Origin of the sequence: Nonomuraea sp. NPDC003709 (assembly GCF_040610775.1) — a bacterium.
In the GTDB taxonomy this organism is placed as follows: domain Bacteria; phylum Actinomycetota; class Actinomycetes; order Streptosporangiales; family Streptosporangiaceae; genus Nonomuraea; species Nonomuraea angiospora_A.
The window spans coordinates 623,109-680,779 of sequence record NZ_JBEXMW010000002.1 but is presented as its reverse complement, the minus strand read 5'-3'; the positions used below and the strand labels follow the sequence as shown (position 1 = coordinate 680,779).

The window sequence follows — 57,671 nt, the reverse complement described above, 5'->3', positions numbered from 1 at the left end:
TGGTGGACCGGCGGGAGCTGGAGATCGTCCAGGTCCTGCAGTCGCAGGGGTTGCCGCACGTGGTGGCCGAGCACGTGCTGTCCGGACCTGGGCTGGTCCGGCTGCACCGGGCGCTCGCCCAGGTGAACGGCGTCGCCGCCCCCGACCTGACCGCCTCGGACATCGTGGCCCGGCTGGACGACTCGCTGTGCGCGGAGACGGTGGAGGTGTTCTGCGGGATGCTGGGCAGCTTCGCCGGGAACGTGGCCCTGACCCTCGGCGCGAGGGGCGGGGTGTATCTGGGCGGCGGAGTGCTCCCCCGTATCGTGGAACGCGTGCGCACCAGCAGCTTCCGGGCCCGCTTCGCCGAAAATCCGGACATGGCCCACTACCTGGAGGCCATCGGCACCGCGCTGATCGTCGCCCCGCAGCCGGCGCTGACGGGCGCGGCGGCCTGGCTGGCCCAGCGCGCCCGCCGGGAACTGGTGGGATGACCGCGCGGACTTGTCCGGGCGGACCTGTACGTGACTAGACGGCCGCCAACGGGCCGACGAGGAGAAGAAGAACCCATGAGCCTGCTCGATCTCGCCCCGGTGATCCCCGTCGTGGTGATCGACGACGTGGAGAGCGCCGTGCCGATGGCCAGGGCGCTGGTCGCCGGCGGCCTGCCGGCCATCGAGGTGACCCTGCGGACCCCGGCCGCGCGCGAGGCCATCGCCCGGATCGCGGCCGAGGTGCCCGAGGCGACCGTGGGCGCGGGGACCATCCGCAGCTCGGAGGACATCGCGGCGTCGGTGGCCGCCGGGGCTCGGTTCCTGGTCTCGCCGGGGACGACCCTGTCGCTGGTCGAGGCGATGGATTCGAGCGGCGTCCCGTACCTGCCGGGGGCGGCCACCGTGTCCGAGGTGATGGCGCTGGTCGAGCGGGGGGTCAAGGAGCTGAAGTTCTTCCCCGCCGAGGCCGCGGGCGGCATCCCCTACCTCAAGGCGCTGGCCGGGCCGCTGCCGGACGTGCGCTTCTGCCCGACGGGCGGGATCCGGGTGAACACGGCGGCCGACTATCTCGCGCTGCCGAACGTGGGCTGTGTCGGCGGCACCTGGCTGACCCCGGCCGACGCGCTGGCCACCGGCGACTGGGGCCGCGTCGAGAAGCTCGCCTCGGAGGCCGCGGCCCTGCGCTGAGCGCGGCGGAGGCTGCAGTAGGCCTCAGCTCCAGATTGACACGTGGATCGGGGGGCGGAAGCGGCTGCGGGGGATGCCGTCGTCCGGGGTGCGCATGACCTGGGTGGCGGCCGGGGTGGTGAGGAAGTCCAGGAACGTGCCCGCGGCCACCGACCGGTTCGGCGGTTCCAGGGTCGTGGCGTACCAGTACGCGGCCAGCGGGGTGGCGGCGGTCTCGACGGCCACCAGTTCGCCCCTGCGTAACTGGGACGCCACCAGGTGGGCCGTGGCGGGCGCCATGCCGGAGCCCTCGGCGGCGGCCTTCCAGGCGGCCGTCTGGTTCGCGAAGACCCGCACCTGGGACTCCGGGACCCGCAGCAGCCGCAGCAACCGGCTCGTGTCGCTCAGGGGGTCCGTACCGGAGGGGCCCACCAGCCACTGGTCGCGGCGGCCACAGGGCGAGCCGACCACGATGAGGCGGCAGCGCAGGACCGGGCGGCTCACCAGGCCCTCGCCGCTCGCCTGGGTCCCGAGCGCGACGTCGGCCAGGCGGCTGGACAGCAGGAGCGGGATCTCGGCCGTGGCGGCCACGCCGGTGGTGGCGTCCACCGACTTGCGCTGCGTGAAGAGGCAGACGAGCGGCCCGGCCACGTACTCGGCGAGCCCGGCGTCCATGACCACGTGCAGCCCGGCGACGCGGCCCGGCTGGACGGCGGCGACCGCCTCCGCGCCGAGCGCGACGATCTGGGCGGCGATCCCGAGCAGCCGCCGCCCGCCCTCGGTCAGCACCATCCGGTCGCCGCTACGGGTCAGCAGCGGGTCGCCGAGGTGCCTGCGGAGCTGGGCCAGTGACTGGGAGACGGCGGGCTCGCTCACGCCCAGCGCCCGTGCCGCCGCCTTGACAGATCCCAGACGCGCGACGAAAACGAACGCCCCGAGCTGGCTGAGTGTCATTCCCTCTTCATAGTTCCCCGGCGCCCATTAAGGAATCCCTTATTTGCGGATTGTCGGGACAAATCGGTGCCAGCAATGTGCAGTCATGCAGGTTCCCGCGAGATTCGAATACGAGAGAGCGGACAGCGTGCCGCACGCGCTCGAACTGCTGGCGCGCTACGGCCCCGAGGCCAGGATCGTCGCAGGTGGGCACAGCCTCATCCCGATGATGAAGCTGCGCCTGGCCCAGCCGGAGGCGTTGATCGACATCAACGGGCTGGCCGAGCTGGGGCGGATCGCCGTCGAGGGTGACGAACTGGCCGTTGGCGCGCTCGTACGGCACACAGAGCTGCTGGACAGCAGCACCGCCACCGACCTTTTCCCAATATTTCGGGATGCGGAGCGAGTTATTGCCGACCCGATAGTGAGAAATCGGGGGACCGTTGGCGGGTCGCTGTGCCAGGGCGACCCTTCCGAGGATTTGTCCGCCGTGTTCTCGGCGCTGCGGGCGCGGGCGGTCATCCAGGGCGCGGGCGGTCAGCGTACGGTGCCGATCAGGGACTTCCACCACGGCCCGTACGAGACCGCCGTCGGGCCGGGCGAGCTGCTGGTGCAGCTGCGCGTGCCGGTCACGGCGGGCACGGGCAGCGCGTACGAGAAGGTCGAGCGGCGCGTGGGCGACTGGCCGGTGGCCGCGGCCGGAGCGGTCGTCACCGTCCGGGACGGCGTGATCGCGCGGGCGGGCATCGGGCTGACCGCGGTCGGCGCCGAGCACTTCTGCGCCCCCGAGGCCGAGAGCTACCTCGAAGGCAGGCCGCCCGGCGGGGAGGCGTTCGCGGAGGCGGGCCGGATCGCCGCCGAGCACTGCGACCCCCACGCCGACCAGCGCGGCCCCGCCGACTACAAGCGCCACCTGGCCGCCGAGCTGACCCGGCGCGCGCTGGTCAGAGCCGCAGGGAGGATCTGACATGCGCATCACGGTCTCGGTGAACGGGCAGCCGTACACCAGAGAGGTCGAGCCCAGGCTGCTCCTCGTGCACTTCCTGCGCGACGAGCTGGGCCTGACCGGCACCCACTGGGGCTGCGACACCTCCAACTGCGGGGTCTGCACGGTGCGGCTCGACGGCGTGCCGGTCAAGTCGTGCACGGTGCTGGCGGTGATGGCCGACGGCCACGAGGTCACCACCGTGGAGGGCCTGGAACGGGACGGGGAGCTGGACGCGGTGCAGAAGGGGTTCGTGGAGTGTCATGGGCTGCAGTGCGGGTTCTGCACGCCCGGCATGCTGCTCACCGCACGCGCGCTGCTCGACCGCGTGCCCGACCCCGACGAGGGCCAGATCCGCGAGGCGATCTCCGGACAGCTGTGCCGCTGCACCGGCTACGAGAACATCGTCCGATCCATCAGGTGGGCGGCCCAAGAGGAGGCGAAATCATGAGCTACGGACGCATGCACCGCAAGGAGGACGCCCGCTTCATCAGGGGCCGCGGCAACTACACCGACGACGTACGGCTGCCCGGCATGCTGTACGGCGCCGTGCTGCGCAGCCCGCACGCCCACGCCAGGATCGTCTCCGTCGACACGAGCGCCGCCGAGGCCCACCCGAAGGTCAAGGCCGTCATCACCGGGCAGACCCTGGCCGGGCTCGGCCTCGCCTGGATGCCGACGCTCTCGCAGGACACCCAGGCGGTGCTGGCCACGGACAAGGTGCGCTTCCAGGGCCAGGAGGTCGCCTTCGTGGTGGCCGAGGACGCCTACTCGGCCCGCGACGCGCTGGAGCTCATCGACGTCGAGTACGACCCCCTCGACGCGGTCATCGACGCCAGGAGGGCCCTCGACCCGGACGCGCCGGTCATCCGGGACGATCTCGAAGGGCGTACCGGCAACCACATCTTCGACTGGGAGGCCGGCGACCGCGCCCGCACCGACGCCCTCTTCGAGCAGGCGGAGGTGACGGTCGCCCAGGACCTGCTCTACCCGCGCGTGCACCCGGCGCCGCTGGAGACGTGCGGCGCGCTCGCGGACTTCGACAGGGTCACCGGCAAGCTGACCGTCTGGTGCCCCACGCAGGCGCCGCACGCCCACCGGACGCTGTACGCGATGGTGGCCGGGCTGCCCGAGCACAAGATCCGGGTGATCTCCCCGGACATCGGCGGCGGTTTCGGCGGAAAAGTCGGGATATATCCCGGCTACGTGTGCGCGATCGTCGGCTCGATCGTCACCGGCAAGCCGGTCAAATGGATGGAGGACCGCTCCGAGAACCTCATGAGCACCGCCTTCGCCCGCGACTACCACATGCGCGGCGAAGTGGCGGCGACGCGTGACGGCAGGATCCAGGCGATCAGGGTCAAGGTGCTGGCCGACCACGGCGCGTTCAACGGCACGGCCCAGCCGACCAAGTTCCCGGCCGGGTTCTTCCACGTCTTCTCCGGCTCGTACGACATCGAGGCCGCCCACTGCGAGGTCACCGGCGTCTACACGAACAAGGCCCCCGGCGGCGTCGCCTACGCCTGCTCCTTCCGCGTCACCGAGGCCGTCTACCTGGTCGAGCGCATGATCGACGTACTGGCCGCCGAGCTGGACCTCGACCCGGCCGAGCTGCGGATGCGCAACCTGCTCAGACCCGAGCAGTTCCCCTACCACTCCCCCACCGGCTGGGAGTACGACTCCGGCGACTACCCCAGGGCGCTGCGCCTGGCCATGGACATGGCCGGCTACGACAAGCTCCGCGCCGAGCAGGCCGACAAGCGGGCCAGGGGTGAGCTGATGGGCATCGGCGTCAGCTTCTTCACCGAGGCCGTCGGGGCGGGCCCGCGCAAGCACATGGACATCCTCGGCCTGGGCATGGCCGACGGCGCCGAGCTGCGCGTGCACCCGACGGGCAAGGCCGTGCTGCGGGTCTCGTGCCAGTCCCAGGGCCAGGGGCACGAGACCACGTTCGCCCAGATCGTCGGGCAGGAGCTGGGCATCCCGGCCGACGACGTGGAGGTGGTGCACGGCGACACCGACCAGACGCCGTTCGGGCTGGGCACGTACGGCTCGCGCTCCACCCCCGTCTCGGGCGCGGCCACCGCCATCGTGGCCAGGAAGGTGCGCGACCGCGCCAAGATCGTGGCGGCGGCCATGCTGGAGGCCGCGCCGGACGACCTGGAGTGGGCCGACGGCAGGTGGTCGGTGGTGGGCGACCCGTCCGCCGGTAAGTCGATGGCCGAGATCGCGCTGGCCGCGCACTCCAACCTGGAGCTGCCGGAAGGGGTCGAGGGCCACCTCGACGCGGCCACCGTCTACAACCCGCCCAACCTCACCTACCCGTTCGGCGCCTACATCTGCGTCGTCGACGTCGATCCGGGGACGGGGCAGGTGAAGGTGCGCAGGTTCGTGGCGGTGGACGACTGCGGCGTGCGGATCAACCCCATGATCGTCGAGGGGCAGATCCACGGCGGGCTGGCCGACGGGGTGGGGATGGCGCTCATGCAGGTGATGGCGTTCGACGAGGACGGCAACCACCTGGGGGCGTCGTTCATGGACTACCTGCTGCCGACCTCGATGGAGTGCCCGTCGTGGGAGCTGGGCGAGACCGTGACGCCCTCGCCGACGCACCCGATCGGGGCCAAGGGCGTGGGCGAGTCGGCCACCGTCGGCTCTCCCGCGGCCGTGGTCAACGCCGTGGTGGACGCGCTCAAGCCGTACGGTGTGCGGCACGCCGACATGCCGCTCACCCCGGCGAACGTCTGGCGCGTCGTCAACGGCGACCCGTTCCGCACGGACCTGGCCATCCCGTGAGCGACTTTCTTGGCATGCCGACGTCCCGGCCGCGCCCGGCCGCCGACCTGGACGCCCGGGTCGCGCGGCTGCGGTCGGGGCGGGAGCCGTACGTGCTGGCCACGGTCGTGCGGGCGCAGCGGCCGACCAGCGCGAAGGCGGGCGACCGCGCGCTGGTGCTCCCGGACGGGACGATCGAGGGGTTCGTCGGCGGGGTCTGCGCCACCGACACCGTCCGGGCCCAGGGCCTGCGGCTGCTCGAACTCCGGCGCGCGGCACGGACCACGCTGCTGCGGATCACGCCGGAGGCGGGCGAGCCGCACGAGGAGGAGGGCCTGATCGCCGTGGAACAGCCGTGCCTGTCCGGCGGCACGCTGGAGATCTTCCTGGAGGCCGTGCTGCCTCCCGTGCTGATCCACGTGTACGGCGACAGCCCCATCGCCCGGGCCTTCGCCGCCGTCGGCCAGGCGCTGGGGTACCAGATCGAGACCGGCCCCGGGGTCGCCGCCGACGCCGACGCCGTCCTGGTGGCCTCGCACGGGGTCGGCGAGGAGCCGATCCTGCGTGACGCGCTGGCCAAGGGCGTCCCGTACATCGGGCTGATCGCCAGCCGCAGGCGTGGCACGGCGGTGCTGGCGCGCGTGGAGGGAGGCGAGCGCGTACGGGTTCCGGCGGGTCTGGACATAGGTGCCAGAACGCCCGGTGAAGTGGCCGTTTCCGTGTACGCCGAGATCATCAGCCTGCGTTAACGGGCGGCAGCCGGGTACGCCAAGGACAGGACAACCGCAGCCCCCGGGAAGCCCCTTTCGCTCTCCGGAGAGCGAAAGGACATCAATGCCGACGGAACTGGTCCGCCAAGTGCAGAGGATGGCGGACGACCGCCCCGTGGCCCAGCCGGGCAGCCTGGAGCGGGGCATCGACATCCTGCTGGCGCTCGGCGCCGCCTCCCACCCGGTCAGCCTCTCGCAGCTGTGCCGCAGCACGGGCCTGCCCAAGTCGACCGCCCACCGCATCCTGGGCGTGCTGTGCTCGCGCGAGCTGGCCAGGCGGGTGGGCAACGGCTACCTGCCGGGCGAGCTGCTGGAGACGATGGCCGGCATCACCCGGGCCCGCGTGCCCGGCACCCGCAAGGTCGTGCTTCCTTACCTGCTCTACCTGTACGAGGCCACCAGGCAGACGGTCAACCTGGCGGTCCCCTCCGGCCTGGAGGCCCGTTACGTCGAGCGCCTCTACGGCCACAACCGCGTCGACTCCCGCTCCGACGGCATGGACCGCGCGCCGCTCCACTGCACGGCGACCGGCAAGGCGCTGCTGGCCTTCGACCCGAGGCTGCGCCAGGAGCTGCTGGCGCGCGGCTCGTTCGAGCGGATGACGCGCCGCACCATCACCACGCTGGGCGGGCTCGAACGCGAGCTGGCCCAGGTCCGCCGGCACGGCGTGGCGTACTCGCAGGAGGAGTTCACCGAGGGCGTGGCGTGCGTGGCGGCGCCGGTGTTCGGCCCGGGCGGCCGGATCTGCATGTCCCTCGGCGTGGCCGCCCCCGTGGGCGCGGTGCCGCTCGCCAAGCTCGGCATCTCCGTACGCGGCGCCGCCCAGGCCATCTCGGCGGCCCTCCTCGGCGCGTAGGCGTTCCGGCCATCGGAACATCTCCGCGGCCTCGGCCCGGAAGTGTTCCGGTGGCCGAGACCCCTGATTGCGAACGCGGCGCCACGGGAGATCACATCGGCATATGGACTTCCTTCCTGCTCCGGCCACCCAGGAGGCGCCCGCGGGCCGAAAGGTCAGTGCCCGCATGGCCACGGACCCGCGGGCGCCGGTCGGAGCACGGAAGGCCGCGCGTGCCTAGGGACCTCCCCCGGGCCACCGTGCTGGAGAGCCTGCGCCTGGCCGCCACGATCGTCCCGCCGGGCTTGCCGCATCTGACGCGTGGGCGCGACCCGCTGCGCTCCCGCGCGCTGCTGGCCGAGCTCGAGGCCAGGTACGGCGGCCGCCCCGTCCTCGTGCGCGGCCTGCGCGGCCCCGCGCTGCTGATCATCTCCAAGCGGGACGCCCTGCGCGTGCTGTCGGAGGAGGGCGAATTCGCGCAGGGCGTCGAGCAACGCCCCTTCGGCCTGCCGACCGACGTGCTGCGCCCGACGTTCATCGACATCGCCAGGGAGGAGGCCGGGGAGCTCACCTCCGGCGTGGTCGACCACGACCGGCTGAACGCCCGGTGGCAGCGGGTGGCCAGGCGCTGCGTCTACGGCGACGGCGCGGCCGACGACGTGGAGCTCACCCGCCTGCTGACGGACCTCACGCGGGCCGGCAGGTGGCGCGACAGGCGGCGCCAGGACCTGCTCTCGGGCCGCTACGACGCCCGCATCCTCGACCACCTGCGCCGCGCCGAACCCGGCAGCCTGGCCGGCCTGATCGCGGAGAGGCCGGGGGTGGGCCGCTCGCGCGGGCTCATGCAGGCGGCGTTCTGGCTGATGGGCCTCGGCGTGATGTCGGCGGGGCTGATGCAGACGCTGGCGCTGCTGGCCGCCCACCCGGCCCAGCGCAAGTCGGCCCGCCGCGACGCCGACTACCTGCGGGCCTGCCTGCGCGAAGGGCTGCGCCTGTGGCCGCCGGTGCCGGCGCTGTCGCGGGTCACCGCCACCAGGACCGACTGGTACGGCACCACCCTGCCGGCCGGCACCACCGTGCTCGTGCCGATCGCCGCGCACCAGCGCAGCTCGCGCCTGCCGTACGCGAACACCTTCGCCCCCGAGATCTGGCTGGACGGCACCGCGGCGAACGAGTGGTGGGCCAGACCGGGCTGCGACGGCGTGCACCTCACGCTCGCGGTCGGCACCGCCTTCCTGGCCGGCATCGTCCGCGCCGCCCGCCCCAAGCCGGTCGGGCGGCTGCTGTCCCCGCACCGCCCGCTCCCCCACACTCTCAACCTCTCGCGCCTGCGGGTGACGATGCGCCCCTTGCGCATCCACGGCGCTCCTTCTCCTGCTCAGAACTAGTCGCCACCGGGCAGGCACTTCCTCCGTTAGAGTCTTGGGTACAAAATGACGTGCCGGGCGGAGGAACGGTTCGGATTGAGACGGGATGACGACGGCGAGAGGACGGCTACGTTGGGGCGCTCCGCAGGCACTCCGCTGGAGCCGGAAGATCCGCCGGCGATCGGCCCCTATGAGCTGGTCAGCCGTCTCGGCTCCGGTGGCATGGGCGTGGTCTACCTCGCCAAGGCGGCCGACGGGCAGCGGGTGGCGCTCAAGGCGATCCGGCGCGACTACACGGCCGACCCGGTCTACCGGGCGCGTTTCCACGAAGAGGTGTCCAACGCGCGCAAGGTGGCCTCGTTCTGCACGGCGCGCGTGCTCGACCACGGCGAGGACCGCGGCGTCCTCTACCTCGTCACCGAGTACATCGACGGCATCTCGCTAGAGGACCACCTGATCGAGCACGGCGCGCTGTCGCCGTCGGTGCTGCACTCCGCGGCCGTCGGCGTGGCCGCCGCGCTGACCGCGATCCACGCGGCCGGGCTGGTGCACCGCGACCTCAAGCCGGCCAACGTGATGCTGACGCTGGCCGGGCCCCGGGTGATCGACTTCGGGCTGGCGCGCTCGACGCACGTCAGCTCCCGGCACACGAACGCCGGCATGGTGATGGGCACGCCCGGATGGATCGCTCCCGAGCAGGTCTTCGAGGGGCGCACCAGCCCGGCGGGCGACGTGTTCGCCTGGGGGTCGCTGATCGCCTACGCGGGGCTGGGCGGGCATCCGTTCGGCGAGGGTGACGCGTACGTGATGGCGGCCCGGGCCCGCAGCGCGCCGCCCGACCTGCGGGGGCTGCCCGCGCCGCTGGACCGGCTGGTGGCCGCGGCCATCCACCCCGACCCGGCGCGCCGGCCCGCGGCCAAGCAGCTGCTGCTGGAGCTGGTGGGGGCGGCCGACGAGCCCGCGGCGCAGCTCGCCGCCACCAAGCACCTGACCAACTCGTGGAACCCGTCGGACTTCCCGATGATGCCGCCTCCGATGTCGCCCGACCGTACGGGCGCGGGTCGCCCGCCCCGCCGGCCCGGGGGTCGCGGCCCGCATGCCGAGCCCCGCGGGCCGCAGCCGCAGCCGCAGCCGCCCGCCGAACGCACCGGCCCCACGCCGAGGGCGGCGAGCCACGTGCCGCCCGCCGAGCGCACCGGCCCCAAGCCCGGCATGATGCAGCCGCCGCCCGCCGAACGCACGGGGCCCAAACCGGGTCAGATGCCGCCTGCCGAACGCACGGGGCCCAAGCCCGGCATGATGCAGCCGCCGCCCGCCGAGCGGACCGGGCCCACGCCCGGCGTCGGCCGGGTGCCGCAGCAGCCGCCGGCGCCCCACCCCGAGCGGACCGGTCCCGTGCCGCAGACCGGGATGGGCCCGCGGGGGCCGCATCCGGATCTCACCGGGCCGGTCCCCCACCACCAGACCGGGCAGGGGCCGATGCCCCACCCCTCCGCCACCGGCCAGGGGCCGTTGCCGGGCTATCCGCCCGCCAAGCCCAAGCGGGGTGTGTTCGCGGGCTGCATGACCGCCTTGATCATCGCGTTCGTGCTGGTGGTGGGGCTGATCGTCGTGCTGATCTGGGTGCTGCGGCCCTCGTCGGCCGGCGAGGACGGGCCCGTGCAGGACGGCAAGCTGCGCTTCGCCGTCACCAGCACGAAGTGTCCCAAGCCCGTGAAGTCCGCGCAGACCCGCACGTGCCAGATCGGCGTGCGGGTCAGCAACGTCGGCCAGGAGGCCAGGGTGCTCTACCCGGGCCAGCAGAAGCTGGTGGATGAGGACAAGGAGTTACACGGCGGCACCAAGCTGCTCGACAAGGACGGCAAGGAGATCACGCCGATCCGCATCGAGGCGGGCCAGTCGTTCGCCGGCGCGCTGGTGTTCGAGCTGCCGAAGGACCTCGCCCCGGCCGCGCTCGAGGTGCACGACTCGGGGCTGAGCAACGGGGCCCGCCTCAACCTCGGCTGAGCCGTCTCTGAACCGTCTCTGAACCGTCTCTGGGGCGCCTCAGAACCCCTCGGTCGGGGAGACCACGCCCTCCAGCGGGGCGCCGTCGCCGAAGCGCCGCACGTTGGCGGTGACGCGTTCGGTCAGGCCGCGCCAGTAGGAGGAGGGCGGGTTGGCGGAGTGGGGCGTGATGAGCACGTTGTCCAGGCTCCACAGCGGATGCCCGTCAGGCAGCGGCTCCGGGTCCGTGACGTCCAGCGCCGCGCCGCCGATGCGGCCCGCGCGCAGCGCGTCCACCAGTTCGTCGGTCACGACGAGGCTGCCTCGGGCGACGTTCACCAGCCAGGCGTCCTCGCGCATGAGCTCGAACTCCCGCTTCCCGAACATCCCCCTCGTCTCCGGCGTGGCCGGCGCCAGGACGACCACGTAGTCGGCCTCGGGCAGCACCTCGCGGTAGCGGGCGCGCGGCAGCACGAGATCCGCGCCGGGCGCCTCGCCGCTGTCGGTGACCGCCAGGACCCGGCAGCCGAACGGCTCCATCATCCGCATGAGCACCCGCCCGATGCCGCCGTAGCCGACGATCGCGACCGTCGAGCCCGCGAACTCCCTGGACGTCTTCGGCTCCCACGTCTTGACCCTGGCCGCCCGGTACAGCCGGCGCGCGGCCGCCAGCATCAGGGCCATCGCGTGCTCGGCCACCGGCAGGCCGTAGGAGCCGGTGGCGGCGGTGAAGACCGGGTGCTCGGAGATCAGCCCGGCGTCGGCGAACCGCTCGATGCCCGCGCTCGGCAGTTGCACCCAGCGGATGCCCTCGTGGAGCATCGGCCGCAGCTCCGCGGGACCGCCGCCGAAGAAGACGATCGCCTCGGCCTCCTCCAGCGGCACGACCTGGCCGCCCGCCTGACGCACCGCCTCGATGAGCACGGGAACCGGCTCGGGTCCGACATGGACGGCGACGGTCATGCTGGGGCCTCCTTCTCGCCACGGGATCATTAGCGTATCGGTGATGCCCGAGCACGACGTTCTCCGGTGCCAGCATCTCTTCAGCCTTCGTGGGTAGGTTTGGGCGGGTGTCCGCCGTCGCCGCCCAGCCCGTGACCGCCTCCGTCCCCGCCGCCGCCCGGCTCGCGTGGCTGGACGCGCTCCGGGGGATCGGCGCGCTGGCCGTGGTGGCCGAGCACCTGCTGCCGTGGTTCCTGCCCCAGCTCAGGCCGTACTGGTTCAGCCTCGGCATCTACGGCATCCTCGTGTTCTTCCTGGTCAGCGGCTACATCATCCCCACGTCCCTGGAACGCCACGGCGACGTGCGCAAGTTCTGGATCAGCCGGTTCTTCCGGCTCTATCCCCTCTACCTCGGCGTGGTCGTCCTCGTGCTGGCCCTGGCCTGGTGGGTGCCGGTGCGGCCGGAGGTGCCCAGGGACGCCAGCGCGGTGGCGGCGCACGCGACCATGCTGCTCGACGTCGTGAACGTGGGCGGCGTGGCCGACACGATGTGGACGCTGTCGTACGAGATGATCTTCTACCTCCTGGTCACCGCGCTGTTCCTGATCGGAGGGCACGGCCGGAGCGGGCTGCTGTCGGTGTCGTTCGCGGCGGGGGCCGTGGTGGTGGGGCTGGTGGCGTCGGGGGCGATGCTGACGGGCGGGTGGCCCGCCTACGTCTCCGCCGCGATGTTCGCAGCCGGGCTGACCTGCGTCGTGTGGGGACGCCTGCGCACGGCCGCGGCCTGCGTGCTGGGGCTGATGGCGCTGACGCTGCTGCCGCTGAGCAGCCGGGTGCCGTGGCTCGCGGTGGCGGTGCTGGCGGTGATGTTCGCGGGGACGGCCATCCACCGGTGGGAGCGGGGCCACGGACGGCTGTGGCCGGTCGCGGTGGCCGCGGCGCTGGTGGGGATCGCGCCGCTGTGGGCCGTCCAGGGCGGCTGGTGGTGGGTGCGGGCTGATGTGTGGCTGACGACGATCGTGCTGGCCGGGGCCACGTTCGCGGCGGGGATGGCGCTGCGGGGGCGGCGGCTGCCCAGGGTGCTGACCTGGCTCGGGCTGATCAGCTACTCGCTCTACCTGGTGCATCACCCGCTGCTGAAGTATTTCGTGGCGATCACCGGTGACCTGCGCCGGGCGGAGCCGGCGTACCAGCTCATGATGGCGGCGCTGGCCCTCACCGTGGTGCTGGCCGTCAGCGCACTCAGCTACAGATACGTCGAACGGCCCATGCAGGCGCTGGGCCGCCGCCTCTCAGGCGGGCGCGCCCGCCGGCTCCAGGGCGAGGGCGATCGCGGGATGGCTCGACAGGGCGCGCGACACGACGGGATCCTCGGCCATGAGGAAGCCCAGGTGCCGGACCGCGTGCGCGACCACGTTGGCCAGGGCGACGCGCTCAGGTGACGGGGTCGCGGGCCCCTCGCCCCTGGCGATCTCCAGCTCGGGCACCTCGACCGCGGGCAGCCACGGCGCCGGGTCCGGGCAGACCGCATAGGTCAGGACGACCCCGCCGTCCGGCTCGTATCGCCAGCTCGTGGAGTGCACGACGGTCCCGGGGTCCTCGGCCGCGACCCCGCCGAGCCGGCGGGCCGCCTCGTCGGGGCTTTCCCCTCGCCGCGGCCGGGTAAGGGCATGCCGGTAGGACCAGCGATTGTCGGTGCCCACCCGTAGCATGAGCGTCTCAACCAGGATCACGTGTCTTCCCGTCACCGCCACCAACTTACTGCCAATCATATGCAAGTACGTCTCAGACGCATTGTCGCAACGCTCTTGAAAGCCGTGGCGGGCCCGGATGTAGTCGATGGCATGCGAGAGAGGGGCCGACAGCCATGCCGGGTTTGCTGGTGTTGATGGGGTCGGGCGAGACGAGCCCGACCATGGTCGAGATCCACCGCGCGGCGGCGCGTTCGCTGCGTGCCGGGGCGCGGGCCGTGCTACTCGACACTCCCTACGCCTTCCAGGAAAACTCCGCCGACATCTCCGCCCGCGCCCGCCGCTACTTCGCGCGCAGCGTCGGCCTGGAGGTCGAGGTGGCGGCCGGGATCACGGGCGCCGACTGGGCCTTCTCGGGGCCCGGCAGCCCGACGTACGCGCTCGACCGGTGGGCCGGCTCGGGCGTGGCCGGCGACCTGCGTGCCCGCATCCGCGCGCGCGAGGGGGTGACGGTGCTGGCCTCGGCCGCCGCCTGCACGGCGGGCCTGGCCACCGTGCCGGTCTACGAGATCTACAAGGTGGGCGCGGATCCGCATTGGCGCGAGGGCGTCGACCTGCTGGAGCCGCTCGGGCTGCGGGCCGTGCTGATCCCCCATTTCGACAACGCCGAGGGCGGCACCCACGACACCCGCTACTGCTATCTGGGCGAGCGCCGGCTGTCCCGCATGGAGCGCGAGCTGCCGCCCGGCACCGCCGTCCTTGGCCTCGACGAGCACACCGCCCTGATGATCGACCTCGAGACCGAGTCGGTGCGGGTGGCGGGCCGGGGCGGCCTGACCGTCCGCCTGCCCGGCTCCACGACGGTCCTGCCCACGGGCACCCACACCGACCTGGCCGAGCTGCGCCGCCTGGCCGAGGGCGGCCCCGGCACGGGCGCCGTCACCCCGCCACCCCCGGCCGACCCCGCTCCCGCCGAGGTGACGCTGGAGGAGACGATCCACACGTGCGAGGAGCTGTTCAAGGCGGCGGTGGCCCGTCCGGACCTGGTGGCGGCGGCCCAGGCGGTGCTCGACCTGGAGGCCGAGATCGTCAAGTGGGCGGCCGACACGGAGGAGGACGCCGGCGGGGTCGACCAGGCGAGAGAGCTGATGCGGCTGCTCATCGCCCGCCTCGGCGAGCTCGCCGCCACCGCCCGCCTCCGCTCGCAGAGCCTCCCCTCCCTGGTGGAGCCCCTGCTGGCGCTCCGCACCCGGCTGCGCGAGGAGGGGCGGTACGAAGTGGCGGACGCGGTGCGGGCGGCGATGCAGGAGGGCGGGATCCTCGTGGAGGACACCCCGGACGGGCCCCGCTGGACCTGCGCCTCCTGAGACATCCGCCGGACACCTGTTCCGGCTGAGCGCTAGAACGTCCTGGCGATCCGGCGGGCGCGTTCGTCGGCCTGCTTGCGTTCGGCCTCGTACGAGCCCGTCAGCGTCGGGTGGTGGCGGATCTCCTGGATGTCGTCGATGCCGGCCCAGCGGAGCCAGTCGTCGAAGTACGTCGACTGGAAGTCATTCCCGAACTCCGGCCCCAGGCCGGGACCCCAGACGGCGCTGGTGTAGACGACGACGGCGCGCTTGCCGGCCAGCAGGCCGCGATACCCGGTCTCCGGGTGCACGTCGAAGACCATCGCCGGCTGGCTGACCACGTCGATGAACTGCTTCAGCTTGTAGGGCACGCCCCCGTTCCACATCGGCACGCTGAAGAGGTATCGGTCGTAGGAGTCGAAGCGCTCGAACGTCCGCACGGCCTCCGCCCACGCCTCCGCCTGCTCCCCCTCGGGCGTGCCACCACCGAACACGGTCATCTTCGCGCCCGCGGCGGCGGGGCCGAACTCGGGGAGCGTGCCGTCCCACAGGTCGAAGTGATCGACCGTCGCACCGGGCCTGGCGGCGCGGTACTCCTCGACGAACGTCCGCGCGATGCCCAACGAGATCGACTCGCCCCCACGGGGGGAGGCGGAGATGTGCAGCAGTCTGCTCATGATTTCATGCCCTTTCCGGACTGTGGTCCGATTACTGCGTCTGAAAATACGGACTGCAGTCCGATTGGTCAAGTGGCGGAGCGACGGGCGTACTGCGGGCGCAGTAGAGCGGATGGGTACCACGGGATGAGGGACTTCGCCCAGGTCAGGCCTAACGTTTGAAAGGTGCGTACGGTGACCTGGCTGAGACGGGAACTCCTTTCCCGGCCCTATGCGGCCGACACGGTCCTGGCCGTGTGCGTGTATGCGATCACGCTGCTGGCGCCGGGCGCTCCCCCGCCGCCCGGCGCGGAGTGGCACGACCCGATGCGGCCCCTCACCGCGTACGACATCGCGCTGGCCGCGGTCGTCTGCGGCGCGCTGGTCTTCCGGCGGCGGTGGCCCCACGCCGTGCTCGCCGTCACGGTCACCGGGTTCGCCGCCTATGCCATGATCGACGGCGCGCGGAGCGTGCTGGACCTGGCGTCGGCGATCGCGATGTACACGGTGGCCTCCCGATGCCCGCGCCGGCACGCGTGGATCTGCGGCGGGCTCGCCGCGCTGGTGGTCGCCGCGGCCAGGATCGTGTTCGGCGACAGCGCGTGGCTGGCGCCCGAGGTGCTGGCGCCGATCGCGGCGATCGGCATGGCCACCGCCGTCGGGGACTCGATGCGCAGCCGCCGGGCGTACGTGGCCGCCATCGAGGAGCGGGCGCGCAGGGCCGAGGAGACGCGCGAGGAGGAGGCCGAACGCCGGGTGATGGAGGAACGGCTGCACATCGCGCGGGAGCTGCACGACGTTCTCGCCCACCACATCGCGCTGATCAACGTGCAGGCGCAGGTCGCCGCGTACATGCTGGAGAGCGAACCCGAGCAGGCCCGCGCGGCGCTGGGCCATGTCCGCGAAGCCGGCAAGGAGGCGCTGGACGAGCTGCGGACGACGGTGGGGCTGCTGCGCCGGCCGGGCAGCCGCGACGAGCTCCTGACCGAGCCCGCGCCGGGGCTGGAGGGGCTGCCGGAGCTGGTCGACTCCTTCACCGCCGCCGGGCTGAAGCTGGGCCGGCTGCTCTACGGCGATCCGAGGCCGTTGCCGGCCCCTGTGGACCTCGCCGCGTTCCGGATCGTCCAGGAGGCGCTGACCAACGTGAGCAAGCACGTGCCGCGGGCGACCGCCACCGTGCGGATCGAGTACGCCGCCGACGAGGTGATCGTCACCGTGACCGACGACGGTCGTGGCGGTGCGGGCGGGATCTCCCCCGGGTTCGGTCACGGCCTGATCGGCATGCGGGAGCGGGCGCTGTCGGTCGGCGGCACGTTCCTCGCCGGGCCCGTGGACGGCGGCGGGTTCCGGGTGCACGCCGTGCTGCCCACCTCCAGGGAGAACAGGCGATGACCGTCAACGTGCTGCTGGCCGATGACCAGGCGCTGGTCCGCGCGGGGTTCCGGGTGCTGATCGACTCGGCCCCCGACCTGCACGTGGTCGGCGAGGCCGCCAACGGTCACGACGCCGTACGGCTGGCGCGGGAGACCATGGCCGACGTGGTGCTGATGGACGTCCGCATGCCCGGGATGGACGGGCTGGCCGCGACGAGGGAGATCACCTCCGACGAGGACATGGCCGGGGTCCGGGTGCTGGTCCTGACCACGTTCGAGATCGACGAGTACGTCTTCGCCGCGCTGCGGGCGGGCGCCAGCGGCTTCCTCGGCAAGGGCGTGGAGGCCGGCGAGCTGCAGGAGGCCATCAGGGTGGTGGCCAGGGGCGAGGCGCTGCTGTCGCCGGCGGCGACCAGCCGGCTGATCACCCGCTTCCTGGCCGGCCCCGGCGTCTCGGCCCAGCACGTCCCCGAAGACCTCGCCGTGCTCACCGAGCGCGAACGGGAGGTGATGACCCTGGTCGCCTGCGGGCGCACCAACGACGAGATCGCCGACCTGCTGGGGATCAGCCGGGTGACCGCCAAGACCCACGTCAACCGGGCCATGACCAAGCTGAAGGCGCACGACCGCGCCCAACTGGTGATCATCGCCTACGAGACCGGCCTGGTCCGCCCCCAGTCCCGCTGATCGGCCGGGAACCGCGGGCGCGGTAGGCCCGCGCCCGCGTCTACTGCGATCGCCGCAGTTCAGAACCCTCCTCCAGGCGGACGTTCCCCCGGGGTGAGGCCACGAGGCTTGAGGGGTGACCACGACGGCCCCGGCGCGGGGATCGCGCCCGGCGTCGTGCTGATCGCCGGTGATGGAGCCGTCCCACCGAACGATCTGACATCCCTGCGAAGAGAAGTGGACAGCGATGACCGACACCACCTGCGGCCAGGGCGTCCTCCGTGACTTCCAGCGCTCGGAGCTGCCGAATCCCACGGTCGAGATCGTCATCCCCGTCTACAACGAGGAGCGCGCGCTCCCGGGATGCCTGCGCACCCTTCACGCGCACCTCCGTGAGCGGATGCCGTTCCCCTGGCGGATCACCGTGGTGGACAACGCGAGCGTCGACCGGACGCTGGAGGTGGCCCGGGAGCTGGCCGCCGAGCTGCCCGGCACGGACGTGGTCCACCTCGACAGGAAGGGGCGCGGGCTCGCGCTGCGTACGGTGTGGGGCGCGAGCGAGGCCGACATCGTCGTCTACATGGACGTCGACCTGTCCACGCGCCTGGACGGGCTGTTGCCGCTGATCGCCCCGCTCGCCAGCGGCCACTCCGACCTCGCCATCGGCAGCCGGCTGGCCCCCGGCGCGCGCACCGTGCGCGGGCCGCGCCGCGAGCTGATCTCCCGCTGCTACAACGCGATCATCCGGCTCACCCATGGAGCCCGGTTCAGCGACGCGCAGTGCGGCTTCAAGGCCGCCCGTACGGACGTGCTCGGCCCGCTGCTCGAAAGGACGCAGGACGACGCCTGGTTCTTCGACACCGAACTGCTGCTGCTCGCCGAGCACAACGGGCTGCGCATCCACGAGGTCCCGGTCGACTGGGTCGAGGACGTGGACACCCGGGTCGACGTCGTCGGCACCGCCGTGGACGACCTGCGCGGGCTGTGGCGGGTGGCCCGCATGAAGGCTTCGGGCGCCGCACGGGCTCCGTTGCCGCGGCGCCCCGCCCCCGCCGCCGAGCACCCCGACGCCGTGCTGGCCCCCGCCAGGGCGGGCTCCCGCATCACCTGGGAGGTCGGCTGCTTCGTGGCCATCGGCGTGCTCTCGACGGCCGGTCAGGCCCTGCTCTACTGGCTGCTGCGCGCGTGGTGGCCGCCCGCGCTCGCGAACCTGGTGTCGCTGCTCGTCCTCACCGTGCTCAACACCGAGGCCAACCGCCGCCTCACCTTCCGCTGGTCCGGCACGGGGGCCGGACGGGCGCACCTGGGAGCGGGGGCCCTCTTCCTGCTCGGGTACGTCGTCACCTCCGCCGCCGTGCTGCTGTTCCGCCAGGTCCAGCCCGATGCGTCGGCCGCGGCCGAGACGCTGGTGCTCACCGCCTCGTCCGTGCTGGTCACCGCCGTCCGCTTCGTGACGCTGCGCCTGGCCGTCTTCCGCCGTCCCACACCCTGATCGTCTTCGGAGAAGAAGAAGCACAGATGACCGACATCACCGAACTGCCGCCGCGTGCCGCCGGCCGTCGCCTGCCCGGCTGGGCGGCCCCGGCCGCGATGGCGGCGATCCTGCTCCTGGCCACCGGCCTGTACGGCTGGGCCCTCGGCTCCCTCGGCTGGGGCAACGGCTACTACTCCGCCGCCGTGAAGTCGATGGGCCAGAGCTGGACGAACTTCCTGTTCGGCGCCTACGACCCGGCCGGCGTGATCACCGTCGACAAGCCGCCGGCGGCGCTGTGGCCGCAGGTCCTCAGCACCAAGCTCTTCGGCCTGCACGGCTGGGCGCTGATCCTGCCCCAGGTGCTGGAAGGCGTCGCCACGGTGTTCCTCCTGCACCGCACCGTACGCCTGTGGGCGGGCGAGGCGGCGGGGCTGCTGGCCGCGCTGGTCCTGACCCTGACCCCGATCACGGTGGCGATCAACCGTGACAACAACCCTGACACCCTGCTGGTGCTGACGCTGGTGGCGGCGGCGTACACGCTGACCCGAGCGCTGCGGACGGATTCCGGCCGGGCCGCCCTGCGCTGGTTGTGCGCCGCCGGGTTCCTGATCGGCCTCGGCTTCCTGACGAAGATGCTGGCCGCCTGGATGGTGATCCCCGCCTTCGCGGCTGCCTGGCTGGTCGGCGCGCGCGGCCCCTGGCCCGGCCGGCTGGCCAGGCTGCTCGCCGCGGGCGCCGTCCTCGCCGCGTCCTCCCTGTGGTGGATCGCGATGGTCGCGCTCTGGCCGGGGAACCGTCCGTACGTCGGCGGCAGCACCGACGGGAGCGCCTGGGACCTGGTCATCGGCTACAACGGCCTCGGCCGGGTCCTCGGCGGCGGGAGCGGCGGCGTCCCGGGCGGCTTCGGCATCTCCTTCGGCGGTGCGGCCGGTCCAGGGCGGCTCTTCAACGAGCAGGTCGGCGGGCAGATCAGCTGGCTGCTGCCGTTGTGCGGGGTGGCGCTGCTGCTGGCCCTGGCCGTCGCCGTACTGCGCCGGCGCGGGGTCGCGATGCCCGGTGAGCCGCTCGCCGCGGCCGGATGGGTGCTTTGGGGCACCTGGCTGGTGGTCTGCGGCGTGGTGTTCGCCACGCAGCAGGGGATCTTCCACCCGTACTACACGACGCAGCTGGCCCCCGCCATCGCCGCCCTCACCGCGGGCTTCGTCACGACGCTGGCCCGCGCCCATCGGGCGGGGGCGCGCTGGGCGCTCCCGCTGGGGGCCGGGGCCGTCGCGGTGACCGCGGCCTGGGCCTGTGCCGTGATCGGGCGGGCCCCGTTCTGGAACGGCTGGCTGGTGTGGCCTGTGGGCGCGGCCGGGCTGGCGGCGGTCGTCCTGCTCCTGCTGTCCGCCGGCCGGCGACGGCTGCTGCCCGCCGCCCTCGGCGTCGCGGTGCTGGCGGTGCTGGCGGCGCCCGCGGCCTGGGCGATCAGCGTTCCCGGCACCACGTCGGCGCTGGGCGGCGCCAACCCCACCGCGGGGCCGCCGGCCATGCCCTTCGGCGGCGGCGGAGCCGGCCCGGCTCCGGGCGGGCGCGAACTCCCGGAAGGGATGCAGCTCCCGCCAGGCATGGAACTCCCGGAAGGCATGGAACTCCCGCCAGGCATGGAACTCCCGCCAGGCATGAAACTCCCCGAAGGCTTCCCCGGCGGGAGCCCGGGCGACATGCCATCCGGACTCGCGGGCGGATTCCCGGGAGGCTTTCCCGGCGGCGGCGCCGAGCTCACCTCCGACCAGCGCAAGATCCTCGACCATGCCGTCAAGAACTCCGGCTCCGCCCGGATCAAGCTCGCCGTCGAGGGTGGCGCCACGCTCGCCTCCACGTTCATCCTCGGCAGCGACGCCACCGTGATCGGCATGGGCGGCTTCATCGGCATCGACGACGCCCCGACCGTCCGGCAGCTGAAGGACTGGACGGGTTCCGGGCAGCTGCGCTTCGTTCTGGGATCCGGCTTCGGCGCCATGATGGGCGGGTCGAGCACGAGCCGCTCGCAATGGATCAAGGCGAACTGCGCCGAAGTCCCCGCCGCCGCCTATGGAGGAAGTCCCGCGACCGGCGGCCTCACCCTCTACGACTGCGCCCAGAAAAACTGACCAACAGAACCAATCTGGTCAGTTTGTCTATTAGGGTCGTGGTGACACGACAGAAAGGGAGTCGGCAATGAAGGACGCAGTCGGGCGCGCGCTGGTGGTGGGGCTCGGGATCGCGGGCATCGCCACCGCGCTGCGCCTGCGGCAGGTCGGCTGGGAGCCGGTGCTGGTGGAGCGGGCCCCGGCCCGCCGCTCGGGCGGGTACTTCATCCTGCTGTTCGGCACCGGCCTCGCCTCCGCTCAGCGGCTGGGCGCGCTGGAGGCGATCGGCGACCGCACTCCGCGGCTTCCCCCCTACGAGGTGAACCGGGCCGGACGCCACACCGCCGGCATGAGCCTGGCCAACCTGCCGGGCAAGCCACGGGTGGTGCTGCGCGGGGACATCGAGCGGGCGCTGTTCTCCGCGCTGCCGGCCGATGTGGAGATCCGCTATTCCACCGTGCCCACCCACATCACCCAGGACGACTCCGCGGCGGAGGTCACCCTGCGCGACACCGCCTCCGGCGCCACCGTCACCGAGCGCTTCGACCTGGTGGTGGGCGCCGACGGGATGCGCTCGACCGTACGCAGGCTGGCCTTCGGCCCCGAGGAGCACCTGCACCCGCTGAACTACATGATCGGCGCCACCGTGCTGGACCGGCCGATCGAGGGCCTCGGCCAGGGGCAGGGCCTGACCCTGGCCGAGCCGGGACGCTCAGCGTGGATCTTCCCCTTCTCCGACCACCCGCCGGGGCTGCTGTTCTCCTACCGCACCGACGACATCGACGCCGAGTTCGCCCGCCCGCCGATCGAGTCCATCCGCGCCGCGTTCGGGCCGCAGCCCGCCGGACCGCTCCTGGAGAAGTTGTTCACGGCGTTCGAGCAGGCTCCGGAGTCCCTGTTCGACTCGGTGAACCAGGTCAAGATGCCGCGCTGGCACCACGGCCGGGTGGTCCTGGTCGGCGACGCCGCCTGGTGCGTGACCCTGTACGCGGGCATGGGCGCCTCCAGCGGCATCGCCGGAGGCGAGCTGCTGGGCACCATGGTGCAGCGCCACCCCGGCGACCTGCCGGGCGCGCTGCGCGCCTGGGAGGTCCGGATGCGGCCCTTCATCCAGACCGAGCAGGACAGCGCGCTGATCATGCGCAGGCTCTTCACGCCGCACGACCGCAAGGAACTGGTCATGCGCGGCGCGATGCTGCGCCTGATGCGCACGCCGGTCATCGGGCCGGCCATGGGCAAGATAATGAACGGTCCGGACATGAAGAACAAGACCTTCGACGTCGCCGCCGTGTGACCCGACCCCAGCCCGAAAGCCGAGGACAGCCCACGTGAACCAGCTGATCGAGCGCCACTCGCGCAAAGCCGCCCGCATCCTGGACAGCGCGCGGGAGCTGGTGCTCGATCACGGCGTGCACAAGGTGACGGTCAGCGAGATCGCCCGCGCGGCGGGGGTCGGCAAGGGCACCGTCTACCTGTACTGGCCCGCCAAAGAGGACCTCATCCTCGGGCTGTTCGCCCGCGAACTGCTGGCCTTCCTGGACGAGATCACCGCCCGCGTCAGCGCCGATCCCGCCACCGTGCTGCCGCACCGCCTGGCCCCGCTGCTGGTCCGCACCGGGCTGAAGTTCCCGCTGGCACGCCGGGTGCAGAGCGGCGACGCCGACCTGCTGCGGCTGCTCACCCAGCAGGCCGGCGACCGCGAGCTGTTCGCCCGCACCACACCCGGCGCCCTGTGCGAGGCGGGCATGCCGATCCATCACCGCCACGGGCTGATCCGCCACGACCGGCCGCTGCCCGAGCTGACCTACGCCGTGCACGCCGTGCTCACGGGGTTCGGCGCCGCGCTGTCCGACCCGGCCACCGTCGCCCTCGGCGTCGATCCCGACCAGGTCCTCGCCGACACCGTGGCCCGGCTGCTCGAGCCCGCCGTTGCCCCCGCCGACTCGGCCGTCGCCGCGGCCGCCGACGAGGTTCTCGCCTTCCTGCGCCAGATCCAGAAAGGGATGCTGGACCTCATCGAACGCAGCCAGACCCTCCAGCAGTGAACCGCGGCGCGGCGCCGGCTATCGGCGCGGGGGGTCGATGCGGGCGCCGTCGAGGGTGAAGATCATGATGCGGGAGAGGTCGATCGCGACCTTGGCGGCGTCGCCCGTGCGCCAGACGGGGCGGTTGCCCAGGCGGACGATCAGGTCGGAGCGGCGGTGGATGCCGCTGTTCGGGTGCTGGCCGACCTGCTCCTGCTCCTGGTGCTCCTCCTCCCGCTGGGAGGAGAAGACCCGCCGTACCAGTCCCGACAGCTTCCCCGAACCGCTCTTGTTCCCGTTGCTCCGCTGGCGCGGGTCCGGCGGCTCCGGCACCGGTACGGCGGGCACCCCGCACGCCAGGTACGCCAGCCACTCGTGCCCGTGGTACTCCAGCGCCCGCACCCGCCCGAAGAACGACGGCCCGTCGTACGACTCCTGCACCGGGGCCAGGCCGTCCGGGCGCATGCCCACCAGCACCTGCCCGCCGGTGTGCTGCGAGATCGCGTACGCCCTCGGATCGCTCCACTGCATCGTGAGCTGGTGCGGGCCGAAATCGAGCATGACGTACTGGTTCTGCGGCGTCCTGACAGTGGCCGCCAACAGGTTCAACTGCTGGGAGTTGAGGAACGCCGCCACGAACGCGGTGGCTGGATCGTTGTAAATCTGGGCGGGGGTGCCGACGTCCTGGAGCACCCCTCGGTTCAGGATGGCGATCCGGTCGGCGAGCGTCAGCGCCTCCACCTGGTCGTGCGTCACGTAGATCGTGGTGACGCCGAGCGACCTGACCAGCGCCGAGATCTCCATGCGCAGCTCGGTACGCATGCCCGCGTCCAGGTTCGACAGCGGCTCGTCCATGAGGAACAGCTTCGGCTGCCGGACGATGGCCCGCCCCATGGCCACGCGCTGCCGCTGGCCGCCGGAGAGCGTGCCGGGGCGGCGGTCCAGCGTCTCGTCGATGTGCAAGGCCTTCGACAGCTCGGTCACCCGCTCGCGCACCATCGCCGGGTCCGACTTGGCGATCTCCAAGGGAAAGGCGATATTCCCGCGCACCGTCCGGTGCGGATACAGCGCGCCGTTCTGGAACACCATGGCGACGTCACGATCGCGCGGGGCCAGATGGTTGGCGATCTCGCCGTCCAGCCAAAGCTCACCCTCGGTGATCTCCTCCAGTCCCGCGATCATGCGGAGCAGCGTGGACTTGCCACAGCCGGAGGGGCCGAGGAGGACGAGGAACTCGCCGTCTTCAGCCCGCAGGCTCAACCGGTCGACTGCGAGGTAGTCGCCCGGATACACCTTGGACACTTTGTCGAGAACGACCGAGCTCATGGGCCCACACCTTGCGCACGTGTCACCTGTGACGGGGCTGATTGAAGAGGTAGTACATCGCGCCTTAACGCTAGATGTCCACCCTTGACATAAAGAATCTCCTGCGCAGGCGTTTCGGTCGAGGGCTTTGTGGGTTCTTACACCGAAATTTCCGGATTGGAGGGGTATGTAAGGGCTTGCGTAAACTTGCGGCAAGGGATTTCATAGTCGAGACCGTCAGGGGGAGACTATGACCGCATGGTGGCGAGACGCCGCGATTTACCAGGTGTACGTGCGTAGCTTCGCCGACGGAGACGGCGACGGCGTGGGTGACCTGATCGGCGTTCGCGATCGCCTGCCCTATCTGGCCGGGCTCGGCGTCGACGCCATCTGGCTGACGCCCTTCTACACCTCCCCCATGGCCGACTTCGGGTACGACGTCGCGGACTACCGGGACGTCGACCCGCTGTTCGGATCGCTCGCGGACGCCAAGGCGCTCATCGACGAGGCGCACGCCCTCGGCCTGCGGGTGATCACGGACATCGTCCCCAACCACACCTCCTCGGCCCACCCCTGGTTCCAGGAGGCGTTGCGCGGCGAGCACCGCGATCGTTACATCTTCCGCGATCGGCCGAACGACTGGGAGTCGATCTTCGGCGGCCCGGCGTGGACGCGGGTCGAGGACGGGCAGTGGTACCTGCACCTGTTCGATCCCGCGCAGCCGGACCTCAACTGGGACAACGACGAGGTGCGCGGCGAGTTCGAGTCGATCCTGCGGTTCTGGCTCGACCTGGGCGTGGACGGCTTCCGCGTGGACGTGGCGCACGGCATGGTCAAGCCGCGCGACCTGCCCGACATCGGCCACCCGAACCAGACCACGCTGATCGGCAAGGAGCCGGTGCCGTACTTCGACAACGACGGCGTGCACGACATCCACCGCGCGTGGCGGCGCGTGCTCGACTCCTATCCCGGCCGGCGCATCGGCGTGGCCGAGGCGTGGGCGCCGACGGCCGAGCGGCTGGCGATGTACGTCCGCCCGGACGAGCTGCACCAGGCGTTCAACTTCCACTACCTGTTCACCCCGTGGGACGCCGCCGAGCTCAGGGCGGTGATCGACTCCTCGCTCGCCACAGCCGGCTCCGTGGGCGCCCCGACCACCTGGGTGCTGTCGAACCACGACGTCAAGCGGCACGTCACCCGCTACGGCGGCCTGGCCAGGGCCCGCGCGGCCGCGCTGCTGACGCTCGCGCTGCCCGGCTCGGTCTACGTCTACCAGGGCGAGGAGCTGGGCCTGCCCGAGGTGCTCGACCTGCCGGAGGAGGTGTGCCAGGACCCGCAGCGGCTGCGCGACCCCGACAGCGGCCGGGACGGCTGCCGCGTCCCGCTGCCGTGGACGCGCGAGTCCGGCTGGCAGGACCCGTGGCTGCCGATCCCGTCCGAGTGGGCCGAGCTGAGCGTGGAGGCGCAGGAAGGGACGCCCGGCTCGACGCTGGAGCTGTACCGGGAGGCGCTGGGGCTGCGGCGCGGGCTCAGCGGGGACCTCGTCTGGCACGAGTCGCCCGAGGGGACGCTCGTGTTCTCCAGGGGACCGTACGTCTGTGCCGTCAACCTCACCGCGACGCCGGTGGACTTCGGGATCGACGGGGAGCTCCTGATCGCGTCGGATGTCCCTGGAGCAGGGGATTCGGCGGCCTGGTGGAAAGTAAAGTGAGTGGCATGAACGGTCACGCTCGCCTAGCCGACATCGCCGCCCAGGCCGGGGTGAGTGAGGCCACGGTCAGCAGGGTGCTCAACGGCAAACCCGGCGTCTCGGCCGCCACCCGCCAGGCGGTGATGACCGCGCTCGACCTCATGGGCTACGAGCGCCCGCCCCGGCTGCGCCAGCGCAGCAACGGGCTGGTCGGCCTGGTGACGCCGGAGCTGGACAACCCGATCTTCCCCGCGTTCGCGCAGGCCATCGAGAAGGCGCTGACCCAGCACGGCTACACGCCGGTCCTGTGCACCCAGCTGCCCGGCGGCGCACCGGAGGACGAGTTCACCGAGCTGCTGGTCGACCGCGGGGTGAGCGGCATCGTGTTCATCTCCGGGCTGCACGCCGACAGCACCGCCCGCATGGACCGCTACACCCGCCTGACCGACCGCGGGCTGCCGATCGTGCTGGTCGACGGCTACAGCGAGCACATCGACGCGCCCTTCATCTCGCCCGACGACCGCATGGCCGCCCGGCTGTCCGTGCAGCACCTGGTCGACCTCGGCCACGAGCGGATCGGGATCGCGCTGGGGCCGCGCAGGTTCGTGCCGGTGATCAGGAAGATCGAGGGCTACAAGCAGGCCATGGCGCAGCTGCTCGGCGCGACCGACGTCGACGAGCTGATCGCCCACTCGCTGTTCTCCGTCGAGGGCGGGCAGGCGGCCGCCGCGCAGCTGCTGGCCCGCGGCTGCACCGGCATCGTGTGCGCGAGTGACCTGATGGCGCTGGGCGCGATCCGCGCCTGCCGGGAGCGGGGGCTGTCGGTGCCGGGAGAGGTGTCCGTGGTGGGGTTCGACGACTCGCCGCTGATCGCGTTCACCGACCCGCCGCTGACCACCGTACGCAAGCCGATCGGCGCGATGGCGTCGGCGGCCGTGCAGACGCTCCTCGAAGAGGTGAACGGCGCCCCCGCCAAGCACGTCGAGCTGATCTTCCAGCCGGAGCTCGTCGTCCGCGGCTCCACCGGCTCCGGCCCGCTGGTCAACCGGTGACCCGCGACGGCTCCCAGGCGACCGAGCCCGCCTCCACGGAGTGGAGGCCATGAATACCGACATCTTGGTCCTCGGCGGGGCCGGGGTCGATTCGACGGTGTACGTGCCGGAGCTGCCGCTGCCGTACCGGGACACCTACCACGTGCCCCCGGTCGTCGACCGGATCGGCAACACCGGCGCGGGCGTGGCGCTGGGCTGCCACGCGCTCGGGCTCGCCGTCGCCTTCGCCGACCTGATCGGCGACGACCCGCAGGGCGCCCTGGTCCGTCAGGCGCTGCGCGAGGTCGACTGCTCCTTCGGGCCCGCCGCGGCGGGCACCCGGCGCAGCGTCCTGCTCGTGGGTCCGGACGGCCGCCGCACCTCGCTCCACGACCCGAAGGCCACACCGGACGAGCGGCTGCCGCGCGAGCTGTACGCGAACACGCGCGCCCGGCACGTCCACCTGTCGATCATGGACTTCTGCCGCCACGTCTACCCCGACCTCGACGGCACGCCGATCTCCACCGACCTGCACGACTGGGACGGCGCCAACGATTACCACAAGGACTTCGCCTACCGGTCCGACCTGGTGTTCCTGTCGGCCACCGCGCTGGCCGACCCGGCCGCCACGATGCGCGACATCCTCGGGCGCGGCCGCGCCCACACCGTCGTCTGCACGCGCGGGGCCGACGGCTGCCTCGTCCTGACGCGCGGCTCCGGCGTGCGCGCCTTCCCGGCCGCGCCGCTGCCCGGGCCGGTGGCCGACAGCAACGGCGCGGGCGACGCGTTCGTCTCCGGCTTCCTGTACGGCACCTTGCGCGGCCGGCCGCTGGAGGAGTGCGTACGGCTGGGCGCGGCAGCCGGTGCGCACGCGTGCACGGTCGCCGGCACGCACGAGTCCCCGATCACGGAGTCCGCGCTACTGGCTACGTTTTCGCGGTAGACGACTGATCCAGCTCCCGCCAGGCCCGGCAGACGAACGGCGGGATGGACGTGATCAGGTAGAGGCTGGTGAACGCGTAGAGCGTGGTCCGCAAGCTGGTCAGCTCGGTGAGGGAGCCGGCCAGCAGCCCGCCGGCCGGCATGGCCGCGTACGCGGCGGCCGTCATGGTGCCGAGCGCCCGCGCTCTCATGGGGGCGGGGATGCGGCCGAACTGCAGGATGCCGAGGATCGGGTTGATCGCGCCGGCCGCGAACCCGGACAGCGCGGCCGTGGCGAGCGCCACGGGGAACGGCGCGCCGAGCGCCAGGACCAGTACGCGGGGGACGCCGGCGATGAGGAAGCACACTCCGTAGGTCAGCCTCATGGGTAATCGTTCGCCGGCGGCCCCGTACACGATGGTCCCCGCCACGGCGCCCGCCCCGAGCGCGCCGGTGAGCAGGCCGAACGCGCGGGGGTCGCCTGCCACATCGCGGGCGTACAGGGCCAGCAGCACCTGGGTCACGCCCGTGTCGAGCATGTTGACGACCACGATCATGCTGGTGGCGCTCATCTGCAGGCGGTCGCGCCAGAGGAAGGCCAGGCCGTCGCGCAGGTCGCGGATGTAGCCGCCGGATTCGCCTTCGCCGTTCTCGATGCGCGGGACTCCGCCGGCGATGAGCGCCGCCGACAGGAGGAAGGTGACGCCGTCGACGATGAGGAGCGTGCTCGGTCCCGCCCAGAGGATCAGGATGCCGGCGAGCGGGGCGCCCACCATGGTCGCGCCGCGGCTGGCGCCGTCGTACGCCGCCGTCGCGTGCTCGATGCGGACGCGGCCGAGGGCCGACAGGTCGGGCAGCATGGCCTTGCGCGCGGTCTCCCCCGGCGTGGCGGCCAGCCACCGTACGAACAGCAGGAGCAGCAGGAGCGGATAGGACAGCCCGGTCGTCAGGAACAGCGCCGGAACGGCGAGCACGACCACCCCGCTCACCAGGTCGGACACCACGCTCGCCCCGCGGAACCCCAGCCAGTCCACCAGCGTGGCGCCGAACGCGGCGGAGATGACGATGGGGAACGTGGTGGCGAAGGCGGCCAGCCCCGTGAGCCCGGCGCTTCCCGTGGTCTCCAGGACGAACCAGGGGACGGCGAGCATGGAGAGCACGTTTCCGGTGACGGACAGAGCGTTGGCGGACAGCAAGGTGATGAATGGACGCCTCACGCGTAATGCCCCCGGCATCGTCTCCGCTTCAGCGTTCCTCACGGTCGGCGTGCGGTCAAGGGAGGGTTCCGTGGCCCGGGCCGGTTGCCCGAGGCGCGGCGGCGGGCTCAGCCCGGCCGGTGGGTGGACAGGCTGGCGTGGTGGTCGGCGCCCGCGGGGCCGTGCGGGTCGGTGTGGACGGTGGCGGCTCTCAGGCGCGGGAGTTCGTGGATGAGCCGGTGCTCGGCCTCCACCGCCACCGCGTGGGCGTCCACCACCGACATGTCATGATCTACCAGGATCTCCACCTCGGCGTGCAGGGCGTGGCCGATCCAGCGCAGGCGTACGGAGCCGACGCGGTGCACCCCGTCCACCGCGCCCAGGATGCTCTCGGCGCGGTCCACCAGGGCGGGGTCCACGGCGTCCATGAGCCGGTGGTAGATCTCGCGGGCGGCGTCCCGCAGCACGAAGCAGATGGCGAACGTGATCAGCAGCCCCACGATCGGGTCCGCCAGGGGAAAGCCGAGCGCGGCGCCGCCCGCGCCCAGGAGGACGGCCAGCGAGGTGAAGCCGTCGGTCCTGGCGTGCAGCCCGTCGGCCACCAGGGCGGCCGAGCCGATCTCCCGGCCCACCCTGATCCGGTAGCGGGCCACCCACTCGTTCCCCGCGAACCCCACCACCGCCGCCCCGGCCACCCATCCGACGGCCCGGAGGTCCTGGGGGTTCAGCAGCCGGGTGACGGCCTCATATCCGGCCAGGGCCGCCGAGGCGGCGATCAGCAGGACGATGACGATGCCCGCCAGGTCCTCGGCCCTGCCGTACCCGTAGGTGAAGCGCCGGGTGGCGGCGCGGCGGCCGAGCGAGAACGCGATCGCCAGCGGGACGGCGGTGAGCGCGTCGGCCACGTTGTGCAGGGTGTCGCCGAGCAGCGCCACCGACCCGGAGGCCATGACGATCACCGCCTGAACGGCGGCGGTGACCATCAGGACTGCGAACGAGACGGCCAGCACGCGCATGCCGCGGCTGCTGGTCTCCAGGGCGGCATCGGTCTTGTCGGCGCTGTCGTGGGAGTGGGCGCTGAGCGGATTGTGAGCCGCGACAGCGTGCCCCACCCGGGCGAGCCACCCGCGGCTCCCGCCGAGATGCCCGTGCCCGTGTCCATGTCCGTGTCCGTGCCCGTGTCCGTGTGGCGTATGGCCCCTGTGGTCAGTCATGGCATTCCTCGCTTGCGCAATTCGACCCTTTTGACCAGGATATGTAGTCATGTACGCACGCGACAACGTCTCAGGTGCCGACCAGTCGCAAGAGCAACCCACTCCCGCTCAGGTGAACGCGGCGGTGGACGCCTTCCGCATGCTCAGCGACGGCACCCGGCTGAGGCTGATGTGGTTGCTGTCATCGGGCGAGAAGGATGTGAACTCGCTTGCCGAGGCCATCGGCGTGCCCCGCCCGTCCGTGTCGCAGCACCTCGCCAAGCTCCGGCTGGCGGGACTGGTGGACACCCGCAGGGACGGGCGTCGCGTGCTCTACAGCGCACGCGACTCCCACGTACGGGCTCTCATAGCGGAGGCCCTGTTCCACGCCGGCCACGAGGTGTCCGGCCTGCCCCGCCACGACTAGCCGGTTGCCGCCCCGGGCCGGGCGCGGGCGGCCAGCTTGGCGACCACGTCCACGATGCGGGCGGCGCGCTCCAGCTCGGCGCGGTGGAACACCGGCCCGTCCGCCCTGGCGACCACCAGGTGCAACCCCTGCGCCACCACCGGCAGCAGCATCAGGCGCAGTTCATTGGCGTCCAGGGTGGCGGCCCGCGGCGGGGGTTCCGGCAGGTTCAGCTCGAACTTCTCGGGGGCGGCCAGCGAGGCGTGCCGTACGGCACCGTCGGCCAGGGCCACCGACCACTCCGCGCCGCACAACCCCGGCAGCGCGTCCACCAGCGCGGCGAATCCCCGGGCGGGCTGGGACACGACGTGCATGAGAAGGTCATAGTCCAGCGCCGAGCCCGGCACCTCCTTGGTCGCCCAGACGCCCTCCACCCGTACGCCCGGCATGGCCGACAATCGATCGCGAGCCTCTGAGGCGGTCACCGGCCCAGGCCAGGAAACAGTGAAATCGTCCACGGCCCGTCCGGCCTCGCGTTCGAGCACGGTGACCTGCAGGATGTCCGCGCCCAGCGCTCCAAGAGACTTGGCGACCTGGCCAAGGCCGCCCGGCCGGTCCGGCAGCGACACCCTCAGTCGCAGCAGCATTGCCGCCCCCTTTCAGAGGCTCTCACAGTGCCGTGGAAAAGTTTCGAGCATGTTCCACAGATATGTCGCGCATGCTGCGGTTATATCCCAGCATGCAGCGTTAAGTCCGGAATGTCGATAAAGGGCTGTCGCAGGTTTCCGCAGGTCATGGTACGCCCCTCCCCCGCCCCTCCGACCACCCCGCACCGCCCACCGGGCCGAGGTCTCACGCCCTGCACCGGCCACGCATCACCACCCCACGACACGCGATCTCACACCCTTGAATACGCCCCCACCATGCGCCGTACAAGAGCGCCGACCCCCGCCGAACGACACGCCGCCAACGCGGCGCGGCGGAGGCCACCCGCCGCGACGGGCCGCCGCGATGGCCGCCGCACGAGGGCGCCGAGCCCCACCGCGCCACATCCCGCCGACGCGGCGCGGCAGGCGCCACCCGCCGTGATGGTCGCACGGTGAATGGCCCCCGCCGCGCCGCAGCTCGCCGACCCGGGGCCGGGCGACCGGCTGGGAGCGGGGAGCGGGCGGGGAGCGGGCGCGGAGCGGGCGGGGGCGGGGGTCAAGCGAAGACGTCCTGTTGGTAGCGGCCAGAGGACTCCAGCTCGGCCAGCCACCCCGCCCCGTCCTCCCCCGTCCGTGACCGGTAGATGTCCAGCAGCGTCTGCCGCACCGCGGGAGCCATCCGCAGCCCGTCACCGCAGACGTACACGTATGCCCCCTGGGAGAGCAGCTCCCACACCTCGTCGGCGTGCGCCGCGACGGCGTCCTGGACGAACCGGTGCGGGTGCCCGGGCACGGCGGAGTATGCGGCGTGCGCGGGCACGCCCCAGCGGGCCAGGTCGTCGGCGTACAGCTCATCGTGCCGGGGATGGCGGCAGCCGGTGAAGACGGCGGCGCGGCCGGGAGCCCCGGCCAGCAGGCGCTCCTCGATGAAGCCGCGCAGCGGCGCGAAGCCGGTGCCGGGGCCGATGAGGATCACCGGCGTGGCCGGGTCGTCCGGCAGCCGGAACGGCGGCGCGGGCACGCGGATGTAGCCGTAGAACACCTCGCCCTCCTTCAGCCCGGCGAGGTAGGCCGAGCACATCCCCTGGTACGTGCCCGAGCCGGACCAGGCCGGGCCCTCGACGAGGCCGACGGTGAGGCGCACGAGCGAGGGGTCGGCCAGCGGCGAGGAAGAGACGGAGTAGTAGCGCGGCTTGATCGGCCCGGCCATCTCCAGGAACACTGGCAGCGGCAGCTCGATCGCGGGGAAGCGGTCCAGCAGGGTGAGCGGGGAGACGCGCTTGGCGAGAATCTCGTCGGCGTAGTTCGCGGTCAGCTCGGCGAGCTGGCCCTTGGTCCAGGGGCAGGCGGTGTGCGCGGCCAGCGCCTCCAGGTCCGACCTGGTGGCCACCTCCTGCAGCTCGGCGAACTCGGTCAGCAGCAGGCCCGCCGTGACCGCCGTGTCCACGGGCAGGTGGGTGGATCCGGCGGCGCGCAGCCGTACCACCTGGTCGCGGGGGACGCGCAGGCAGCGCAGCGCCCACTCCACCAGCTCGGGGTCGTTCTTGGCGAAGACGGCCACGTGGTCGCCCGCCGAGTAGGTGACGCCTTCGGGCAGCCGGGCCACGATGGAGCGCACGCCGGGACGCGGCGCCTCGGTCGAGAAGTCCCAGAGGCCGGTCGGGTCGGAGGTCAGCTCCTCGTTGGAGACGACGGTCAGCGGGAACGCGCGCGAGGAGACGACCGAGGGCCTGACCTCGGCCTCGCTGAGCACCTCCATCTCGTAACGCGGCCCGGCGCTCTCGGTGGAGGCCGAGTACTCCTCGGCCAGCGCCGCCCACAGCCCGGCCGTCCAGGCGGTCACGTCGCCGTCGAAGTCGCCGTCCGCGTCGGCCTCGCCGCGCTCGATCAGCGGCACCGCTCCGGCGGCCGTCAGCTTCTCGTACGCGCGCTTCGGGAACTCCTGGTACGTGGGCCACTGCGTGTTCCCGCAGCCCAGCACGGCCAGCCGGACCCCGGACAGGTCGGGCAGCGCCTCCAGCGCGTCGAAGCGCTGGGCGTTGTCGGGGGCCTTGCCGTTGTAGGAGGAGGCGACCACGATCAGCAGGCCCTCGCTCGGCGGCGTCATGTCGTCGAGGGAGGTCAGCGTCGTGGCGAAGCCCGCGCGGCCGGCCCGCTCGGCCAGGCGTTCGGCGATGTCGGAGCTGGTGCCGAGGTTGGAGCCGTAGGCGACGGTGAGCGGCACGCCGGTGACGGCGATCTCCTGCTGCGCGCTCTCCTCGACCTCCTGGGCCACGACGACGGTCCGCTCGTGCGCCCGCCGCTCGCGGACCCTGAGCGTGAACCCGTCGGGCTTGAGGGTGAGGGTCTGCTTGATCTTCATGCGGTAGACACTCGGGTCGGAGATCGCGAACCGCCGCAGGATCATCGCCAGCGCCAGCCTGGCCTCGGTCAGCGCGAACTGCCGGCCGATGCAGGCCCGCTCGCCGTTGCCGAACGGCTTGTACGCCCCGGGGTGATGGCTCTGCTTGTTCTCCGGCAGCCAGCGGTCGATGTCGAACTCGTCCGGCCGCTCCCACGCCCTGGGGCTGCGGTGCAGCACCGGCAGCAGCACGACGACGCTCTGATCCCTGGCGATGGGGTAGCCGCCGATCGTGGTGTCCTCGACCGCGCTGACATTGAAGGCCGGGATCGGCGACCAGTGCCGCAGGGTCTCCTCCAGGACGCGCGCGATGACGTCGAGCTTCATGATCGTCTCGTACGCAGGCGGCTCGTCGCCCGGCAGCAGCCGGTCCACCTCCTCATAGGCGCGGGCCAGGGTGTGCGGCTCGCGCAGCAGGTTGTAGAGGGCGAAGGAGAGCAGGCCGCTGGTCGTCTCGTGGCCGGCGATGAGGAAGGTGAGGACCTGGTTGCGGATGTTCTCGTCGGACAGGCGGGCGCCGCTCTGCGGGTCGGACGCCTCCAGCATGAGGCCGAGCAGGTCCTTGGAGCCGGTGGCGCCCTCGGCGCGGCGCTGCCTGATCACGTCGTCGACCAGCGACTGCATGGTGGCGATGTCGCGCCGGTACGCCTCCTCGCGCCCGCGCTTGAGCTTGGTGACGAACGGCAGCTGCTGGTTGCGCAGCATGGCCTCGGTGAGCGCGCCGCCCATGGCCTGCAGGAACGGGTGCAGCTCGGGAGAGTCGAAGGAGTTGAACCGGTAGCCGAACCCGGTGAGCGAGATCGTGTCCAGGGTCAGCCGGGTCATGTCGTCGGCGACGGGCAGGTCCTCCCCCTGGCGGGCGGCCCACGACTCGACGAGCTGCTCGGCGACCTCGAGCATCTGCCCGTAGTAGGCCTTCATGGCCCGCTGGCTGAAGGCCGGCATCAGGATGCGGTGCGCGTGCCCCCACACCGGCTCATCCGGGTCGGCCGTGAACAGCCCGTCACCGGCGAAGTCGCGCACGATCGTCAGCGGCGGCTTGATCCGCTTGACGAACCGGCTCTCGTCGCACACCTCGGCGACCAGGTCGGGGTCGTACACCACCACGACCGTGCGGCCGACGATCTCCAGCCGGTAGATGCCCTCGTCGTAACGGGTGGCGACCTGGGCGAAGTGCTCCATCGGCGAGTGAGAGGGAATCTGCAGCGTGTTGCCGAGGATGGGCAGGCCCTGCGGGGCGGGGATCTCCGCCATGATGCTCCCTTCGAGTAGCCATACACCGTATGGCTGACGCTACCATACGGTGTATGGCAGTGAGCGCACGCAGGGGTGCACCTTTGACCCTCGACGAGATCGGCACCACGGCGGTGCGCCTGATGGACGAGAGCGGGGTGGACGGGCTGTCCATGCGCAAGCTGGCGGCCGAGCTGAACGTCAACCCGATGTCGCTCTACCACCACGTGGAGAGCAAGGACGCGCTGCTGGCGCTGGTCTGCGCCACGACGGCCGAGCGCATGCACGTCCCGCCGGACGACGGCGCCCCGTGGGAGGAGCAGCTCATGGCGCTGGCGCTGGACTATCACCGGCACGCGAAAGAACACCCCGCCATATGGAGATATGTCCACACCCATCCGAGACTCGTCGCCGACCGGCGGTTGCCCGTCTGGCAGACGCTCTACCGCATCCTGCGGCTGGCGGGGGTCCCGGAGTCGGAGCTGCGGCGGACGAGCGACATCCTGCACGCGTTCGTCTCGGGTTTCATCCTGGCCGAGACCGAGGGGCACATGTCGGACGATCCCGAGGAGATCGGCCGCACCTTCGACGCGGCCATCCAGCTGATCATCGACGGCCTCGCGCGCTCCACCTCCTGATCAAGGGGGTCCGTTGGAAAATCAAACCCACCGGGTCTAGAGTGGGTTCAGTTTTCCAACTGATGAGGAGGGCGCTGTGCGTGATGCCGTCATCGTGCAAGCCGTACGTACTCCGATCGGCAAGGGCAAACCGGGCGGCGGCCTGTCCGCGATCCACCCGGTGGACCTGCTCGCGCACACGCTGCGCACCCTGATCGAGCGCAGCGGGGTGGACCCGTCCCTGGTGGACGACGTGATCGGCGGCTGCGTCGACCAGGTGGGCGAGCAGGCCATGAACACCACCCGCAACGCCTGGCTGGCGGCCGGCCTCCCGGAGTCGGTTCCCGCGGTCACGGTGGACCGGCAGTGCGGTTCGTCACAGCAGGCGGTGCATTTCGCCGCCCAAGGGGTGATGTCCGGCGCGTACGACCTGGTGGTGGCGTGCGGCGTGGAGTCGATGAGCCGGGTGCCGATGTGGTCGAACGTGCCCGCGGGCGCCGACCCGTTCGGCCCGGCACTGGCCGCGCGCTTCCCCGGCGGCCTGGTGCCACAGGGCATCAGCGCGGAGCTGATCGCGGCCAAGTGGTCGCTCAGCCGCGAGCAGCTCGACGAGTTCTCCGCCGGCTCGCACCGCAAGGCCGCCGCCTCCTCCTTCGCCGGCGAGCTCGCGCCCGTCGGCGGCCTCGACCGGGACGAGTCGGTACGCCCGAGCACGACGCCGGAGATCCTGGCCGGGCTCAGGCCCGCCTTCACCGACCCCGGTTACGCCGAGCGGTTCCCGCAGATCGACTGGTCGGTGACCGCGGGCAACAGCAGCCCGATCAACGACGGGGCGGCGGCCGTACTGGTCACCACCTCGGAGACGGCGGCCCGCCTGGGCCTGCGGCCCCTGGCCCGCCTGCACAGCTTCGCCGTCGTCGGCTCGGACCCGATCCTCATGCTCACCGGCGTCATCCCGGCCACCGAGAAGGTCCTGCGCCGCGCGGGGCTGAGCCTCGCCGACATCGACCTGTTCGAGGTCAACGAGGCGTTCGCGAGCGTCGTGCTGGCCTGGCTCCAGGAGACCGGCGCCGATCCGGCCAAGGTCAACGTCAAGGGCGGCGCCATCGCCCTCGGCCACCCGCTGGGCGCCAGCGGCGCCCGCATCGCCGCGACCCTGGTCCACGCCATGGCCGAGCGCGGCGCCCGCTACGCGCTGCAGACCATGTGCGAGGCGGGCGGCCTCGCCAACGCCCTCATCCTCGAACGTCCCTGACAACACCTTTGGAGCAGTCGTCATGAAGATCTCCGGCAGCGTCGCACTCGTCACCGGCGCCAACCGCGGCCTGGGCGCCGCCTTCGCCCAGGCCCTCCTGGACCGGGGAGCCCGCACGGTCTACGCGGCCGCCAGGAACCCCGCCACGATCACCGGCACGAACCTCACCCCGATCGAGCTCGACGTCACCGACCCGGCCGCCGTCGCGGCCGCGGCCGAGCGCTGCGGCGACGTGGACCTGCTCGTCAACAACGCCGGCATCTCGCGTTCCGGCAGCTCGGACCTGGACTCGGCGCGCGCCGAGATGGACACCAACTACTTCGGCACGCTGTCCATGAGCCGCGCCTTCGCTCCCGTCCTGGCCCGCAACGGCGGCGGGGCGCTGGTGAACGTTCTGTCGGTGCTGTCGTTCATCACGTTGCCCCAGGCGAGCGGGTACGCCGCGTCGAAGGCGGCGGCGTGGTCCCTGACCAACGCCCTGCGGCTGGAGCTGAAGGAGCAGGGCACCCACGTCCTGGGGGTGCACGCGGGCTACATCGACACTGACATGGCCGCCCACGTCACCGGACCCAAGATCACCCCTGAGGAGGTCGTCGCGCAGGCCCTCGACGCCCTGGAGACCGGGGCCTACGAGGTGCTGGCCGACGCCATCAGCCGGCAGTCGAAGGCCGGGCTCTCGGGCGAGCTGGAGCGCCTCTACCCGGTGCTGGCCGCCGGCAGCTGACGCCTCAGTCGCTCGCCTCCCAGACGGCCTCGAACGCCTGCTCCGTGATCTCGGCCAGCTCCCAGACCTCCAGCGGCTGGTCGGTGAGGAAGCCGTACTCGTCCTGTAGGTGGCGCCACCAGTAGCGGCGGGCGGTCCGGTCGGCGCTCACCAGCACCTGCCTGATCGCCCACTGTTCGAGGCCGTCGCCCTCGACGCTCTCGAACAGCCAGGCCCGCCCGTCCTCGTCGCCCAGGTGCCAGTAGCGCCGGGGAACGTCGGACTCGGCGAGCTGCCGCACCAGCGGCTGGCGAAGATCTGGAAGCACCCGTCCACTCTAGAACGGGCGCAGCCCGCCGATGGCGATCTCGGCGGCGCGGGCCATCGAGGCCACGATCTCCTCATCGGACTGGCCGGCCTCGCGGGCGGCGCCGCCCGCCCCCTGGACCGCGCCCACGAACGCGCCGGCCACCGCCGCGGCGCTGATCGGGTCGAGCTCGTCGGGGAAGGCCTCCAGCAGGTGCCGGGCGACCTCGCGCTGCATCCCGAACATCATGTGCAGCGCCTTGGCCTGGATGGCGGGCACGGTCGCGAGCAGGTGCTCGTAGACCTTCGCCAGCTCGCGGTCGCCCGCCGGCGGGCCCTTGGTCAGGTAGTGGGCGATGACCCGGTCGTAGGTCTTGAGCAGCACGTCGGCGACGCGGTCCGACGGCTCGCGCTCGGCGACCACGCCGGCCATCTGCTCCATGTACTCCAGGACCTCGGCGAACAGCACGTCTTCCTTGGTCGGGAAGTAGTTGAAGAACGTCTTGGTGGCGACGTCGGCCGCGGCGGCGATCTGCGCGACGGTCGTCTGCTCGTATCCCTGCTCGGCGAACAGCCTGAGCGCCGTGCTGACGAGCAACTGCCTGGTCTGCCGCTTCTTGCGCTCGCGCCGGGACTCCTCCATGGCATGCAAGCTTACACTCACTGCATCTTTACACCCGCCAAGGAGAGGAGCCTTTCCCACCGTCCGGGGTTGCGGTCCTTGTGGGGGAATGGGGAGCGCGGCAGACCGCGCCCCGGCGTCCATGGGTATGGCGGCGCCACGTGGCCCAGGAGTCCCCGCACCGGCGCAGGGGGCGACGCCGGTGCGGGAAAGGGCCAGGAGGGGCGCGTCAGCGCTGGTAGGCGCCTGCGTCGGGGGCGCCGGCCAGGGGCTTGCCGACCATGTCCTTGCCGAGCGCCTTGCCGCCGTACCACGCGGGGCTGAGGGTCAGGCCGCGGCCGAGCGCCGGCGAGCCGGGCCGCAGCCGCAGGTCGGTACGGGAGACGAACTTCGGGTCGGCCACGATCGACTTCGGCCCCAGCTTGAACTTGTTCACCCGGCCCTGGTAGACGCTGCCGCCCTCGTCGGCCCCCTTGCCGTCCTCCCAGCCGGCCTCGCCGCCCACCACGATCACGTTGTTGCGCAGCTTCAGGATCGACGGGGCGCAGCCGTCGTGGCAGGACCAGCCGATGGTGTCCCGGGCCGGCAGGTAGACCGAGTTCTGGACGGCGATCGTGCCCTTCACGGGCCCGACGATGTGGCGCGGGCCGCGGGTGATGAGGAACGAGCCGCGGCTGCGGGAGGAGGTCACGACGTTGAAGGCGAACACGTTGCCGGTGGCGGTCTTGCCCTTCTGGGCGCCGAGCTCGGTGAACGTCTCGTTGTTCCTGGAGATGTTGTGGGTGACGCGGTTGCGGTCGCCGTCGAAGATCTCCACGGCGGCCCCGTCGGTGCCGTAGTCGGCGCTCTTGGCGTAGCTGCCGGTGATGGTGTTGCCGGTCACGAGGTTGTCGTCGCCGTTGAGCAGCACGCCGAAGGCGCCGGAGTCGTTGTCGCCGCCCTCGTCGTTGACGCTCATCCGGTTGTTGTCGGTCAGGACGCTGTCGCGGATGACATTGCGCGAGCCGGACGGGGTGACGTAGACGCCCGCGATGTTGCCGTCGGCCTGCACGCCGGCCAGCTCGTTGCTGTCGCCGGCGACCTCGAAGCCGGCCCAGCGGCAGCGGGAGGCCCGCAGGCCGCCGACGCGCCAGTGGTCGCCGCTGAGCACGACGCAGTCGTCGTCCATGCCGCTGATCCTGGCCAGCGGGCCGGTGCCGTACGCCTGGATGACGATGGGCTTGGCCGCGGTGCCGTTGGCCTCCAGCTTGAGCGGGCCGGTGAAGGAGCTGCCGCGCTTGAAGCTGACCGCGTCGCCCGGCTTGAGGTCGGCGGAGTTGACCTTGTCAAGGGACTTCCACGGCGCGGTGGCGCTGGTGCCCGCCGCGTCGTCGTTACCCGACTTCGAGTCCACGTAGTACGTGGTGCCCGCCAGCGCGTGGGCCGGGGCCGCAGGCGAGAAAGCAGGCAGGACAGCCGCCATGACGGCTACGGTCAGCAACCTCATTCGAGCACACCACTATCGAGTTGGAGCGGATGGGGGGGTAGCCCAAGGTAGCGTGATCAGCGCGCGAGACGCCAGAGACGCACCGAAGGTCCGTCGCCCGGAAGCACGTCCCCGTCCTCGGCGTTGTAGAGGCCGTGCGCGTGGACGCCGAGGCGCAGCGGCGCGCCGGGCGCCCGCCGCACGCACACCAGGATCGACTCCTCGTACGTCTCCCGCGCGAAGACCAGGCAGTCGGCGTCGGCGTGCAGCCAGCGCAGGCCGCCGTGGCGCAGCGCGGGCTCGGCGCGGCGCAGCCCGAACAGCTCCCGGTAGGCCGCCAGCGTCGGGAGATCCTGGTCCGCGGGCCGGTTCCAGGGCATCGGGGTGCGGGAGTGCTCGCCGTTCACCCCGGTCAGGCCGAACTCGCTGCCCGCGAACACCATCGGCGTGCCCGGCAGCGTGGCCTGCAGGCCGAGCGCGAGCAGGTGGCGCTCGCGCGAGCCGGTGACGGTGCGGATGCGGGGCGAGTCGTGCGAGTCGAGCAGCTGCCAGGAGTGGACGAGCGAGCGCCACGACATGTGGGACGCGAACGACCGGAACGTGGCCAGCGCGGCCGTCCCGTCGCGCGCCGGGACGCCTCCCGGCACGCCGAGGAAGTGGTCGAGGTCCAGCTCGGGGCCGCGCAGCCAGGTCCAGACGGGGCGGGTGAAGCCGCCGTAGTTCATGGTGCCGTGCCAGCCGTCGCGGTCGAGGTCGGAGGAGGCGTCGTGGTTGTGCTCGGCGATGAACGCGGCCTCGGGGCCCAGCTCGGCCCGCAGCATGGCGGCGACCTCGTGGTTGTGGTCGTCGGCGGCGTGCCTGCCGGTCATGTTGGCCACGTCCACGCGCCAGCCGTCCAGCGGCCCGAGCCACTTCTTCAGCACGGCCCGCATGCGGGCCCGGACGAGCTCGCTGCCCCAGTTGAGCTTGGGCAGCGTCTTGACGCCCCACCAGGACTCGTAGTCGCCGGAGTCGGGGTCGAAGTAGAACATCTCGCGCTCGACCGCGTTCACGTCGGAGACGGCCGCGGTGAACCATTCGTGCGTGTCGCCGCAGTGGTTGGTGGTGATGTCGCCGAGCAGCCGCATGCCGCGGGCGTGCAGGGCTCCGGACAGGCGGTGCAGCGCCTCGTCGCCGCCGAGCAGCGGATCGACGTGCTCGAACGTGGAGGCGTTGTAGCGGTGGTTGGAGCGGGCGGGGAAGATCGGCGTCAGGTAGACGGTGTTCACGCCGAGGCTCTGGACGTGGTCGAGCCGCTGGGCGACGCCGTCGAGGTCGCCGCCGTAGAACTGCCCCGCGGTGCCGGGGCCGGCGGGGATGACCGGGTCGTGGTCCCAGTCGCGCGGCAGCGCCCAGTCGGGCAGGTCGCGCATGGGCCGGGAGCGGTCGAAGCGGTCGGGGAAGATCTGGTAGACGATCGCGTCCGACATCCAGGAGGGCGGCGGCTGATGGCACACGAGGCGGAAGTCGCCCGCGTCGGTCACGTCGTGGGTGACGAGCCCGGCCGCGGTCAGCCACGCCTGGCCGCCCCGCGTGGCGAGCAGGAACCGGTACGGGGTCACCGGGTTGACCGCGATGATCTCGGCCCGCCACCAGACGTCCGTGCCGCCGTACCCGCCGGCCTCCCGCCGCGACGGGTCCGGCGCCGCCTCGGCGTAGCGCGGCTCGCCGTCGTGCACGGTACGCACGTGCACGCCCGTGATCCCGGCTGCCAGCGGCGCCCGCAGCCACAGCGTCACCCGCGAGCCGAGTGCGGGCTCCTGCTCGGAGACGTACAGAGCTGAGCCGTCGTGATGCGGCTCCCCGATGAAGCGCAAATGCACCTATCCCTTGACAGCCCCGGCGGTGAGCCCGGAGACGATATACTTCTGCAACCAGAGGAACACACTCACCGTCGGAATCGCGGTAAGCAGCGTCGCCGCGGCGAACATGCCGAAGTTCGCGTTGCGGTGGTCGCCGGCGATCATCCCGTACATGCCGACGGCGAGGGTCTTGCTCTCGGGGTCGCGCAGGAACACGTTCGCCATGAGGAACTCGCTCATCGTGCCGATGAACGCCAGCAGCGCCGTGACCGCGAGGATCGGCGTGACCAGCGGCATGATGACCCGCCAGAAGATCTGCGCGTGCGTGGCCCCGTCCACGGTGGCGGCCTCGTCCAGCTCCTTCGGCACGGTGTCGAGGAAGCCCTTCATCAGCCAGGTGTTCACGCCGAGCGCGCCGCCGAGGTAGAGCAGCATCAGCCCCCAGACGGTGTTGAACCCGAAGGCCGGATACAGCTCGGTCACCCTGGTGAAGATCATGAAGATCGTCACGATGGCCAGGAACTGCGGGAACATCTGGATGAGCAGCAGCGCCAGCAGCCCGACCCGGCGGCCCGCGAAGCGCATGCGGCTGAAGGCGTACGCGGCGAGCATCGACAGCAGCAGGCTCGCGAACGACGCCACCAGCGCGATGAACACCGAGTTGAAGAACCACCGGCCGAACGGGTAGCTGTCGGAGGTCAGCAGGTGGGCGAAGTTGGCCAGGCTGGCCCCGGTCGGCAGCAGGTCGGTCGAGGCCAGCGTGCCCATGGGGTTGATCGCGGCCGAGACCACGAACAGGATCGGGAAGAGCGCGAACGCGCACACGATCAGCACGAAGACGTGCCTGAGGGCGAGCTTCACGCGTAGACCTCCTCCTGCTTGCGGGTACGGCGGAACGCCACGGCCGAGATGACGGCCACGATCGTGAAGATGAACACCGAGACCGCCGCGGCGAAGCCGAACTGCGCCCCGCCCGCCCCGAACGCCAGCCTGAAGGTGTAGGTGATCAGCAGGTCCGTGCCGCCCACCTGCGGGTTGTCGGCCGGGAACGGCCCGCCCTCGGTGGTGAGCGCGATCGCGTTGAAGTTGTTGAAGTTGTAGGCGAACGACGAGATCAGCAGCGGCGTGAGCGCCACCAGCAGCAGCGGCAGCGTCACCCGCCGGAACGCCTTCCACGGCGTGGCCCCGTCGATGGCCGCCGCCTCGGTCAGCTCGCGCGGGATGGCCTGCAGCGCGCCGGTGGTGACGAGGAACATGTACGGGAAGCCGAGCCAGAGGTTGACCAGGATCACCCCGAACCGGGCGGTCCCGGTCTCGCCCAGCCAGTCGACGTTGGCGCCGAGAAGCTGGTTGATCAGGCCGAAGTCGCGGTTGAACATGTCACGCCAGACCAGCAGCATGGCGAAGGCGGGCATCGCGTACGGCAGGATCAGCGCGATCCGGTAGAAGCGGGTGCCGCGCATCCGCGGGTGGTGCAGCGCCAGCGCGACCGACATGCCGAGCGCGAACGTGCCGAGCACGGAGGCCAGCGCGAAGACCAGGTTCCAGCCGAACACCCCCGCGAAATATCCCGAAATAGTCGGATTTGTCAGCACCCGAGCGAAGTTGTCGAGGCCGACGCCGACCTGCCAGCCCTGCGCCAGGTGCTCGCCCTTGGCGTTGACGAAGAAGCCCTGGCTCTCGTCGGCCGTCCAGGTGTCGCCGTTGCCGCGCACGCAGTCGCAGCCGGCGTCGTACACGAGCGCCGCCTTGCCCTCGACGGCCCGGCTGAGCCCGTTCGCCTTGATCACGCCGTCGCCGGTCGGCACGGCCAGCGCGGAGATCTCCTGCCCGCGGGCGGCGGCCTCGGGCGTCTTGAGCACGGTCAGCCCGGGGGCCGCCAGCACCTTGCCGGTGACCCCGACCTGGGCGCCCGCCAGCGGCGACAGCCCCTTGGCGTCGCCCAGCCGCACCTGCTTGGTCTTGGGGTCGACCAGCAGGAACACCAGCTCGTCACCGCGCAGGGCGGCCGTCATGGCGTACTCGGGCGAGCCGGGGGTCTGGCGCACCGAGCCGGTCTCGATGGCGGTGACGGCGGCGGCCTTGTCGCCGCGGTGCCCGTCGCCGAAGTTCGTGAACGCGGTGGTGACCGTGTAGGCCACGGGGAACACCTGGAACGCGATCAGGAAGACGGTGCCGGGGACCAGATACTTGGCCGGGATGAAGCGGCGGGTCAGGTAGAGGTAGGCGATGGCCGCGCTGACGGCGCCCAGCAGCCCCAGCGAGACCCATGATTCGGCGGCGACCAGCGGCGGCGCGGCGTAGAGCAGGATCGCGGCGGCCACGGCCAGCACCGCGATCCTGCTCACCACGAACGCCGTGGTGATCTCCCGGCGGGGCCGTGGAGCCGCCTTGGGCTCCCCGCCTTTTCTTGGGGCCTCGCGCACGTCGAGGGTCATGATCAGTGCTTGAGCGAGCCGTCGATGGCCTTCTGCGCGGCCGCGGCGGCCTTGGCCGCGTCGCCGCCCTTGACGACGGCGTTCTCGGCGATGCCGAACGGCTCCCAGATGGCCGCCATCTCGGGGATGGCCGGCATCGGCAGGCCGTCCTTGCCCGCCTCCATGAACTTGACGGCGTCCGGGTCGCTCGCCTGGACCTCCTGGAGGGCGGCGGTCAGCGCCGGAGGCCGCGGGTCGGCCTCGTAGAGCGCCTTCGCGACGTCCTTGTTGGTCACGTAGTTGGCGACGAACTCCTGGGCCAGGGCCTTGTTCTTGCCCTTGGAGGCCACGAAGAACGTCTGCACGCCGACGAACGGGGTGGCGGGCTTGCCGCCCTTGAACGCCGGGACGGCCGTGATGTCGTACGTGATGCCGCCCTTCTTGACCTCGCTCATCGCCCACGGGCCGGAGATCAGGTAGGCGCACTTGCCGCCGGCGAAGTTCACGATGTAGTTCTCGTTCGTGATCGACGTGCGCAGCGCGCCGTCACCCTTCTCGCCCAGGTCCTTGAGCTTGCCGAACGCCTTGACCGAGTCGGGCGAGCCGACCAGCACCTGCTTGGGGTCGGGGTCGCCGGTGGAGGTGGCGCCGAACAGCGCGCCGCCCGCGGAGGCGAAGATCGGGTAGACGTGGAAGGCGTCGCCCTTCTGGCCGACGGGGATGCAGAGCACCTCCTTGACCTTGCCGGCCGCCTTGAGCTCCTTGCCCTTGGCGATCATGTCCTCGATCGAGGCGGGCGCGTCGGGGGCGAGCTTGGTGTTGCGGATCAGGGCGATGTTCTCCACCGCGTACGGGGCGCCGTAGACCTGCCCGTTGAACGTCACGGCCTGCATCGCCTTGGCCGAGAAGGCGGCCTTCTGCTCGTCGGTCAGGGTGACGGGGTCGATGGCGCCGTTCTGCACGAGATTGCCGATCCAGTCGTGCGCGCCGATCATGATGTCCGGGCCGCTGCCCTGCTGGGAGGCGGTGAGGAAGGTCGTCTGGTTGTCCTTGCTGATCTCCTTCACCTCGACGGTCACGCCGTTCTCGGTGCCGAACTGGTCGGCGAACGGCTTGAGCGGCTTGACTCGGCTGGGGTCGGCCCAGATCACGAGCGTGCCGCCGCTCTTGGCCGCCGGGGCGGAGGCGGACGCACCGGGTGCCGCCGGGGACGCCGACGGGGAAGCCGGCTGGGATTCGCCGCACGCCGTGGCGGCGAAAGCGAGGGTCGCGAGAGCGGCCACACCCAGAGCCCGCATGCGCATGGGACCTCCTGAGGTCACGCAGGAACGGCGGTGCCACGCGAGCGCCGCCGGAAGAAAGCTCTAACGTTTCCGGGACGTTAGCGGCTCTTTGCAAGAATTGGAAGAACTTGCGAAAGAGCGTTACGTGATCCTCACCGAACCCCGCGAAAGCGCCTCCCGCAAGCGGCCTCAGGCAGGAGTACGGGCGGGTCAGGGTGACGTATGCAACTTTCCGCAAGTTGCGCTTGACCCCGGCCGAACGATCGCGACATCCTTCACCACAACCTCACGGGACATCTCGGGCATCCAGGGAAGGACAGCCATGCTCGGCAACGACGACTGGTGGCGTGACGCCGTCGTGTACCAGGTCTACCCGCGCAGCTTCGCCGACGCGGACGGCGATGGCATGGGCGACCTCGCCGGCGTGCGCGACCGCCTCGGCTACCTCGCCGACCTGGGCGTGGACGCCATCTGGCTGAGCCCCTTCTACACCTCCCCCATGGCCGACGGCGGCTACGACGTGGCCGACTACCGGGACGTGGACCCCATGTTCGGCGCGCTCGCCGACTTCGACGCTCTCATCGCCGACGCCCATGACAAGGGCATCAGGGTCATCGTGGACCTGGTGCCGAACCACTCCTCCGACCGGCACCCCTGGTTCCAGGCCGGGCTGCGCGACCGCTACATCTTCCGCGACGAGCCCAACGACTGGGAGTCGATCTTCGGCGGCCCCGCCTGGACGCAGGTGGCGGACGGGCAGTGGTACCTGCACCTGTTCGCCCCCGAGCAGCCGGACCTCAACTGGGAGAACCCGGACGTGCGCGCCGAGTTCCGCGACATCCTGCGCTTCTGGCTCGACCGGGGCGTGGACGGCTTCAGGGTCGACGTGGCGCACGGCATGATCAAGGCCGCCGGGCTGCCCGACGTGGGGCCGAAGGAGGGCCGCCAGGCCGAGATGCTCGGCGACGAGCAGCTCCCGTACTTCGACCAGGACGGCGTGCACGAGATCTACCGCGAGTGGCGGCCGATCCTCGACTCCTACCCCGGCGGCCGGATGGCGGTGGCCGAGGCGTGGGTGTCCTCCCCCGAGCGGCTGGCCCGCTACGTCGGGCCCGACGAGCTGCACCAGGCGTTCTCGTTCGAGTTCATGATGGCCGACTTCCACGCCAAGTCGTTCCGTACCGTCATCGAGAAGGCGCTGAAGGAGTCGGAGCTGGTCGGCGCGCCCACCACATGGGTGCTGTCGAACCACGACAAGCCCCGCCACGTCACCCGCCACGGCGGCCTGGCCCGCGCCCGGGCGGCCACGCTGCTCATGCTGGCCCTGCCCGGCTCGGCCTACCTCTACAACGGCGAGGAGCTGGGCCTGCCCGAGGTGCTCGACCTGCCGGACGAGCTGCGCCAGGACCCGGCCTTCCGGCGCACCGGCGAGAGCCGCGACGGCTGCCGGGTGCCGATCCCGTGGACCGCCTCCGGCGACTTCGGCTGGCGCGACCCGTGGCTGCCGATCCCCGCCTCGTGGGGTCCGCTGTCGGCCGAGGCCCAGGAGCACGACCCCGCCTCCACCCTGAACCTCTACCGCGCCGCGCTGAAGCTCCGCAGGGAGCACCCGGCGCTCGGCGGCGGCACCGTGACGTGGCTGGACTCCCCCAAGGACGTGCTGGCCATCGAGCGCGACCCGGGGCTGGTCGTGGTGCTCAACACGGGCGAGGAGCCGGTGCGGCTCGACCTGGGCGGCGCGGTGCTGCTGTCCAGCGGCCCGCTGGCCGAGGACGGGGCCATCCCGCCGGACACCGCGGTCTGGATCCAGCGCTGACCGGATTCGGCCCCGGGTTGGGGGAATCTTTCCCTTAACGCGGCAAATGTCGGTAATCACGCTCGGTAACCTCACAGGGTGCCACCCTGGTGGGCCAGATCCCTGCGCGGACGCGTCACCCTCATCGCGACGGCTGTAGCCGCCCTCGTGCTCATCCCCGTGGCCGTCGCCGGGGTGATCACCGCCAGATCGCTGATGACGGCCAGCGTCTTCCGCGACACCCGGGACACGGCCGAGCGGATCGCATACGAGATGCGCGGCGGCGCGCTGCCCATGGGCGCCGCCATCCCGGTGCCCAACCCGCCGGTGGACCTGATCCAGGTCGTCGGCCCCAACGGGCAGATCCTGGCCAGCAGCGACGCGGCCAGGAACCTGCCGCCGCTCAGCGACATCCGCCCCACGCCCGAGAACCGGGTGGTCAGCGTGATGAACTGCCTGCCGACCGAGTGCATCCACGTCACGGCCGTCCGGGTGAGCCTGTTCGCCGACTCCCCCGTGGTCTACGCGGGCCGCAGCACGCCCGACCTGCTGGCCAACCGCGGCCTGGAAGTGGTGGTGTTCATCGAGGTCGGGGTGCTGATCGGGCTGGCCTCGTGGGCCACGTGGCTGGTCACGGGACGCGCGCTGAGACCGGTGGCGACCCTGCGGGCCGAGCTGGACGCCGTACACGCGGGCGACCTGAGCCGGCGCGTCACGCAGCCGCCGGGCCAGGACGAGGTGTCCCAGCTCGCCAGGTCCGTCAACGGCACGCTGGCCCGGCTGGAACGCTCGGCCCAGCAGCAGCGCCAGTTCGCCTCCGACGCCTCGCACGAGCTGCGCACCCCCATCGCGGGCCTGCGCGCCCAGCTGGAGAGCGCCCAGCTCTATCCCGACGACACCGACGTCGAGGCGCTGGTGGACAGCGCGCTGCGCGACACCGACCGCCTGGAGGCCATCATCACCGACCTGCTGCTGCTGGCCAGGATCGGCTCCCGGGTGGACGTGGCCAAGGAGCGGGTGGACCTCGCCGAGCTGGTCTGCCAGGAGCTGTCCGTGCGCTGCGACAAGGTGCCCGTGCACGTGGAACTGACCGAGGGGGTGGTGGTCGAGGGTGTACGGCTCCAGCTCGCCAGGGTGCTGACGAACCTGCTGGACAACGCCCAGCGCCACGCCGAGCACACGGTCCAGGTCGAGGTCCGCAGGGAGGGCGAGCACACGGCGCTGCTGGCGGTCGAGAACGACGGCGTGGAGATCGCCGAGGAGGATCGCGAGCGCATCTTCCAGCGCTTCACCCGCCTGGACGCCGCCCGCAGCCGCGACGCCGGCGGAACGGGCCTGGGCCTGGCCATCGCGCGTGACGTCGTGGTGGCTCATGGGGGCCAGATCACCGTTGAGGACCGTGTGGGCGGGGCGCGATTTGTGTTGAGACTTCCAGCCGTTTGACCGCTTTTCGTAGATTTCCGGTGCTCAAGTCATAGATCATGGTGCCATGACGGAACAAGCGCCGCAGGGCGTCGACCCTCACATCCCTAACGCGGCGCGCATGTACGACTACTTCCTGGGTGGCAAGGACAATTTCCAGGCCGACAGGGATCTGGCCGAACTGGTCCTGAGCGCGGTTCCCGAAACCCGTGAAGGCACCAGGGAGAACCGGGCGCTCATTGGCCGGTTCGTGCGTTACCTGTGCGAACAGGGCATCACGCAGTTCCTTGACCTCGGCTCCGGCCTGCCGGCGCAGGAGAACGTGCACGAGGTCGCGCTCCGCCACACCCCCGATGCCCGCGTGGTCTACGTGGACAACGACCCGGTGGTGGCCACGCACGGCAGGGCCCTGCTGGCCGACCCGGACCGGGTGGCCATGGTGCTGGGCGACGTGCGCCGGCCGAAGGAGATCTTGGCCAACCCCGAAGTGCGCGCACTCCTGGACTTCGAGCGGCCGATGGCCGTGCTGATGATGTTCATCCTGCATCTGATCCCCGACGAGGACGACCCGAGCACGTTCGTGGCCGGCTACCGCGAGGCGATGGCGCCGGGCAGCTATCTGGCCATCTCGCACGTGGGCAGCGACTCCCACTCGGCGCTGACGGACCGGGTGGTCGAGTTCTACCAGCAGGCCAACATGCCGTTCAGGCCGCGACCCGGCAAGGAGATCGCGGCCTTCTTCGGTGACTTCGAGTTCATCCCGCCCGGCCACCTCGCCAACGGCATCGGGCCGGAGCTCGGGTGGCCGTACATCGATCGCGACATCCCGATCTTCCTCGACGCGGACATGTCGCGGCTGGGCTACGCGGGCATCGCCCGCAAGCTCTAGACCTTCGACAGCTCCCGGTCGCCCGTCTCGTCGGGACCGGGACGGTTGTCGTCGTCGTCCTCGTCCAGCAGCGTGGCCTCGTCGAACGGCGCGTTCCCGGCGAGCACCTGGGTCGCGCGCTCCCGGTCGAAGTCGCCGGTCCAGACGGCGACCAGCACGGTGGCGACGGAGTTGCCGGCGAAGTTCGTCAGCGCCCTGGCCTCGGACATGAAGCGGTCGATGCCCACGATGAGGCCGACGCCGTCGACCAGCGCGGGACGGTGCGCCTGCAGCCCGCCGGCCAGCGTGGCCAGCCCGGCCCCGGTCACGCCCGCGGCGCCCTTGGAGGCGATCATCATGAACAGCAGCAGCGCGATCTGCTCGCCGAACTGCAGCGGCGCCCCGGTGGCCTCGGCGATGAACAGCGTGGCCATGGTCAGGTAGATCGCGGTGCCGTCGAGGTTGAAGGAGTAGCCGGTCGGCACGGTGATGCCGGCCACGGTCTTGCTCACACCCAGGTGCTCCATCTTGGCGATGAGCCTGGGCAGGGCCGTCTCCGACGAGGAGGTGGACAGGATGAGCAGGAACTCGCGGCCCAGGTACTTCAGCAGCGACCACAGGTTGATCCGGGCGACCAGCCACAGGATCGAGCCGAGCACGACGCCGACGAACAGCAGGCACGTGATGTAGAAGGCGACCATGATGATCGCCAGGCTCTTGAGCGCCTCGAGCCCGGTCTCCCCGACGACCGCGGCGATCGCGCCGAACGCGCCGACGGGCGCGGCCCACATGATCATGGCGAGGATGCGGAACGTCAGCCGCTGGAAGTGCTCGATGGTGCGCAGGATCGGCTCGCCCTTGGTGCCCATGGCCTGGATCGCGAACCCGGCCAGCAGCGCCACGAGCAGCGCCTGCAGCACCGAGCCGCCGGTGAGCGAGGACACCAGCGTCTTCGGGATGATGCCGAGCAGGAAGTCGACCGTGGTGGACTCGCCGCCCTTGGCCGCCTGCGCCTCCGCGGCCTGCTTGGCGGCGTCGCTGAGGTGCAGCCCGGAGCCCGGGTCGATGACGTTGCCGACCAGCAGGCCGATGAGCAGGGCTACCGTGGACATGACGATGAAGTAGCCGAGCGCGAGGCCGCCGACCTTGCCGACCTTGGCCGCCTGGCGTACCGAGCCGATGCCCAGCACGATCGTGCAGAAGATGATCGGCCCGATCACCATCTGGATGAGCGCCACGAAGCCGGTGCCGAGCGGTTTGAGCTCCTTGCCCACGTCCGGCCAGACGAATCCGACCAGGATGCCGAGTAGGACCGCCCCGATGACGGCCAGATAGAGGTAGCGAGTGCGATCACGCATGGGGGGCTCTCCAGCGGTGATGGAATGACCTTCTAGACGCCCGAGTATGCCCCTCACAGTGACATAGGTCACCATTGAGTAAGTTTCGTTCACAGGGGAGATGTCAGATGCGGCGCTGGAGCCTGGCGGGCCAGATGCTGGTCCTGCAGCTGCTCGTGGTCGCCGTCACGGTGGCGGGCCTCGCGGTGCTCGCGCTCGTGCAGGCGCACGAGCTGCTCACCGACGAGGCGAGCAGCAAGGCCAGGGCCGTCGCGGTGAGCGTGGCCGCCTCGCCCAGCGTGCTGGCCGCCCTCGACGACCCGAACCCGTCCGTACGGCTGCAGCCGTACGCCGAGCAGGTACGCCACCAGACGGGCGTCGACTTCATCACCATCATGAAACCCGACGGCACCCGCTACACCCACCCGAACCCCGCCGAGATCGGCAAGCACTACCTCGGCCACACCGAGCGGGCGCTGGCGGGCGAGACGTTCACCGAGACCTACACCGGCACACTCGGCGAGTCCAGGCGGGTGGTGACCCCCGTCATGTCGGACGGCCGGGTCCGGGCGCTGGTCAGCGCGGGCATCACGATCAACAAGATCAGCGCCAGGGTCCGCGACCAGCTCGCCTGGGGCGGCCTCATCGTCGCGCTCGCGCTCTCGCTGGGCGCCGCCGGCACCTGGCTGGTCACCGCGCGGCTGCGCCGCCAGACGCACGGCCTCGGCCCGGTGGAGCTGGGCCGCATCCACGAGCACCACGACGCCGTCCTGCACGCCGTCCGGGAGGGCCTGCTGCTGGTGGGCAAGGACGGCACGCTGACGCTCTGCAACGACGCCGCCAGGATGCTGCTCGGCCTGCCCGCCGACGCCGAAGGACGGCACGTGGACGAACTCGGCCTCTCGCAGGTGCTGGCCGACGACGACGAGCGCGTCCACCTGGTCGGCGACCGCGTCCTCGCGGTCAACAGCGCCGCCAGCCGGCTCGGCACCGTCGTGACCGTGCGCGACCACACCGAACTCCAGGCGCTGACCGGGCAGCTCACCGCCGAGCGCGACTTCGCGGACTCGCTGCGCTCGGCCGCCCACGAGGCCGCCAACCGGCTGCACACCGTCATCACGCTGGTGGAGCTGGGCCGTACCGAACAGGCCGTGGCGCTCGGCACGGCGGAGCTGCGCGCCGCGCAGGAGCTGACCGACCGGGTGGTCGGCGCGGTACGCGAGCCGGTGCTCGCCGCGCTGCTGCTCGGCAAGAGCGCCGAGGCCGCCGAACGCGGCGCCGAACTCGTGATCAGCCAGGACAGCGAGCTCGACGACCTGGGCCTCGACCCGCGCGAGCTCGTCACCATCGTGGGCAACCTGATCGACAACGCCATCGAGGCGGCCTCCCGGGTGGAGGTCCACCTCAGCGCGGGAGGCGGCGAGGTCCTCCTCAGGGTCGCCGACAACGGCCCCGGGCTGGCCGACCCGCAGGCGTTCGCGAAGGGCTGGACCACCAAGGGCGACGGGCGCGGGCTGGGGCTGGCGCTGGTGGGGCAGGCGGTGCGGCGGCTGGGCGGCACCATCGACGTGAAGGGCTCGGTGTTCACCGTGCGGCTGCCGGTGCCGGAGCGGGTGCGATGACCATCTCGGCGCCGGGATCGGGCGCGAAGATATCCGTGCTCGTCGTGGAGGACGAGGAGATCACGGCCGAGGCCAACCGCATCTACATCGAGCGGACCCCGGGCTTCGAGGTGGCCGGCGTGGTCAGGACCGGCGGCGCGGCCCTGCGGTTCCTGCGCGGCAAGCCCGTGGACCTCGTCCTGCTCGACCTGTACCTGCCGGACATGCACGGGCTGGAGGTGTGCCGGGCGATCCGCGCGGGCGGGCTCATGTGCGACGTGATCGCCGTCACCTCGGCCCGCGACCTGGCCATGGTGCGCTCCGCGGTCTCCCTCGGCATCTCCCAGTACCTGCTCAAACCGTTCACCTACGCGACACTCTCCGAAAAGCTGACGCGTTACGCCCGGTTCAAGGACGAGGCGGGCCTGGCCGTCGGGCAAGGGGACGTGGACCGGGTCCTCGGCACCCTTCGGGGCAGCTCAGAGCTGCCGAAGGGCATGGCGCGCGACACCCTCGACACGGTCGCCGCGAAGCTGCGCGACAGCCCCGAGGGCATGGCCGCCCAAGCCGTGGCCGACGCGATCGGGGTGTCCCGCGTGACGGCCCGCCGCTACCTGGAATACCTGGTCGAGCTGGGGGCGGCGGCCCGCATCCCGCAATACGGAGGAGTCGGCCGGCCAGAACTCCTCTACCGGATCCCCATGGAAAGTTAATGATGGTGACGCTGGCCGTTCAATCCGGGCCTCTAGCTTCTGGTGCAGTCCGATGCACTGAGGAGACAGATCTTGCGAGTCCTGGCCGTAGTTCCCGCCCGCGGAGGTTCGGCGGGCGTACCCCTGAAGAACCTCGCCCTGGTCGGCGGCGTCCCGCTGGTCACCCGAGCGGTACGGGCCGCCCGGCGGGCCGAGCTCGTGGACCAGGTCGTGGTCAGCACCGACCACGCGGGCATCGCCGAGACCGCCCGTGAGGCGGGGGCGATCGTCGTGGAGCGGCCCGAGGAGCTGAGCGGCGCGACCGCCTCCAGCGAGTCGGCGGTGCTGCACGCACTCGACGCCCTCGGCGAGGACCCCGAGGTCGTCGTGCTGGTGCAATGCACCAGCGCGTTCATCGACCCGGAGAACCTGTCCGAGGCCGTGCGCAAGGTGCTGGACGGGGAGGCCGACTCGGTCGTGTCGGGGCTGCCGACGCACGAGTTCCTGTGGACCGCCGCCGGAGGCGGCATCAACCACGACCCCGCCGTCCGGCAGCGCCGCCAGGACCGCGACCCCGAGTTCCGCGAGAACGGCGCCTTCTACGTCATGCGCACCTCCGGCCTGCGCGAGCACGGCCACCGCTTCTTCGGCCAGGTCGCCGTCCAGCCGGTGTCGCCCAAGCACGCCGTCGAGATCGACAACCCGGACGACCTGGAGCTGGTGCGCGCGCTCGCCCCGTTCATCGACGAGCCCGAGCCGATCGACGTGGACGCCGTCATCACCGACTTCGACGGCGTGCACACCGACGACCGCGCCTACGTCGACTCCGACGGCCGCGAGATGGTGCTCGTCAGCCGCTCCGACGGGATGGGCATCGCGCTGCTGAAGCGGTCCGGGGTGAAGGTGCTGGTCATGTCCACCGAGCACAACCCGGTGGTGGCCGCCCGCGCCCGCAAGCTCGGCGTCCCCGTGCTGCAGGGCCTGGCCGAGAAGCGGACCGTGCTGCGCGACTGGCTGACCATCGAGGGCCTCGACCCGGCCCGCGTCGCCTACGTCGGCAACGACGTCAACGACCTGGGCCCGATGGCCGAGGTCGGCTGGGCCATCGCCACCCCCGACGCCCACCCGCGCGTGCGCGCCGCCGCCAGGGTCGTGCTGACCAGGGCCGGCGGGTCCGGCGCCGTGCGCGAGCTGTGCGACCGCGTCGTGGCCGCCCGGCCCGAGCCGCCCGCCGCCGAGGTCCGCACGCGGCCCAGGCTCGGCCCCGTCGCGATCGGCGACGTCCTGGTCGGTGACGGCGAGCCCGTGTACGTGATCGGCGAGATCGGCATCAACCACAACGGCGACATCGACATCGCCCGCCGCCTCATCGACGTGGCGGCCGAGGCCGGTTGCCAGGCGGTCAAGTTCCAGAAGCGCACCCCCGCGATCTGCGTGCCCGAGGAGCAGAAGGGCCAGATCAGGCAGACGCCGTGGGGCGAGATGACGTACCTGGAGTACAAGGAGCGGACCGAGTTCGGTTACGACGAGTACCGGCAGATCGCGAAATACTGCGACGAGCGCGGCCTGCACTGGTTCGCCTCGCCGTGGGACGTTCCCTCCGTGGAGTTCCTGGAGGAGATGGACGTCCTCGTCCACAAGGTGGCCTCGGCCAGCGTCGCCGACCACGAGCTGCTGCGGGTCCTGGCCGCCACCGGCAAGCCGATCATCCTGTCCACCGGCATGTCCACGCTGTCGGAGATCGACGCGGCCGTCGAGATCCTCGGCACCGACAAGCTGATCATGATGCACGCGACGTCCACGTACCCGCTGCCGCCGGAAGAGGCGAACCTGCGCACGATCACCACGCTCAAGGAGCGCTACGGCGTGCCCGTCGGCTACTCCGGCCACGAGCGCGGCCTGCAGATCTCCCTGGCCGCGGTCACGCTCGGCGCGGTCACCGTGGAGCGGCACATCACGCTCGACCGCACCATGTGGGGCTCCGACCACGCCGCCTCGCTGGAGCCGGCCGGCCTCGAGCACCTCGTCCGTGACATCCGCATCATCGAGCAGGCCATGGGCGACGGCGTCAAGCGCGTCTTCCCCGGCGAGGAGGCGCCCAAGGCCCGCCTGCGCCGGGTGACCGTCTGACCTCGTCCGCACTCTGGAGAAACCACTCTTGATCACTCTCTCGGTCGTCGTGCCGGTGCTGAACGGCGAGAAGTACATCGCCGACACACTGTCGTCGCTCTGCCGCAACGCCCGGCACGACTTCGAGTTCATCGTCGTCAACGACGGATCCACGGACGCCACCGCGGACATCGTCGACGACTTCACCCGCGACCTGCCCGGGCTGACCATGCTGCGCAACCCGGCCCCCGTCGGGCTGGCCGACGCCCGCAACACGGGCCTGTCGGCCGCCTCCGGCCGGTATGTCACGTTCATGGACGCCGACGACTGGCTCGCCCCGGGCTACCTGCCACGGCTCGTCGAGGCGATCGACGGGCTCGGCTGCGACTTCGTACGCGCCGACCACGTGCAGGTCGAGGGCCGCAAACGGGTCGTGCACCGCGCCCCCATGGCGCGGAGGGGCGTGGTGCTCGACCCACGGGAGGCGATCCTGCCCGCCGGCGTGCGGACCATGGTCGACTACCCGTACGCGTGGGCCGGGATCTACCGGCGCTCCCTTCGCGACCTGCTGCACTTCCCCGGTTCCCTGCACACCGCCGAGGACCGGCCGTGGATCTGGCGCCTGCACCGGGAGGCCGCCACGTTCGCGGTGGTGTCGCTGGCCGGGGTGTTCTACCGCCGCCTGGTGTCCGGGTCGCTGACCCAGGTCGGCGACGAACGCCAGCTGCACTTCTTCGACGCGTTCGACCTGGTGTTCAAGGATCTCGAGCCGGAGTTCCTGCCCAAGGCGGTGCGGAACTTCTGCGCGCTGCTCGCCCACCACCTGGAGATCGCCGACCGGTTCACCCCGGCGCTGCGCTCCCGCTTCGAGGAGCGCGGCGCCCACATGGTGCGCGCCCTGCCCGCCGAACTGGTGTCGGAGTCGGTGGCGCGCATGTCCGTCGAACGCGAGACCACGCTGCGGGCCCTGGTGCCCGACCTGCCGCCCAGCCCGCACGTCCGGGTCCGCCGCGACCGGGAGGAGACATAGTGAAGGTCTTCTACGCCTCGACGCTGTTCGGCGCGATGTCGCTGGCCGCCGCCATCGACGACGGCCGCTTCGGCGACGGGCGCCGCATCCTGATCGTGTCGAACAACGCGGCCATCCCCGAGGTGACGGCGCCGCTCGACAGGTCGCCCGGCTTCGCCGTGCTGCGCTCGCGCTTCGACGCGGTGCACTCGTGGAACGACCTCATCGCGCCGCTGCACCCCTCCGACTGGCGCGCCCGCGTCATCGAGGTGCCGATGATGGAGCGCCTCATCCGCTCCGTCTGGGGCCTGGACGGGGTCGAGGAGCTGGTGCTGGAGTCCATCGCGGTGCCCCCGGCCCGGACCATCGCCGGGCTGGTGCGCGACTGCCCGATCACCGTCTACTCCGACGGCCTGATGAGCTACGGCCCCACCCGCGACCCGCTGCCGGCGGAGATCTACCGCCGCATCGGCCGCCTGTTCCACCTGGACCTCGTGCCGGGCCTGACCCCGCTGCTGCTCAGCGAGTACGACGTCGCACCCTCGATCCTGCCGGACGAGCGGTTCATGTCGGTCGTGCACGAGGTCACCGCCACCGCCCCCGACATGCTGCCCGGGCAGGCGATGATCCTCGGCCAGTACCTGTCGGCCCTGGAGATCGTCACCCCGGAGGAGGAGGCGGCGCTGCACGAGACGATGCTCAAGGCCCTGGCCGCGCGCGGCTACACCGACATCGTCTTCAAGCCGCACCCGGCCGCCGGGCGGCGCCACGCCCAGCTCCTGCGGGCCGCGGCCGAACCCCTGGGCGTGCGGCTGTCGGTGGCCGCCGAGAGCGTGCCCGCCGAGGTGTGCTTCGCGGCACTGCGGCCCGAACTCGTCGTGGGCTGCTTCTCGACCGGGCTGCTGACCGCGCAGCGCTACTTCGGGCTGCAGGTGGCCGCGTACGGCACGGAGATGGTGCTCGACCGGCTGGCGCCGTACGAGAACAGCAACCGGATCCCGGTCACGATCGTGGACGCGCTGCTGCCCCGGCTGTCGCCGGACGGCGGCATCGAGCACCCGACGGCGGTGGACCTGCGCGGGCTCGTCCGGGCGGTGGGCTACTGCATGCAGGCCGAGACGTACCCGGAGCTGCGGCCGGCGAGCATCGAGTTCGACGCCCGCTACTTCAAGCGCAAGCGCCTGGAGACCCTCGGCCTGGTGGCCCGCCCCACGGCGCTCACCCGGCTGCGCC

General features: G+C 71.6%; 48 protein-coding genes (2 of these 48 cut by a window edge). 32 read left to right on the top strand and 16 right to left on the bottom strand.

The window, feature by feature from the left end:
- Both glk and eda read left to right on the top strand, forming a co-directional pair.
- Positions 1 to 473 carry the end of a glucokinase gene (gene glk / locus ABZX61_RS07620; RefSeq protein ID WP_355192369.1) on the top strand. The gene continues 493 nt to the left of window position 1, outside the view, so only the last 473 of its 966 coding nucleotides appear in the window; the start codon falls outside the window, past its left edge; the stop codon is at positions 471 to 473.
- 75 nt (positions 474 to 548) lie between these two features.
- A complete protein-coding gene (eda, locus tag ABZX61_RS07615; protein ID WP_350726894.1) occupies positions 549 to 1,160 on the top strand; it encodes a bifunctional 4-hydroxy-2-oxoglutarate aldolase/2-dehydro-3-deoxy-phosphogluconate aldolase in 612 nt (203 codons plus the stop codon).
- Positions 1,161 to 1,184: 24 nt separating this feature from the next.
- Here the strand turns inward: eda and ABZX61_RS07610 are convergent, their stop codons facing one another.
- Positions 1,185 to 2,093: a LysR family transcriptional regulator gene (locus ABZX61_RS07610; RefSeq protein ID WP_355192367.1), complete on the bottom strand. Its 909-nt coding sequence runs from the start codon at positions 2,091 to 2,093 to the stop codon at positions 1,185 to 1,187.
- Between the two features lie 85 nt (positions 2,094 to 2,178).
- On the opposite strand from ABZX61_RS07610, the gene ABZX61_RS07605 reads away from it, so the two are divergent.
- The 7 genes from ABZX61_RS07605 (at position 2,179) to ABZX61_RS07575 (ending at position 10,811) form a co-directional block, all read left to right on the top strand.
- Positions 2,179 to 3,039 carry a xanthine dehydrogenase family protein subunit M gene (locus ABZX61_RS07605; RefSeq protein WP_355192365.1) on the top strand — a complete coding sequence of 287 codons (861 nt, stop codon included), beginning with the start codon at positions 2,179 to 2,181 and terminating at the stop codon, positions 3,037 to 3,039.
- Between the two features lies 1 nt (position 3,040).
- Complete coding sequence (locus ABZX61_RS07600) at positions 3,041 to 3,508, top strand: (2Fe-2S)-binding protein (protein ID WP_355192363.1); 468 nt, start codon at positions 3,041 to 3,043, stop codon at positions 3,506 to 3,508.
- Positions 3,505 to 5,853: an aerobic carbon-monoxide dehydrogenase large subunit gene (locus tag ABZX61_RS07595; RefSeq protein ID WP_355192361.1), complete on the top strand. Its 2,349-nt coding sequence runs from the start codon at positions 3,505 to 3,507 to the stop codon at positions 5,851 to 5,853. The genes ABZX61_RS07600 and ABZX61_RS07595 overlap by 4 nt, the downstream gene beginning before the upstream one ends.
- A complete protein-coding gene (locus tag ABZX61_RS07590) occupies positions 5,850 to 6,581 on the top strand; it encodes an XdhC family protein (protein WP_355192359.1) in 732 nt (243 codons plus the stop codon). The genes ABZX61_RS07595 and ABZX61_RS07590 overlap by 4 nt, the downstream gene beginning before the upstream one ends.
- Before the next feature lie 85 nt (positions 6,582 to 6,666).
- Positions 6,667 to 7,458 carry an IclR family transcriptional regulator gene (locus ABZX61_RS07585; protein ID WP_355192357.1) on the top strand — a complete coding sequence of 264 codons (792 nt, stop codon included), beginning with the start codon at positions 6,667 to 6,669 and terminating at the stop codon, positions 7,456 to 7,458.
- 212 nt (positions 7,459 to 7,670) lie between these two features.
- Positions 7,671 to 8,825, top strand: coding sequence for a cytochrome P450 (locus ABZX61_RS07580; protein WP_350726886.1), 1,155 nt, complete (start codon positions 7,671 to 7,673; stop codon positions 8,823 to 8,825).
- Between the two features lie 111 nt (positions 8,826 to 8,936).
- Complete coding sequence (locus ABZX61_RS07575) at positions 8,937 to 10,811, top strand: protein kinase (RefSeq protein ID WP_355192355.1); 1,875 nt, start codon at positions 8,937 to 8,939, stop codon at positions 10,809 to 10,811.
- A gap of 39 nt (positions 10,812 to 10,850) precedes the next feature.
- Here ABZX61_RS07575 and ABZX61_RS07570 read toward each other — a convergent pair whose 3' ends face one another.
- On the bottom strand, positions 10,851 to 11,753 hold the full coding sequence (locus tag ABZX61_RS07570; RefSeq protein WP_355192353.1) for a D-isomer specific 2-hydroxyacid dehydrogenase family protein: 903 nt from the start codon (positions 11,751 to 11,753) through the stop codon (positions 10,851 to 10,853).
- 107 nt (positions 11,754 to 11,860) lie between these two features.
- On the opposite strand from ABZX61_RS07570, the gene ABZX61_RS07565 reads away from it, so the two are divergent.
- Together ABZX61_RS07565 and ABZX61_RS07560 are read left to right on the top strand one after the other, a co-directional pair.
- Positions 11,861 to 13,174: an acyltransferase gene (locus tag ABZX61_RS07565; RefSeq protein WP_355192351.1), complete on the top strand. Its 1,314-nt coding sequence runs from the start codon at positions 11,861 to 11,863 to the stop codon at positions 13,172 to 13,174.
- 425 nt (positions 13,175 to 13,599) lie between these two features.
- Entirely contained in the window at positions 13,600 to 14,790 is a 1,191-nt protein-coding gene (locus ABZX61_RS07560; protein WP_355192349.1) for a hypothetical protein, read from the top strand.
- A 32-nt stretch (positions 14,791 to 14,822) separates the two neighbouring features.
- Here the strand turns inward: ABZX61_RS07560 and ABZX61_RS07555 are convergent, their stop codons facing one another.
- On the bottom strand, positions 14,823 to 15,446 hold the full coding sequence (locus tag ABZX61_RS07555; protein WP_355192347.1) for an NAD(P)H-dependent oxidoreductase: 624 nt from the start codon (positions 15,444 to 15,446) through the stop codon (positions 14,823 to 14,825).
- 174 nt (positions 15,447 to 15,620) lie between these two features.
- Between ABZX61_RS07555 and ABZX61_RS07550 the strand changes: the two genes are divergently transcribed.
- The 6 genes from ABZX61_RS07550 (at position 15,621) to ABZX61_RS07525 (ending at position 23,094) form a co-directional block, all read left to right on the top strand.
- Positions 15,621 to 16,817 (top strand): sensor histidine kinase, encoded by a 1,197-nt coding sequence (locus ABZX61_RS07550; protein WP_355192346.1) that lies wholly within the window; start codon positions 15,621 to 15,623, stop codon positions 16,815 to 16,817.
- Positions 16,814 to 17,485, top strand: coding sequence for a response regulator transcription factor (locus ABZX61_RS07545; RefSeq protein ID WP_355192344.1), 672 nt, complete (start codon positions 16,814 to 16,816; stop codon positions 17,483 to 17,485). Before ABZX61_RS07550 ends, ABZX61_RS07545 begins: the two co-directional genes overlap by 4 nt.
- A gap of 226 nt (positions 17,486 to 17,711) precedes the next feature.
- Entirely contained in the window at positions 17,712 to 18,956 is a 1,245-nt protein-coding gene (locus ABZX61_RS07540; protein WP_355192342.1) for a bifunctional glycosyltransferase family 2/GtrA family protein, read from the top strand.
- Between the two features lie 26 nt (positions 18,957 to 18,982).
- On the top strand, positions 18,983 to 21,070 hold the full coding sequence (locus ABZX61_RS07535; protein ID WP_355192340.1) for a glycosyltransferase family 39 protein: 2,088 nt from the start codon (positions 18,983 to 18,985) through the stop codon (positions 21,068 to 21,070).
- Positions 21,071 to 21,137: 67 nt separating this feature from the next.
- A complete protein-coding gene (locus tag ABZX61_RS07530) occupies positions 21,138 to 22,343 on the top strand; it encodes an FAD-dependent monooxygenase (RefSeq protein ID WP_355192338.1) in 1,206 nt (401 codons plus the stop codon).
- Positions 22,344 to 22,377: 34 nt separating this feature from the next.
- The gene (locus ABZX61_RS07525; protein WP_355192336.1) at positions 22,378 to 23,094 is read left to right on the top strand and encodes a helix-turn-helix domain-containing protein; all 717 of its coding nucleotides are present in this window, start codon (positions 22,378 to 22,380) and stop codon (positions 23,092 to 23,094) included.
- Positions 23,095 to 23,112: 18 nt separating this feature from the next.
- Here the strand turns inward: ABZX61_RS07525 and ABZX61_RS07520 are convergent, their stop codons facing one another.
- Entirely contained in the window at positions 23,113 to 24,399 is a 1,287-nt protein-coding gene (locus tag ABZX61_RS07520) for an ATP-binding cassette domain-containing protein (RefSeq protein ID WP_355192334.1), read from the bottom strand.
- Between the two features lie 229 nt (positions 24,400 to 24,628).
- Here ABZX61_RS07520 and ABZX61_RS07515 point away from each other — a divergent pair, with 229 nt between their 5' ends.
- Genes ABZX61_RS07515 through ABZX61_RS07505 form a run of 3 tightly spaced genes read left to right on the top strand, consistent with a single transcriptional unit; the run spans position 24,629 to position 28,042 of the window.
- Positions 24,629 to 26,089 carry a glycoside hydrolase family 13 protein gene (locus tag ABZX61_RS07515; protein ID WP_355192332.1) on the top strand — a complete coding sequence of 487 codons (1,461 nt, stop codon included), beginning with the start codon at positions 24,629 to 24,631 and terminating at the stop codon, positions 26,087 to 26,089.
- Positions 26,090 to 26,094: 5 nt separating this feature from the next.
- Entirely contained in the window at positions 26,095 to 27,120 is a 1,026-nt protein-coding gene (locus ABZX61_RS07510; RefSeq protein ID WP_350726872.1) for a LacI family DNA-binding transcriptional regulator, read from the top strand.
- Between the two features lie 49 nt (positions 27,121 to 27,169).
- The gene (locus ABZX61_RS07505) at positions 27,170 to 28,042 is read left to right on the top strand and encodes a PfkB family carbohydrate kinase (protein WP_355192330.1); all 873 of its coding nucleotides are present in this window, start codon (positions 27,170 to 27,172) and stop codon (positions 28,040 to 28,042) included.
- On the opposite strand, the gene ABZX61_RS07500 is transcribed toward ABZX61_RS07505, so the two are convergent.
- Both ABZX61_RS07500 and ABZX61_RS07495 read right to left on the bottom strand, forming a co-directional pair.
- Entirely contained in the window at positions 28,026 to 29,237 is a 1,212-nt protein-coding gene (locus tag ABZX61_RS07500) for an MFS transporter (RefSeq protein ID WP_355192328.1), read from the bottom strand. The genes ABZX61_RS07505 and ABZX61_RS07500 overlap by 17 nt on opposite strands.
- Positions 29,238 to 29,344: 107 nt before the next feature.
- Positions 29,345 to 30,328: a cation diffusion facilitator family transporter gene (locus tag ABZX61_RS07495; protein ID WP_355192326.1), complete on the bottom strand. Its 984-nt coding sequence runs from the start codon at positions 30,326 to 30,328 to the stop codon at positions 29,345 to 29,347.
- A 151-nt stretch (positions 30,329 to 30,479) separates the two neighbouring features.
- Here ABZX61_RS07495 and ABZX61_RS07490 point away from each other — a divergent pair, with 151 nt between their 5' ends.
- Positions 30,480 to 30,836, top strand: a complete 357-nt coding sequence (locus ABZX61_RS07490; protein ID WP_350726868.1) for a metalloregulator ArsR/SmtB family transcription factor — start codon at positions 30,480 to 30,482, stop codon at positions 30,834 to 30,836.
- Here ABZX61_RS07490 and ABZX61_RS07485 read toward each other — a convergent pair.
- Positions 30,833 to 31,462 (bottom strand): amino acid-binding protein, encoded by a 630-nt coding sequence (locus tag ABZX61_RS07485; protein WP_350726867.1) that lies wholly within the window; start codon positions 31,460 to 31,462, stop codon positions 30,833 to 30,835. The genes ABZX61_RS07490 and ABZX61_RS07485 overlap by 4 nt on opposite strands.
- Before the next feature lie 556 nt (positions 31,463 to 32,018).
- Positions 32,019 to 35,117 carry a cytochrome P450 gene (locus ABZX61_RS07480; protein ID WP_355192324.1) on the bottom strand — a complete coding sequence of 1,033 codons (3,099 nt, stop codon included), beginning with the start codon at positions 35,115 to 35,117 and terminating at the stop codon, positions 32,019 to 32,021.
- 53 nt (positions 35,118 to 35,170) lie between these two features.
- On the opposite strand from ABZX61_RS07480, the gene ABZX61_RS07475 reads away from it, so the two are divergent.
- From ABZX61_RS07475 to ABZX61_RS07465, 3 genes are all read left to right on the top strand, one after another.
- On the top strand, positions 35,171 to 35,734 hold the full coding sequence (locus ABZX61_RS07475) for a TetR/AcrR family transcriptional regulator (protein WP_350726865.1): 564 nt from the start codon (positions 35,171 to 35,173) through the stop codon (positions 35,732 to 35,734).
- Positions 35,735 to 35,810: 76 nt separating this feature from the next.
- Positions 35,811 to 36,968 carry a thiolase family protein gene (locus ABZX61_RS07470; RefSeq protein WP_355192322.1) on the top strand — a complete coding sequence of 386 codons (1,158 nt, stop codon included), beginning with the start codon at positions 35,811 to 35,813 and terminating at the stop codon, positions 36,966 to 36,968.
- 22 nt (positions 36,969 to 36,990) lie between these two features.
- A complete protein-coding gene (locus ABZX61_RS07465; protein WP_355192320.1) occupies positions 36,991 to 37,692 on the top strand; it encodes an SDR family oxidoreductase in 702 nt (233 codons plus the stop codon).
- A gap of 4 nt (positions 37,693 to 37,696) precedes the next feature.
- On the opposite strand, the gene ABZX61_RS07460 is transcribed toward ABZX61_RS07465, so the two are convergent.
- From ABZX61_RS07460 to ABZX61_RS07430, 7 genes are all read right to left on the bottom strand, one after another.
- Positions 37,697 to 37,999, bottom strand: a complete 303-nt coding sequence (locus ABZX61_RS07460; RefSeq protein WP_355192318.1) for a hypothetical protein — start codon at positions 37,997 to 37,999, stop codon at positions 37,697 to 37,699.
- 9 nt (positions 38,000 to 38,008) lie between these two features.
- The gene (locus ABZX61_RS07455; protein ID WP_355192316.1) at positions 38,009 to 38,620 is read right to left on the bottom strand and encodes a TetR family transcriptional regulator; all 612 of its coding nucleotides are present in this window, start codon (positions 38,618 to 38,620) and stop codon (positions 38,009 to 38,011) included.
- Between the two features lie 208 nt (positions 38,621 to 38,828).
- Positions 38,829 to 40,061, bottom strand: coding sequence for a right-handed parallel beta-helix repeat-containing protein (locus tag ABZX61_RS07450; protein ID WP_355192314.1), 1,233 nt, complete (start codon positions 40,059 to 40,061; stop codon positions 38,829 to 38,831).
- Positions 40,062 to 40,141: 80 nt separating this feature from the next.
- On the bottom strand, positions 40,142 to 41,926 hold the full coding sequence (locus ABZX61_RS07445) for a glycoside hydrolase family 13 protein (protein WP_355192312.1): 1,785 nt from the start codon (positions 41,924 to 41,926) through the stop codon (positions 40,142 to 40,144).
- The gene (locus tag ABZX61_RS07440; RefSeq protein WP_319714304.1) at positions 41,927 to 42,766 is read right to left on the bottom strand and encodes a sugar ABC transporter permease; all 840 of its coding nucleotides are present in this window, start codon (positions 42,764 to 42,766) and stop codon (positions 41,927 to 41,929) included.
- Positions 42,763 to 44,343, bottom strand: a complete 1,581-nt coding sequence (locus ABZX61_RS07435) for an ABC transporter permease subunit (RefSeq protein ID WP_350726856.1) — start codon at positions 44,341 to 44,343, stop codon at positions 42,763 to 42,765. The genes ABZX61_RS07440 and ABZX61_RS07435 overlap by 4 nt, the downstream gene beginning before the upstream one ends.
- Before the next feature lie 2 nt (positions 44,344 to 44,345).
- Positions 44,346 to 45,626 (bottom strand): maltose ABC transporter substrate-binding protein, encoded by a 1,281-nt coding sequence (locus tag ABZX61_RS07430; protein ID WP_355192310.1) that lies wholly within the window; start codon positions 45,624 to 45,626, stop codon positions 44,346 to 44,348.
- A gap of 301 nt (positions 45,627 to 45,927) precedes the next feature.
- Here ABZX61_RS07430 and ABZX61_RS07425 point away from each other — a divergent pair, with 301 nt between their 5' ends.
- From ABZX61_RS07425 to ABZX61_RS07415, 3 genes are all read left to right on the top strand, one after another.
- Positions 45,928 to 47,421, top strand: coding sequence for a glycoside hydrolase family 13 protein (locus ABZX61_RS07425; protein ID WP_355192308.1), 1,494 nt, complete (start codon positions 45,928 to 45,930; stop codon positions 47,419 to 47,421).
- A 78-nt stretch (positions 47,422 to 47,499) separates the two neighbouring features.
- Complete coding sequence (locus tag ABZX61_RS07420; RefSeq protein ID WP_355192306.1) at positions 47,500 to 48,843, top strand: ATP-binding protein; 1,344 nt, start codon at positions 47,500 to 47,502, stop codon at positions 48,841 to 48,843.
- 46 nt (positions 48,844 to 48,889) lie between these two features.
- On the top strand, positions 48,890 to 49,711 hold the full coding sequence (locus ABZX61_RS07415) for an SAM-dependent methyltransferase (RefSeq protein WP_355192304.1): 822 nt from the start codon (positions 48,890 to 48,892) through the stop codon (positions 49,709 to 49,711).
- On the opposite strand, the gene ABZX61_RS07410 is transcribed toward ABZX61_RS07415, so the two are convergent.
- Positions 49,708 to 51,048 carry a cation:dicarboxylase symporter family transporter gene (locus ABZX61_RS07410; protein ID WP_355192302.1) on the bottom strand — a complete coding sequence of 447 codons (1,341 nt, stop codon included), beginning with the start codon at positions 51,046 to 51,048 and terminating at the stop codon, positions 49,708 to 49,710. The two genes, ABZX61_RS07415 and ABZX61_RS07410, sit on opposite strands and share 4 nt — an antisense overlap.
- A 107-nt stretch (positions 51,049 to 51,155) precedes the next feature.
- Between ABZX61_RS07410 and ABZX61_RS07405 the strand changes: the two genes are divergently transcribed.
- The 5 genes from ABZX61_RS07405 to ABZX61_RS07385 form a co-directional block, all read left to right on the top strand.
- Complete coding sequence (locus ABZX61_RS07405; protein WP_355192300.1) at positions 51,156 to 52,649, top strand: sensor histidine kinase; 1,494 nt, start codon at positions 51,156 to 51,158, stop codon at positions 52,647 to 52,649.
- Positions 52,646 to 53,341 carry a response regulator gene (locus ABZX61_RS07400; RefSeq protein WP_355192298.1) on the top strand — a complete coding sequence of 232 codons (696 nt, stop codon included), beginning with the start codon at positions 52,646 to 52,648 and terminating at the stop codon, positions 53,339 to 53,341. The genes ABZX61_RS07405 and ABZX61_RS07400 overlap by 4 nt, the downstream gene beginning before the upstream one ends.
- Positions 53,342 to 53,413: 72 nt before the next feature.
- Complete coding sequence (locus tag ABZX61_RS07395; RefSeq protein WP_350726841.1) at positions 53,414 to 55,450, top strand: N-acetylneuraminate synthase family protein; 2,037 nt, start codon at positions 53,414 to 53,416, stop codon at positions 55,448 to 55,450.
- A gap of 28 nt (positions 55,451 to 55,478) precedes the next feature.
- Complete coding sequence (locus tag ABZX61_RS07390; RefSeq protein WP_350726839.1) at positions 55,479 to 56,459, top strand: glycosyltransferase family 2 protein; 981 nt, start codon at positions 55,479 to 55,481, stop codon at positions 56,457 to 56,459.
- Positions 56,459 to 57,671: the 5' portion of a polysialyltransferase family glycosyltransferase gene (locus tag ABZX61_RS07385; protein WP_355192295.1), read on the top strand. Its footprint extends 23 nt past the window's final position; only the first 1,213 of its 1,236 coding nucleotides appear in the window; it begins with the start codon at positions 56,459 to 56,461; its stop codon lies off the right edge, out of view. Before ABZX61_RS07390 ends, ABZX61_RS07385 begins: the two co-directional genes overlap by 1 nt.

Bases quoted from the DNA above. Each gene is read 5' to 3' on its own strand.
- eda (WP_350726894.1), top strand. From the start codon at position 549: ATGAGCCTGCTCGATCTCGCCCCGGTGATCCCCGTCGTGGTGATCGAC.
- ABZX61_RS07610 (WP_355192367.1), bottom strand. From the start codon at position 2,093: ATGACACTCAGCCAGCTCGGGGCGTTCGTTTTCGTCGCGCGTCTGGGA.
- ABZX61_RS07605 (WP_355192365.1), top strand. From the start codon at position 2,179: ATGCAGGTTCCCGCGAGATTCGAATACGAGAGAGCGGACAGCGTGCCG.
- ABZX61_RS07600 (WP_355192363.1), top strand. From the start codon at position 3,041: ATGCGCATCACGGTCTCGGTGAACGGGCAGCCGTACACCAGAGAGGTC.
- ABZX61_RS07595 (WP_355192361.1), top strand. From the start codon at position 3,505: ATGAGCTACGGACGCATGCACCGCAAGGAGGACGCCCGCTTCATCAGG.
- ABZX61_RS07585 (WP_355192357.1), top strand. From the start codon at position 6,667: ATGCCGACGGAACTGGTCCGCCAAGTGCAGAGGATGGCGGACGACCGC.
- ABZX61_RS07570 (WP_355192353.1), bottom strand. From the start codon at position 11,753: ATGACCGTCGCCGTCCATGTCGGACCCGAGCCGGTTCCCGTGCTCATC.
- ABZX61_RS07560 (WP_355192349.1), top strand. From the start codon at position 13,600: ATGCCGGGTTTGCTGGTGTTGATGGGGTCGGGCGAGACGAGCCCGACC.
- ABZX61_RS07555 (WP_355192347.1), bottom strand. From the start codon at position 15,446: ATGAGCAGACTGCTGCACATCTCCGCCTCCCCCCGTGGGGGCGAGTCG.
- ABZX61_RS07545 (WP_355192344.1), top strand. From the start codon at position 16,814: ATGACCGTCAACGTGCTGCTGGCCGATGACCAGGCGCTGGTCCGCGCG.
- ABZX61_RS07540 (WP_355192342.1), top strand. From the start codon at position 17,712: ATGACCGACACCACCTGCGGCCAGGGCGTCCTCCGTGACTTCCAGCGC.
- ABZX61_RS07535 (WP_355192340.1), top strand. From the start codon at position 18,983: ATGACCGACATCACCGAACTGCCGCCGCGTGCCGCCGGCCGTCGCCTG.
- ABZX61_RS07530 (WP_355192338.1), top strand. From the start codon at position 21,138: ATGAAGGACGCAGTCGGGCGCGCGCTGGTGGTGGGGCTCGGGATCGCG.
- ABZX61_RS07520 (WP_355192334.1), bottom strand. From the start codon at position 24,399: ATGAGCTCGGTCGTTCTCGACAAAGTGTCCAAGGTGTATCCGGGCGAC.
- ABZX61_RS07515 (WP_355192332.1), top strand. From the start codon at position 24,629: ATGACCGCATGGTGGCGAGACGCCGCGATTTACCAGGTGTACGTGCGT.
- ABZX61_RS07510 (WP_350726872.1), top strand. From the start codon at position 26,095: ATGAACGGTCACGCTCGCCTAGCCGACATCGCCGCCCAGGCCGGGGTG.
- ABZX61_RS07505 (WP_355192330.1), top strand. From the start codon at position 27,170: ATGAATACCGACATCTTGGTCCTCGGCGGGGCCGGGGTCGATTCGACG.
- ABZX61_RS07490 (WP_350726868.1), top strand. From the start codon at position 30,480: ATGTACGCACGCGACAACGTCTCAGGTGCCGACCAGTCGCAAGAGCAA.
- ABZX61_RS07485 (WP_350726867.1), bottom strand. From the start codon at position 31,462: ATGCTGCTGCGACTGAGGGTGTCGCTGCCGGACCGGCCGGGCGGCCTT.
- ABZX61_RS07480 (WP_355192324.1), bottom strand. From the start codon at position 35,117: ATGGCGGAGATCCCCGCCCCGCAGGGCCTGCCCATCCTCGGCAACACG.
- ABZX61_RS07475 (WP_350726865.1), top strand. From the start codon at position 35,171: ATGGCAGTGAGCGCACGCAGGGGTGCACCTTTGACCCTCGACGAGATC.
- ABZX61_RS07465 (WP_355192320.1), top strand. From the start codon at position 36,991: ATGAAGATCTCCGGCAGCGTCGCACTCGTCACCGGCGCCAACCGCGGC.
- ABZX61_RS07455 (WP_355192316.1), bottom strand. From the start codon at position 38,620: ATGGAGGAGTCCCGGCGCGAGCGCAAGAAGCGGCAGACCAGGCAGTTG.
- ABZX61_RS07450 (WP_355192314.1), bottom strand. From the start codon at position 40,061: ATGGCGGCTGTCCTGCCTGCTTTCTCGCCTGCGGCCCCGGCCCACGCG.
- ABZX61_RS07435 (WP_350726856.1), bottom strand. From the start codon at position 44,343: ATGACCCTCGACGTGCGCGAGGCCCCAAGAAAAGGCGGGGAGCCCAAG.
- ABZX61_RS07430 (WP_355192310.1), bottom strand. From the start codon at position 45,626: ATGCGCATGCGGGCTCTGGGTGTGGCCGCTCTCGCGACCCTCGCTTTC.
- ABZX61_RS07425 (WP_355192308.1), top strand. From the start codon at position 45,928: ATGCTCGGCAACGACGACTGGTGGCGTGACGCCGTCGTGTACCAGGTC.
- ABZX61_RS07415 (WP_355192304.1), top strand. From the start codon at position 48,890: ATGACGGAACAAGCGCCGCAGGGCGTCGACCCTCACATCCCTAACGCG.
- ABZX61_RS07410 (WP_355192302.1), bottom strand. From the start codon at position 51,048: ATGCGTGATCGCACTCGCTACCTCTATCTGGCCGTCATCGGGGCGGTC.
- ABZX61_RS07405 (WP_355192300.1), top strand. From the start codon at position 51,156: ATGCGGCGCTGGAGCCTGGCGGGCCAGATGCTGGTCCTGCAGCTGCTC.
- ABZX61_RS07400 (WP_355192298.1), top strand. From the start codon at position 52,646: ATGACCATCTCGGCGCCGGGATCGGGCGCGAAGATATCCGTGCTCGTC.